Source organism: Clostridiaceae bacterium, assembly GCA_012840395.1.
In the GTDB taxonomy this organism is placed as follows: Bacteria; Bacillota; Clostridia; order Acetivibrionales; family DULL01; genus DULL01.
The window spans coordinates 1-41464 of record DULL01000009.1; the positions used below are offsets into that span (position 1 = coordinate 1).

At 38.7% G+C, this 41464-nt stretch carries 33 protein-coding genes; all 33 read right to left on the minus strand.

What is annotated here, in order from left to right:
* Nucleotides 1–764, minus strand: a 764-nt coding sequence (locus GXX20_00760) for a transposase (GenBank protein HHW30197.1), incomplete at its 3' end; no start/stop codon positions are given.
* A gap of 572 nt (nucleotides 765–1336) precedes the next feature.
* Nucleotides 1337–3964 carry a pyruvate, phosphate dikinase gene (locus tag GXX20_00765; protein HHW30198.1) on the minus strand — a complete coding sequence of 876 codons (2628 nt, stop codon included), beginning with the start codon at nucleotides 3962–3964 and terminating at the stop codon, nucleotides 1337–1339.
* Nucleotides 3965–4043: 79 nt separating this feature from the next.
* Nucleotides 4044–5432 (minus strand): glycine--tRNA ligase, encoded by a 1389-nt coding sequence (locus GXX20_00770; GenBank protein ID HHW30199.1) that lies wholly within the window; start codon nucleotides 5430–5432, stop codon nucleotides 4044–4046.
* A gap of 39 nt (nucleotides 5433–5471) precedes the next feature.
* Entirely contained in the window at nucleotides 5472–5678 is a 207-nt protein-coding gene (locus GXX20_00775) for a DNA-directed RNA polymerase subunit omega (protein HHW30200.1), read from the minus strand.
* 9 nt (nucleotides 5679–5687) lie between these two features.
* Nucleotides 5688–6305: a guanylate kinase gene (gmk, locus tag GXX20_00780; GenBank protein ID HHW30201.1), complete on the minus strand. Its 618-nt coding sequence runs from the start codon at nucleotides 6303–6305 to the stop codon at nucleotides 5688–5690.
* 54 nt (nucleotides 6306–6359) lie between these two features.
* The gene (locus tag GXX20_00785; protein ID HHW30202.1) at nucleotides 6360–6647 is read right to left on the minus strand and encodes a DUF370 domain-containing protein; all 288 of its coding nucleotides are present in this window, start codon (nucleotides 6645–6647) and stop codon (nucleotides 6360–6362) included.
* 6 nt (nucleotides 6648–6653) lie between these two features.
* Nucleotides 6654–7532: a YicC family protein gene (locus GXX20_00790; protein HHW30203.1), complete on the minus strand. Its 879-nt coding sequence runs from the start codon at nucleotides 7530–7532 to the stop codon at nucleotides 6654–6656.
* Between the two features lie 160 nt (nucleotides 7533–7692).
* Nucleotides 7693–8454, minus strand: coding sequence for a 16S rRNA (uracil(1498)-N(3))-methyltransferase (locus tag GXX20_00795; protein HHW30204.1), 762 nt, complete (start codon nucleotides 8452–8454; stop codon nucleotides 7693–7695).
* On the minus strand, nucleotides 8436–9380 hold the full coding sequence (prmA, locus tag GXX20_00800; GenBank protein HHW30205.1) for a 50S ribosomal protein L11 methyltransferase: 945 nt from the start codon (nucleotides 9378–9380) through the stop codon (nucleotides 8436–8438). The genes GXX20_00795 and prmA overlap by 19 nt, the downstream gene beginning before the upstream one ends.
* Nucleotides 9381–9599: 219 nt before the next feature.
* Complete coding sequence (gene dnaJ, locus GXX20_00805) at nucleotides 9600–10736, minus strand: molecular chaperone DnaJ (protein HHW30206.1); 1137 nt, start codon at nucleotides 10734–10736, stop codon at nucleotides 9600–9602.
* A 174-nt stretch (nucleotides 10737–10910) separates the two neighbouring features.
* A complete protein-coding gene (dnaK, locus tag GXX20_00810; protein HHW30207.1) occupies nucleotides 10911–12764 on the minus strand; it encodes a molecular chaperone DnaK in 1854 nt (617 codons plus the stop codon).
* Nucleotides 12765–12830: 66 nt separating this feature from the next.
* Nucleotides 12831–13427 carry a nucleotide exchange factor GrpE gene (grpE, locus tag GXX20_00815; GenBank protein ID HHW30208.1) on the minus strand — a complete coding sequence of 199 codons (597 nt, stop codon included), beginning with the start codon at nucleotides 13425–13427 and terminating at the stop codon, nucleotides 12831–12833.
* 45 nt (nucleotides 13428–13472) lie between these two features.
* Complete coding sequence (hrcA, locus tag GXX20_00820; GenBank protein HHW30209.1) at nucleotides 13473–14519, minus strand: heat-inducible transcription repressor HrcA; 1047 nt, start codon at nucleotides 14517–14519, stop codon at nucleotides 13473–13475.
* Between the two features lie 127 nt (nucleotides 14520–14646).
* The gene (locus tag GXX20_00825) at nucleotides 14647–15795 is read right to left on the minus strand and encodes an oxygen-independent coproporphyrinogen III oxidase (protein ID HHW30210.1); all 1149 of its coding nucleotides are present in this window, start codon (nucleotides 15793–15795) and stop codon (nucleotides 14647–14649) included.
* Nucleotides 15796–15870: 75 nt separating this feature from the next.
* Nucleotides 15871–17679 (minus strand): elongation factor 4, encoded by a 1809-nt coding sequence (gene lepA, locus GXX20_00830; GenBank protein ID HHW30211.1) that lies wholly within the window; start codon nucleotides 17677–17679, stop codon nucleotides 15871–15873.
* Nucleotides 17680–17819: 140 nt separating this feature from the next.
* Nucleotides 17820–18095, minus strand: a complete 276-nt coding sequence (locus GXX20_00835) for a hypothetical protein (GenBank protein ID HHW30212.1) — start codon at nucleotides 18093–18095, stop codon at nucleotides 17820–17822.
* A gap of 111 nt (nucleotides 18096–18206) precedes the next feature.
* Nucleotides 18207–19535, minus strand: coding sequence for a stage II sporulation protein P (locus GXX20_00840; GenBank protein ID HHW30213.1), 1329 nt, complete (start codon nucleotides 19533–19535; stop codon nucleotides 18207–18209).
* A gap of 288 nt (nucleotides 19536–19823) precedes the next feature.
* The gene (locus GXX20_00845; GenBank protein ID HHW30214.1) at nucleotides 19824–20132 is read right to left on the minus strand and encodes a hypothetical protein; all 309 of its coding nucleotides are present in this window, start codon (nucleotides 20130–20132) and stop codon (nucleotides 19824–19826) included.
* Nucleotides 20125–20649, minus strand: coding sequence for a hypothetical protein (locus GXX20_00850; protein HHW30215.1), 525 nt, complete (start codon nucleotides 20647–20649; stop codon nucleotides 20125–20127). Before GXX20_00850 ends, GXX20_00845 begins: the two co-directional genes overlap by 8 nt.
* Complete coding sequence (locus GXX20_00855; GenBank protein HHW30216.1) at nucleotides 20630–21127, minus strand: hypothetical protein; 498 nt, start codon at nucleotides 21125–21127, stop codon at nucleotides 20630–20632. The genes GXX20_00850 and GXX20_00855 overlap by 20 nt, the downstream gene beginning before the upstream one ends.
* Nucleotides 21124–21639 (minus strand): sigma-70 family RNA polymerase sigma factor, encoded by a 516-nt coding sequence (locus tag GXX20_00860; protein HHW30217.1) that lies wholly within the window; start codon nucleotides 21637–21639, stop codon nucleotides 21124–21126. Before GXX20_00860 ends, GXX20_00855 begins: the two co-directional genes overlap by 4 nt.
* 343 nt (nucleotides 21640–21982) lie before the next feature.
* Entirely contained in the window at nucleotides 21983–23776 is a 1794-nt protein-coding gene (gene aspS, locus GXX20_00865; GenBank protein ID HHW30218.1) for an aspartate--tRNA ligase, read from the minus strand.
* Nucleotides 23777–23822: 46 nt separating this feature from the next.
* On the minus strand, nucleotides 23823–25085 hold the full coding sequence (locus GXX20_00870) for a histidine--tRNA ligase (protein HHW30219.1): 1263 nt from the start codon (nucleotides 25083–25085) through the stop codon (nucleotides 23823–23825).
* Nucleotides 25086–25275: 190 nt separating this feature from the next.
* Nucleotides 25276–26064 (minus strand): glutamate racemase, encoded by a 789-nt coding sequence (gene murI, locus GXX20_00875; GenBank protein HHW30220.1) that lies wholly within the window; start codon nucleotides 26062–26064, stop codon nucleotides 25276–25278.
* Nucleotides 26061–27569: a coproporphyrinogen dehydrogenase HemZ gene (gene hemZ / locus GXX20_00880; protein HHW30221.1), complete on the minus strand. Its 1509-nt coding sequence runs from the start codon at nucleotides 27567–27569 to the stop codon at nucleotides 26061–26063. The genes murI and hemZ overlap by 4 nt, the downstream gene beginning before the upstream one ends.
* A 31-nt stretch (nucleotides 27570–27600) precedes the next feature.
* On the minus strand, nucleotides 27601–28212 hold the full coding sequence (locus GXX20_00885; GenBank protein ID HHW30222.1) for an MBL fold metallo-hydrolase: 612 nt from the start codon (nucleotides 28210–28212) through the stop codon (nucleotides 27601–27603).
* A gap of 46 nt (nucleotides 28213–28258) precedes the next feature.
* Entirely contained in the window at nucleotides 28259–28708 is a 450-nt protein-coding gene (locus tag GXX20_00890) for a D-tyrosyl-tRNA(Tyr) deacylase (protein ID HHW30223.1), read from the minus strand.
* A 116-nt stretch (nucleotides 28709–28824) separates the two neighbouring features.
* Nucleotides 28825–31032 carry a bifunctional (p)ppGpp synthetase/guanosine-3',5'-bis(diphosphate) 3'-pyrophosphohydrolase gene (locus tag GXX20_00895; protein HHW30224.1) on the minus strand — a complete coding sequence of 736 codons (2208 nt, stop codon included), beginning with the start codon at nucleotides 31030–31032 and terminating at the stop codon, nucleotides 28825–28827.
* 45 nt (nucleotides 31033–31077) lie between these two features.
* Entirely contained in the window at nucleotides 31078–31593 is a 516-nt protein-coding gene (locus GXX20_00900) for an adenine phosphoribosyltransferase (GenBank protein ID HHW30225.1), read from the minus strand.
* A 19-nt stretch (nucleotides 31594–31612) separates the two neighbouring features.
* On the minus strand, nucleotides 31613–33817 hold the full coding sequence (gene recJ / locus GXX20_00905) for a single-stranded-DNA-specific exonuclease RecJ (protein HHW30226.1): 2205 nt from the start codon (nucleotides 33815–33817) through the stop codon (nucleotides 31613–31615).
* Between the two features lie 328 nt (nucleotides 33818–34145).
* Nucleotides 34146–39539 (minus strand): hypothetical protein, encoded by a 5394-nt coding sequence (locus GXX20_00910; GenBank protein HHW30227.1) that lies wholly within the window; start codon nucleotides 39537–39539, stop codon nucleotides 34146–34148.
* Between the two features lie 438 nt (nucleotides 39540–39977).
* Nucleotides 39978–40751 (minus strand): amidohydrolase, encoded by a 774-nt coding sequence (locus tag GXX20_00915; GenBank protein ID HHW30228.1) that lies wholly within the window; start codon nucleotides 40749–40751, stop codon nucleotides 39978–39980.
* A gap of 221 nt (nucleotides 40752–40972) precedes the next feature.
* Nucleotides 40973–41464 (minus strand): S-layer homology domain-containing protein (locus GXX20_00920; GenBank protein ID HHW30229.1); only part of this gene is annotated, 492 nt, incomplete at its 5' end.

Consider the following 41464-nt stretch of genomic DNA (forward strand, 5'->3'; position numbering starts at 1 on the left):
AGGCTCGGGGAAACTCCCAAAATCCTTGCAGCCTGTCTTTGTGTTATCCCTTCTATTCCTTTTATCTCCCGTAATACTTGATTCCTTTCTTTTTTCGGGAGGCTTTTTAGCTGCGCTATTTCAATTTCATTAATTACTTTCAAAATTTCCTGTCTTGCCTCATCATCAGATAATTTGATTTTTTTATTAATGGTATCATCCATGCAGCAGTCATTACTTTCCTGTTCGTTCAATTGCTTGAATTTCTCTCTTGCTAATCTTTCATCTTTAGAGAGAATACTTAATATTAAGGTCTCATCTAATAAGTCCTCAGGATAAACCTTTTCACCATAATAACCAATACAACTGCTCCATTTCCACTGTTCAGCCCGTCTAGCTAACTGTGCTTTCACTGGATTTTGATGAATATATCTTATAACTGTCAGCAAATACCTCTCTGTTTCCACATTTTCGCTTAAAAACCTGTCCTGGAAAAGATGTCCTATAGTCTTGTATTTTTGATTATAATACCATACATAACTTACACCCAGGCGTTTCATACTTATTGATATGTCTTCGTTTCCCTCTTTTAACAATAAATGAACATGATTATCCATAAGGCACCAACCATGAACTTTCATTTGGGAGATTGTTTTGACCTTTTTAAGGATTTCCAGGAATCTTAACCTATCATTGTTATCATGAAAAATCTCTTGTCTGTTGGCACCTCTTATAATTATGTGATATACTCCAGTTCTACTTTTTTGTCTTGCACAGCGCGGCATATTTTCACCATTTATATCTATTTTTATTATATTTTACCAAATAAAAATAATTGAAGCAAGAGAAATGTCATTTTTTGTCCTTTTGTTTCCTTTATTATGTGTTTTGCAGAAACATGAGAATAGTCTTTCTGGCTGCATTCAATTAGAACAGTCATTTTCATTCCATTATTCTCAGATTCGCTGCATCTGAAGCAGAAGAACCGTCCCCATGCTTCGCCCATGCTTCATGGAAGCAGAAGAACCGTCCCCACGCTTCCGGAGAACCGTCCCTCTGCTTCACCTCTGCTTCAGAGCAGCCATCTGTTTATTTGACAAAACAAAACCAGCGAGTAAACTGATATTCACCCGCTGGAAAAATATTGCGCTATTTTATTCTACTAGAGTCCCACCCCAAATATTGGCGTAGAGCTGAAAATGACAACTCCATCTCCTCGTATTTCACTGATACTCTAGGCTATGGACTAAGCTCTAGTGAATTTGGAAGCAAGAGAACCGTCCCCGTGCTTCAGGAGAACCGTCCCTTTGCTTCGAACCGTCCCCATGCTTCAGGGACCTGTCCACATGTCCTATTGTTATCTCGGGTTCTTTACCTGGGCTTGTGCGGCTGCAAGCCTTGCAATAGGTACTCTGAAAGGTGAGCAGGATACATAGTCAAGCCCTACTTTATGGCAGAACTCAACTGAAGAAGGATCTCCTCCATGCTCTCCACAAATACCTAATTTAATATTTGATCTTGTCTTTTTACCCTTTTCAACAGCTATCCTTACAAATTCTCCTACGCCGGTCTGGTCAAGCTTGGCAAAAGGATCAAAGTCATAGATCTTCTTATTGTAGTATTCTTCAAGGAATTTATCTGCATCATCACGGCTGAATCCAAAGGTCATCTGTGTAAGGTCATTGGTTCCAAAGGAGAAGAATTCTGCTTCAGTGGCAATTTCATCAGCTGTAATACATGCCCTTGGTATTTCTATCATTGTACCGACCATGTATTTCAGCTCTACTCCAGCCTTTTCAATTATTTCATTAGCAGTTTTTACAACAACGTCCTTAACATATTTCAGCTCTTTTACTTCTCCAACCAAGGGTATCATTATTTCAGGAACAACATTCATGCCCTTTTTATTGACATTTATTGCAGCTTCAATAATTGCCCTTGTTTGCATTTCAGCTATTTCAGGATAAGTAACCGCAAGACGGCATCCCCTGTGTCCCATCATGGGGTTGAACTCGTGGAGGGCATCTTTCCTTGCTTTTAACTCTTCAAAGGATACTCCCATTTCTTTCGCAATTTCTGCTATTTCATCATCTTCATGAGGCAGGAATTCATGGAGTGGTGGATCCAGAAGCCTGATTGTTACAGGATGTCCTTTCATGGCCTCAAATATTGCTTCAAAGTCTCCTCTTTGCATGGGCAGTAATTTATCAAGGGCTTTACGTCTTTGTTCTTCAGTATGGGATAATATCATTTCCCTTACCGCAGAAATTCTGTCAGCTTCAAAGAACATATGCTCAGTACGGCACAAGCCTATACCTTCTGCACCAAATTTCAAAGCCTGAGCAGCATCTGCCGGTGTGTCTGCATTTGTCCTTACTTTGAGTTTTCTAATTTCATCAGCCCATCCCATTAATGTTCCAAAGTATCCTGTCAGCTCAGGATCAACAGTTGGAAGTTTTTCTCCATAAACGTTTCCAGTTGATCCGTCAAGGGAGATCCAGTCGCCTTCCACATATTTATTACCATTTTTATCAATAAAATATTTTTCTTCTTCATTTATTCTTATTTCGCTACAACCTGCTACACAGCAAGTACCCATACCTCGGGCAACAACAGCGGCATGTGAGGTCATGCCTCCACGGCCTGTGAGAATACCCTGGGATACATGCATGCCTTCAATGTCTTCAGGTGAAGTTTCAAGTCTTACCAGTATAACTTTTTCTTCGCCGTTCTTAAACGCTTCTGCTGCGTCTTCAGCTGTAAAATAGATTTTGCCTGTAGCAGCTCCCGGGGAAGCAGGCAAACCTTTAGCAATCGGTTTCGCAGCTTTTAAAGCCTGTGGTTCAAAGTTTGGATGGAGTAATGAATCCAGCTGCTTAGGTTCAACTTTCAGAACAGCCTCTTCTTTTGTAATCATCCCTTCATTTACCAGGTCAACAGCTATTTTAAGAGCAGCTGCAGCTGTTCTCTTGCCGTTTCTGGTCTGCAGCATGAAGAGTTTGCCTCTTTCAATGGTAAATTCCATATCCTGCATATCCCTGTAGTGCTTTTCAAGTTTTTCAGCTATCTCAACAAACTGATTATATACATCAGGCATTACTTCTTTTAACTGATCAATGCTCTGAGGGGTTCTTATACCGGCAACTACGTCCTCACCCTGTGCGTTCATAAGGAATTCTCCATAAAGCTTCTTTTCGCCTGTGGCAGGATTCCTTGTAAATGCAACACCTGTACCGGAGTCATTGCCCATGTTTCCATAAACCATTTCCTGCACGTTAACTGCAGTACCCCAGTCACTGGGTATGTCATTGAGCCTTCTGTATACAATTGCTCTGGGATTGTCCCAGGACCTGAAAACTGCCTTCACAGCTTCCATAAGCTGTACTCTTGGATTCTGAGGGAATTCTTCCCCTTTTTCTTCTTTATATAGCTTCTTGTATTCTTCAACAATTTCTTTAAGATGTTCAGCTGTTAAGTCAGTATCTTGCTTAGCTCCATATTTTTCTTTAACGCTGTCCATGATCTTCTCAAATTTTGCCTTTTCAATATCCATTACAACATCGCTGAACATCTGGATGAATCTTCTATAGCTGTCATATGCAAATCTTTCATTATTTGTAAGTATGCCCAAGCCTACAACAACTTCATCATTAAGTCCCAGATTCAGAATTGTATCCATCATTCCAGGCATTGAAGCCCTTGCTCCGGAGCGGACTGATACTAAGAATGGATTGCTTGGATCACCGAATTTTTTGCCAACTATTTGTTCTGTCTTTGCCAATGCTGCATATATTTCGTCTTCTATATCTTTTGCTATTATCTTTCCATCTTTATAATATCTGGTACAAGCCTCTGTTGTAACTGTAAATCCTCTTGGCACCGGCAAGCCTAATCCTGTCATTTCTGCCAGGTTAGCACCCTTTCCGCCAAGTAAATCTCTCATGGAAGCATTACCTTCGCTAAATAAATAAACGTATTTTGCCATAATATACCTCCTTATAATGTAATTTTCTATATATAAGCTTTCCGCAAGTTTATAGGAAAGGCTATCAGTAACTTAAAAATTAAAAATCAAACTTACCTTCAAAATATTCGTTTAAACCATCGATAGGAATTCGTACCTGTTGCATAGAGTCTCTTTCCCTTATAGTCACACATTTATCATTCAGAGAATCAAAATCAAAGGTTATGCAGTACGGAGTGCCTATTTCATCCTGTCTTCTGTAACGTTTGCCTATACTGCCTGTTTCGTCGTACTCACATACATATTTCTTTATCAGCATTTCATATATTTTATAGGTCTCTTCACCCAGCTTTTTGGATAAAGGAAGTAAGGCAATTTTTACAGGTGCCAGTGCGGGATGTAAGCGGAGAACGTTTCTAACATCCCCTTCTGCTATTTCCTCTTCGTCATAGGCATCACAGAGAAATGCCAGGACTAACCTGTCAACTCCTACTGAAGGTTCAACACAATAAGGTATGTATTTTTCATTGGTGGCAGGATCAAAATAGGACAAGTCTTCTTTTGAATGTTCCATATGCTGCTTCAGGTCATAATCAGTCCTGTCGGCAATGCCCCATAATTCTCCCCATCCAAAGGGAAATTTGAATTCTATATCTGTTGTGGCATTACTGTAGTGGGACAGTTCTTCCTTGCTGTGATCTCTCATTTTTACATTATCTTTATTTAAGCCAAGGCTTATAAGCCAGTTATAGCAAAATTCCTTCCAGTAACTAAACCATTCCAGGTCAGTGCCTGGCTGGCAGAAGAATTCAAGTTCCATTTGTTCAAATTCTCTGGTTCTGAATATAAAGTTTCCTGGAGTTATTTCATTTCTGAAGGATTTCCCTATTTGACCTATTCCCATGGGTATTTTTTTTCTTGTTGTCCTTAACACATTCTTAAAGTTAACAAATATCCCCTGAGCAGTTTCTGGCCTTAGGTATATCTCTGACTTGGAATCTTCGGTAACACCCTGGAATGTTTTAAACATAAGGTTAAACTGCCTGATATCGGTAAAGTTTGTCTTACCGCAGGAGGGGCATGTTACTTTGTTTTCAACTATGTACTCTACCAACTGTTTATTTGTCCATCCGTCTACTGAAATCTCCTTGCCAACGCTTTTATTCCAGTCTTCAATCATCTTGTCGGCTCTGTGCCTGGTCTTGCATTCCTTACAGTCTATCAGCGGATCACTGAAGCTGCCTACATGTCCTGAAGCAACCCACACTTGAGGATTCATAAGTATTGCACAGTCAACACCTACATTATATGGGTTCTCTTGTATAAATTTTTTCCACCAGGCCTTTTTTACATTGTTTTTAAGTTCTACTCCCAGGGGCCCGTAATCCCAGGAATTTGCAAGACCGCCGTATATATCTGAACCGGGATAAATAAACCCCCTGTTTTTAGTTAAAGATACAATTTTTTCCATAGTTTTTTCAACAGCCATTTCCTCTTCCGACCTTTCTTTATAAACCTATTTAATGCCTCATTTAATGCCGCTTTTGGTGCGAATATAATGTATTTTGTTTTCATTAACCTCATGAATTGCAACTGTAACCGGTTTATCCGCATTGACATTTGTAAGCTTTGGAGCGCCATCATTTAGCTGTCTTGCCCTCTTTGCCACAGCAACTACCAATGTAAACCGGCTGTCCATGTTCTTCATAAGTGAACTTATAGAAGGATATATCATTATTAATTATCACTCCTTATTGACCAACCCTAATTTCAATAATATATCTTTATTTCTTTTAACTGTCAATTTTTCTGCTTCAATTATTTTAATAATTTTTTCAGCTGATAAATTAATATCATCATTTATCACAACATAATCATAATCATAAAAATATGTAACTTCCTTCTTTGCCTTTTCAAGGCGCTTTTCAATAACATCCCTGCCTTCTGTTCCTCTTCCGACTATTCTGGCTTCCAGTTCACCAAATGAAGGAGGTAGAATAAATATTGATACACAGTCCGGATACTGTTTTTTAATATTTGCAGCCCCTTCAACTTCCACTTCAAGTATAATATCATATCCTTCCTTCAAAGAACTTTCCACGTAATCCCTGGGAGTACCATACAGGTTGTTGCAATACTCAACCCATTCTATAAGCTGGTTGTCATCTATTAAACGCTTAAATTCCTCCTCAGTCTTAAAAAAATAGCTTTTTCCTTCTATTTCACCTTCTCGTGGTTTTCTGGTGGTAGCTGATACTGAAAACCTCACACTATTATACTTTTCCTTCAGTTGTTTCAAAACAGTGCTTTTGCCTGTTCCTGAAGGCGCAGATATTACTATTAGCAATCCACCATTTGACATTTTTGTATCTCCTCTTAACAGCCTTTTCCGCAATTGTTTACTTTTTATTTTTCATTACTGGATATCTTCTTCTTCGTCTTCTGCTTCTTCAATAACTGTTTCCTTGCTGCTAAGCCTATGGGCTACAGTCTCAGGCTGAACGGCAGACAATATTATGTGGTCGCTGTCTGTAATTATAACAGCCCTGGTTCTTCTGCCGTATGTGGCATCTATTAGCATGCCCCTGTCTCTGGCCTCCTGGATTATTCTTTTGATAGGAGCTGATTCCGGGCTGACTATGGCAATTAGCCTGTTCGCGGAAACAATATTCCCAAAGCCTATATTTATCAGTTTCATCAATATACCTCCTTATTCTATATTTTGTACCTGTTCTCTCATCTTCTCAATTTCACTTTTTAATTCAATAATGTTTTTTGTAATTTCAAGATCATTCGCTTTTGAGCCTATTGTATTTACTTCTCTGTTAATCTCCTGTATTAGAAAATCCAGCTTCCTTCCAACAGGCTGTTCCATATTTAGTGTGTCCACAAACTGGTGCATATGGCTTCTTAGTCTTACCAATTCTTCATCAATGCTGCATCTGTCGGCAAAGAAAGCTACCTCTGTCGCAATTCTGGACTCATCAATAGTTTGCTGCTCTAACAGCTCTTTTATCCTGTTTTCTAATTTGATTTTATATTCTTTTACTACTTCAGGAGCCCTTAAGGTAATTCGGTCTATAGTTGACTCAAGACTTTCGGCTTTTTGAATAAGGTCTTTTTTCAAAGTTTCTCCCTCTTGTTCCCTCATTTTTATAAGGGCATCAAGAGCGTTTTGCACTGCCACTTGTAATACACTCCATATTGCTTCTTCGTCTTCCTGAACATTTTCTACACGAAATACCTCAGGGAATTGGGATATTAAAGATACGGATATATCATCTTTCAAGCCGTATTTATCTCTAAGTTTTTTAACAGCTTCCATATATGAAGCTGCCACCGCCTCATCAAGAAATATCAATTTTGATGTCTCGGTTAAACTTTTATATAATATGTACACATCAATTTTGCCTCTTGACAGGTTTTTGCTAATCAAATCCCTCACTTTGTCTTCGAGAAACATAATATTTCTCGGCATTTTAATAAATATGTCAGTATACCTGTGATTAACCGTTTTAATTTCAACCTGAAATTCGCGTCCATCCTGCTGGTAAATGCATCTTCCAAATCCAGTCATACTTCTGATCATTAATTATCATCCTCTGCAACAAACTCGCGGGTATTTCTGTTAAATATCTGTTAAGTATTATAACACAATTTTTCTGTTTTAAAAGCTAATATTTGTAATTATTCTATATTTAATTACGATTTACTCAGTTTTTCTTTATATTACTGTCCAATCCGGATAATCAGCTTTTTCCTCCCATATCACCCAGTTCATACATTATAATTGACAATACTGCTGCGCCGGCTGTTTCAGTCCTCAAAATCCTGGGGCCAAGTGAAACAGGTTTTATCCCCATTGAGCATGCCTTCATGACTTCTTCCTTTTCAAATCCCCCTTCAGGTCCAATAAAAACTGATATATTCTTTATTCTATTATTTATTCCGCCACCGGTTAAATATTTTTTAATACCTACAGAGGTTTCTTCTTCGTATGGTATGAGGGATAAGTCAGAACCAGCGGAGTGTTCAAGTGCTTCTTCAAACTGCATGGGATAGCCTATCTCAGGTATAATACCCCTGTTGCACTGCTTGGCAGCTTCCAGGGAAATTTTTCTCCATCTTAAAACTTTTTTATCCTTATCCCTTGGACTTTCAAATCTGACAATTGTTCTGCAGGTAATTACAGGCACAATTTTTGCAGCGCCGAGTTCCACGCATTTTTGTATCACCATATCCATCTTGTCACCTTTTGGAATACCCTGATAAAGGGTAAAATTTAAAGGTGGCTCGGTGTTGCTTTTTTCGGAGCTTATTATTTCAGTATATATACTGCTTGGCTCCAATTGCTGTATCTTTACTGTGTAATCTGTACCTGCCCCGTCACATACCTCAATAATGTCACCTTTTTTAAGACGTAAAACATTTTTTATATGATTAACATCTCCGCCCTTTATAACTATATGGTCAGAATGGATGTTTTCCTTTTCTACAAAGAACCTTGACATCTGAATACAATCGCCACCCACTCTCCGTCTTCGGCCATTTCCTCACATATAAAACCCTTTTGAGTGTAGGTTTTTATAACCTGATCCTTTCTTTCTTTTATTATTCCGGAGGTAATAAACAGTCCGTTATTTTTTATATAATTTTCCATTGAATTGGACAAATCAATTATAACATCAGCTATTATATTTGCAACAACAATATCTGATTTTTCTACAATAATATCCTTTAATACTCCTTCATGTACTTCAACAACATCATTTACATGATTAAGGATGCAGTTTTCCCGGCTTACCCTGAAAGCTACATTGTCAATATCCAGTGCAACTACTTTCTTAGCCCCGAGCCTGGCTGCAATTATTGAAAGTATTCCGGTGCCGCTTCCTACATCTATTACAGTATCTCCTTCTTTCATGTATTTCTCAAGGAACTTCGCACACATGGAGGTTGTTTCGTGAGTGCCGGTTCCAAAAGCCATTCCGGGATCAATTTCTATGACTATCTCATCATTTACTTTCTGATAATTTTCCCAGGTAGGTTTTATCACAACTCTTTTTGTTATATGAAAAGGCTTATAGTACTTTTTCCAGTTTTCTGACCAATCCTGGTCATTTATCCTGGTAGTTTCAACCGTTCCTTTCCCAACATTAAGAAAGCCTGAAATATAGTTCAGTTTTTCCTTTACAAGCTGTTTTAGTTCTTCAGGGTTCAATTCATCTGAAAAATAAGCTTTTATCACAACATCCTGGCCGAGGGACTCTAAAAATTTATCGTCTGCATAATCCAGGGAGTTACTCTTCAATATTTCCCTCTTTATTTCATTGGGATCATCAACAGCAACTCCTCCCGCACCAATAGACATAAGCATTTCAGATACCGCATCCCAGGCTTCTTCCGTTGTTGTTACTGTAATTTCAATCCATTTCATAATTCTACCTCTGTTATATTCTGCTTCTATAATATTCTACTTCTGTAATTATTTTGCTTTTTCATTGGTTTTCTACTCATATATCATTAGCATTTTATCGCTTAATTATCATTGCATTGGATTTTTAGATCGCCAATAATTATATAACATTGCTTAGTGATTGCAACTTTTATTGCTAAATCCGCTTCGCTCAGAGATTTAAACTTAGTATTTTCACTTTTATTTCCCAAAAGCTTCCTTAACCTTATCAAAAAATCCTTTTCCCTGTTCCTGTACTTCTTCGCCACTTAATTGAGCAAACTGTCTTAACAATTCCTTTTGTTTTTCATTCAGTTTTTTCGGTACTTCAACAACTACTTTTATAAACTGGTCTCCTCGTCCGGTACTTCTCAAATAAGGAATACCTTTGCCCCTTATCCTGAATACTGTATCTGTCTGAGTCCCTTCAGGAATATGGTACTTTATTTTCCCGTCAAGGGTTGGTACTTCTATTTCAGCTCCTAAAGCTGCCTGCACGAAAGAAATGGGTATATCACAGACTACATCATTACCTTGGCGCTGGAATATTGGATGAGGCTTAACTCTTACATGAACAAACAGGTCTCCCGGTGGTCCTCCTCTTAAACCAGGCTCGCCCTCACCTCTTAGGGAAATTGTCTGGCCATCGTCAATTCCTGCAGGGATGTTCAGTTTTATTTTCCTGTTTTTCCTGATTCTTCCTCTTCCGTTGCATTTTGTACAGGGGTCGGTTATTACTTTTCCTTCTCCGTGGCACACTTCGCAGGTCTTAATATTTACAAATTGTCCCAATATAGTGCTCTGCTTGTACTGTATCTGACCCGTACCATTGCAATAGGTACAGGTTTTTATGGATGTTCCATCTTTTGCCCCTGTTCCCTTGCAGGTCGGACATTCCTCCATGCGGTGGATGGTTATTTCCTTTTCCACTCCGAAGGCAGCCTCTTCAAAGGTTATTTCTATAGAGTATGTTAAGTCAGCTCCTTTCTGGGGGGCATTTCTTCTCCTTGTTGAACTTCCGAAAGCTCCTCCAAAGAAGGTCTCAAATATATCTCCTACTCCTCCAAAATCAAATCCCTCAAAGCCTCCAAAACCACCAAATCCGTTCGGATCCACTCCTGCATGTCCGAATTGATCATATTGGGCGCGCTTTTGCGGATCGCTCAGAACCTGATATGCCTCATTCACCTCTCTGAATTTTTCCGCAGCATCCTTATCATCAGGATTTACATCCGGATGATATTTCTTGGCCAGTTTTCTGAATGCCTTTTTTATATCTTCATCAGAGGCATTTTTATCAACCCCAAGAACTTCGTAGTAGTCTCTCTTGTTTGACACCCTATCACTCCATTCAATTTCAGCCTCGAAAATCAGGCCAAAGCCATATATTATGACTTCGGCCTGCAGATCTTTTCCTGTAGTTATATACCAGTGTTATTAATATTTTGCATATGATGTTCTGCCTGCATTACTTTGCCAATCAGGTTTTGTGCAATATTTATATTAGCAAAATTATTTATCATCGTCTACTACTTTATAATCAGCATCATAAACATTATCCTGTTCGCCTGCTCCTTGTCCTCCTGCGCCTCCAAAACCTGCTCCCGGATTTGGTCCTGCCTGGCCACCTGCACCTGGCTGCTGATATATCTTGGAAGAAATGCTGTAGAAGGCCTGTTGCAGAGACTCTGTACTACTCTTGATTCTACCAATGTCGTTACCTTTCAAAGCTTCTTTAACCTTATCGATTTCAGCCTGGATTTTTGCCTTATCTTCACTGCTTAGCTTATCTCCTAAATCTTTCAAAGTCTTTTCTGACTGATATACAATTGAGTCTGCCTGATTTCTGGTTTCCACTTCTTCTTTTCTCTTCTTATCCTCAGCGGCGAATTTCTCAGCTTCTTTAATAGCTTTTTCTATTTCTGCATCAGAAAGGTTGCTCGAAGCGGTAATTGTGATATTCTGCTCGTTTCCGGTACCTAAATCCTTGGCCGAAACATGAACTATACCATTGGCATCAATATCAAAGGTTACTTCTATTTGCGGCACACCTCTTGGAGCTGGCGGTATACCTGTAAGCTGGAATCTTCCAAGGGTTTTGTTGTATGCAGCCATTTCTCTTTCGCCCTGCAGTACATGGATTTCTACACTGGTCTGTCCGTCTGCGGCAGTAGAGAATATCTGGCTCTTTTTGGTTGGTATGGTTGTATTTCTTTCTATAAGCTTTGTAAACACGCCACCTAAAGTTTCAATTCCCAGTGATAACGGAGTTACATCCAGTAACAGCAAATCTTTAACTTCTCCTGTAAGTACGCCGGCTTGTATTGCTGCTCCAATAGCTACGCATTCATCCGGATTTATTCCCTTAAAAGGTTCCTTGCCAAAAAATTTCTTAACTGCTTCCTGTACTGCAGGTATTCTTGTAGAACCTCCTACAAGAAGAATCTTGTCTATTTTCTCAGGTGTCAGTCCGGCATCCTGCAAAGCCTGCCTTGTTGGTCCCATGGTTTTCTCCACAAGGTCTGCAGTAAGTTCATCAAATTTTGCCCTTGTCAATGTCATATCAAGATGTTTCGGCCCTGTTGAGTCAGCTGTGATAAAAGGAAGATTAATATTGGTACTTCCAACACTGGAAAGTTCTATTTTAGCTTTTTCGGCAGCTTCCTTAAGCCTTTGCATTGCCATTTTATCTTGTCTTAAATCAATTCCGTTTTCTCTCTTAAATGAATCGCACAAATAGTTAATTATCCTCTGGTCAAAATCATCTCCGCCCAGCCTGTTGTTTCCGCTGGTAGCTAATACTTCAAAAACTCCGTCTCCTATTTCAAGAATAGAAACGTCAAATGTACCTCCACCCAGGTCAAATACCAGTATCTTTTGTTCATGTTCCTTGTCAAGCCCATATGCCAGAGATGCAGCGGTAGGTTCATTGATTATTCTCAATACCTCAAGTCCTGCAATTTTTCCGGCATCTTTTGTTGCCTGTCTCTGGGAGTCTGTAAAATATGCTGGAACAGTAATAACAGCCTGAGTAACCGTTTCTCCTAAATATGCTTCTGCATCGGCTTTCAATTTTTGAAGTATCATGGCTGATATCTCCTGGGGAGTATAACTTTTGTCATCAATTTTAACCCTCCTGTCGCTCCCCATGTCTCTCTTTATTGACATAACTGTTCTTTCGGGATTGGTAATGGCCTGTCTCTTTGCCACTTGACCTACAAGTCTTTCTCCTGTTTTGGAAAAAGCAACAACTGATGGAGTTGTTCTGCTGCCTTCAGCATTTGGTATTACAACAGGTTCTCCACCTTCCATTACAGCAACGCATGAATTGGTTGTACCTAAATCTATACCTATAACTTTACCCATAATGTTTGCCTCCTGTAATTATTCTTAAGATTACTTTATTAATTCTTTTTCTTTATATAACTTCAGTTAATTGGCCACTTTTACTACACTGTGCCTTATGACTTTATCTTTTGTCTTATATCCTTTCCGGAATTCTTCAACAATGATGTTCTGGCCGTATTCTTCATCTTCTACATGCATTACAGCTTCGTGCAGACTAGGATCAAATTCCTTGCCTTTGCAATCTATTTCCTCAACACCAAGATTTTTAAGCACTTCATTAGCTTTGCGTTTGATCAGCTCTACTCCTTCTTTAATGGGACTGTTTTCTGCTTCCTTCTCACATACCTGAAGAGCCCTGTCAATGTCATCTATTATAGGAAGAAAAGCTGATACAACATCGCAAACGGCTTCTGTATAAATGGCTTCTTTCTCTCTGGCAGTTCGTTTTCTGTAGTTATCAAACTCAGCCGCGGTTCTCTGAAGTCTGCTGAAGTATTCGTCAGCTGCTTTGGATTTTTCCTCAAGCTGTGCCATAAGTTTTTCAAATTCCTCGTTACTTGGTGCGCTGCTTTTTTCAGAACTTTGAGAATCTTCTACTTTATTTTCTTCAAAAGTAGTTTTCTCATTTAAGTTCTCTTCAACAGCTTCTTTTTTCTCTTTTTTTTCATTGTTATTGTCCATTATATTTTAATTCCACCTTCCTCCTAATAGTAGATAAGTAAATCATTACTCATCATCTCTGAAAAGTTTCAGTATTTCCTGGTTTATCTTTTTCCTGATATACATCATAGAGGAAATAACCTTGGCGTAATCCATTCTTGTTGGTCCGATAACTCCAATAGATCCAATTATCATATCACCAATACTGTAAGTAGCTTTTATCAAACTGCAATCTTTTATCTCCTCTATTTCATTTTCAGAACCGATCTTTATGTTTATTTTATCTGTTTGGTTATTATTGCTGTTCAACAGTTTTTTCAGAAGGCTGATCCTGTCAAGTACACTAAGAAATTCTTTAGCCTTGGCAATATCCCGGAATTCAGGAAAATTGAAAATATTAGAAGTTCCTTCAAGGTATACTTCACGGTTATCTATACCCTCTATGCAGTCTGATAATCCATCTATTATAGTTTTCATCATTAGTCTGGAATCTATTACAATGTTGGATAAATCCGACAAAATCATTTCATTTACGTCTCCAACAGCAAGCCCCACCAGTTTCTGCTCCAATGCATTGGATACTTTATTCAGATAATCCATGGTAGCATAATCTGATACTTTAATAATGCTGTTTTTGACAGTACCACCGCTTGTCACTAAAATAATAAGCGCTTTTCCGTTATCAATAGGTATTACTCTGACAGATTTAATAATGCTCTTCTTCATGTGAGGAGTAATAGCCATTGAAGTATATTTTGTTAAACGGGACATAACATCTGTAGCCTGTCTCAACAACTGGTTCAATTCATTGATTTTTGTTTCCATGGCTAATCTGATAGTCTCTATCTCTTCAAATGTTAAGCCCCTGATGCTCATTAATTCATCAACATACAGCCTGTAACCTTTATCTGAGGGAATTCTTCCGGCAGATGTATGTGGCTGCTCAAGGTATCCCATTTCTTCAAGGTCAGACATTTCATTTCTTATAGTAGCAGAACTAAGACCTAGTTCATGCTTCTTTGCTATGGTCCTTGAACCTACAGGCTCTGCTGAGCTAATATAATCACTAACCACTGCATGAAGAATTTTTCTTTTCCTTTCATCCAGTAACATCTACCTCACCTCCTTGTTAGCACTCTCCTGTGTTGAGTGCTAATCCTCCTTTAAAAATATCACTAGTGCATTTTTTTGTCAAGAGCTTTATGGAGTGTATCTTAGCTTTTTATAGAGGTACGTCCCTTTACCTTATGCACTCCACAAACACCTGATTGGCCAGATCCAGTCCCTTTTCAGTTAATCTCACATTGTTTCCTTTCTCCGGATCAATCACAATAAGCCCCTTGCGCAACAACTTTTCCAATGGCACTCCAAAAGCCTCCCAAAGTCCAACTCCGAATTTATTTTCAAAATCTCTGCCGCTTATCCCCTCTATGAGTCTAAGTCCCAGGATCATGTATTCGGACATGGCTTCTTCTCTGTCTATATTGATAACATTTTCTACAGTGGATTTTCCAGTCTGAATAAGGTTTATATATTTCTCAGGGCTGTATACATTATTGAATCTCTTTCCCTCAATATAGGAATGGGCTCCGGCACCCACTCCAAGATACTGAGCGGTTTGCCAGTATATCAGGTTGTGTTTGCATTGGTAACCGGGCTTTGCAAAATTAGATATTTCATAATGTTCATAACCGGCATTTCTCAGTATTTCCTTTGCCCTATAATACATTTCCCTGTCATATTCATCATCTACAGGAGTCAGGCCACCCTCTGAGAACAATCTGCCGAATACAGTTCCTTCTTCGATCTGGAGGCTATAGCATGAAATATGTTCCGGCCCCATGGCTACAACATTCTCAAGGGTTTCACACCATTCCTCCAGAGTCTGGCCTGGGATAGCAAATATAAGATCAGTACTTATATTGTCAAAGCCTTCTTCCCTGGCTAGAGAAAAATTGTTTAAATAATCTTCTAAAGTATGGGTCCTGCCTAATTTTTTTAGAATCCTGTCCTGCCAGGCCTGAAGGCCAATGCTTAGCCTGTTGATGCCTGATTGCCTGTATGCTTTTACTTTATCCCGGCAGAGAGTTCCCGGATTGGATTCTATGGTTATTTCAGCATTGCTGCTTATATTAAAATTCCGGCGGCATGTATTTAATAATTGAATGATATACTTCTCATTTACATATGAAGGAGTGCCACCACCTATGAATATGGTATTAATTCTATGGTGTTTTAGCTTATTTCCGTAACTGTCCAGTTCCATCTCAACAGCCTTGAAGTATGCAGGTATAAGATTATCCTTGTCAGGATAGGAGTTAAAATCACAATAATTGCATTTTGACCTGCAAAAAGGCAGATGTATATAAATTCCTGTTACTTCATTCATCTTTTACTTTTCCAGTGCTACTCTCCCAATTTTACTCTCTAATAATTCTCTAATAATTCTTTTTAAATATTTACATCAATCCAGCTTTAAAACGCTCATAAAGGCCTCCTGGGGTACCTCCACGCTTCCTACCTGGCGCATTCGCTTTTTGCCTTCCTTCTGCTTCTCAAGGAGCTTCTTTTTCCGTGTGATATCTCCTCCATAACATTTTGCAAGTACGTCTTTCCTATAGGCTTTTACAGTTTCCCGGGCAATAATTTTGCCACCTATGCAGGCCTGTATAGGAATTTCAAACTGCTGCCTTGGAATGGACTCCTTCAGCTTCTCAGCTATTCTTCTGCCTCTGGCATAAGCTTTGTCTTTGTGAACAATAAACGAAAGAGCATCCACTATTTCAGAATTTATCATTATGTCCAGTTTTATCAAATCTGCTTTCCTGTATCCTATTAGTTCATAATCAAAGGAAGCATATCCTCTGGACCTGGACTTTAAAGCATCAAAAAAGTCATATATTATTTCATTCAAGGGTAACTCATAATTCAGCATAACCCTTGCTTCATCTATATATACCATGTCTTTAAAAGTTCCCCGTCTTTCCTGTGCAAGTTCCATAATATTACCTACAAATTCTGTAGGCAACATTATAGATGCCTTAACAACAGGTTCTCTGATCTCCTCAATAGAGTCAGCAGAAGGCATATTGGTGGGGTTATCGATATGCAGTAGCTGCCCGTCGGTTTTTATCACTTCATATACAACGCTTGGAGCAGTAGTTACCAGATCCAGGTCATACTCCCTCTCAAGCCGTTCCTGAATTATTTCCATATGGAGAAGCCCAAGAAATCCGCACCTGAAACCGAATCCCAGCGCTCCCGATGTTTCGGGTTCAAAAATTAGAGCTGCATCATTTAATTGCAGTTTCTCAAGAGCATCTCTCAGGTCATCGTATTTTGCCCCGTCTGCGGGATATATGCCGCAAAATACCATAGGTACAACTTTCTTATACCCTGGAAGAGGTTCTTTTGCAGGATTCCGGGATAAGGTAATCGTATCTCCTACTCTTGTATCCTTTACATTCTTTATGCTGGCACTGATGTATCCTACATCTCCTGCAATAAGTTCATCACAGGGCATATAGGCTCCAGGCCTGAAATAACCTACCTCAGTAACCTGGAACTCTTTGCCGGTGGACATCATCTTTATTTCATCGCCTGGCTTTACCCTTCCTTCTTTTATCCTGACATAGGCTATAACCCCTTTGTAGCTGTCATATATGGAATCGAATATAAGAGCTCTAAGAGGAATGTCCTCATCACCTTCAGGACAAGGTATCTTATTTACTATTGCCTCCAGAACTTCTTCTATATTAATCCTGTTTTTGGCAGATATTAGCGGCGCGTCGCTCGCATCCAGTCCAATCACATCTTCAATTTCATGCTTTACATGGTCAGGCTGGGCACTTGGTAAATCAATTTTGTTAATTACAGGTACAATTTCAAGATTGTGCTCAAGTGCCAGATAAGTATTGGCAAGAGTCTGGGCTTCGATTCCCTGTGAAGCATCAACTACCAGTATGGCTCCTTCACATGCAGCAAGACTCCGTGAGACTTCATAATTAAAGTCCACATGTCCGGGAGTATCTATCAGGTTTAAAGTATACTCTTCACCGTCCCGGGCTTTATATTTCATCCTGACTGCCTGGAGCTTTATTGTAATCCCACGTTCCTTTTCAATTTCCATGTTGTCCAGAACCTGATCCTCCATCTCACGTTCGCTTAAGGCTCCAGTCATTTCTATAAGCCTGTCGGCAAGAGTGGATTTCCCATGGTCAATGTGGGCAATTATACAAAAATTCCTTATTCTCTTTTGTCTTTCGCTCCCCATTGATTACTCCTCTCTATTTCTGGCTAAGTTTTATTTATTAAGTTTTTTCCTTGATAAAATATTATATCATGAATTTGAAAAAATTCATGATATAATTCTTTATTTGGACACCAATAATTATTTTATTTTGGCACCAATAACTATTCTCTGGCGAACCTTTGTTTCAGCCTCTCCAAATCATTAAGAATAACAGAGACGTCTATTTTAAGAGACTCGTCCAGAATTTTAACTTCCAGAAAGGCACCTTCCATATAAAAACCTATTAATTGAATACTTTTCTGGTTTTTTAACAGCCAGTTTGTAGAGTAATCAACTATACATAATCCAAAAGTAATAATGAAAAAGAATAAAAGAAATAATGATGTATATCTTCTTTTAAACCGCCTTGCGGTCCTGAACCTTTCCAGCCTGTTCACGTAACTGAACCTCCAAGCCTGGAAGCAAAAGAACCGTCCCCTTGCTCCCTTTTCTAGATATTATTCCCAAAAAAATCTAATTAATTACTTATAACCTGGACTTCAGGGCGGTCAGTTACTCAGTTTGCTTATAACCTCATTTATGGCTTTAGCCACATACTTGGTACTTTCCAGGGCTTCATTCAGTGTGTTGCCGTCACCACCTATCTCTATAATAAGGGATCCGGTTGTAAGGTGCTGGTTATACCTGTTTTTGCTTATCAGTATAGGTCTTGCCAGGCCGGGGCATATTTCGTTTAGCTTTTCCTGGAGTTTCAGAGCAAGCTTTAAATTCTCCTTCCAATTAGGATGTTTAAATCCGTTTGCATCGGTTCCAATAACAAACATAACCTGGGCTACCGCTTTACCGTCTATCTCCTTGACTCTTCTTAGCTTTCCCTGGTCTTTAGCCAGGCCGTCCCTGTGAATATCAAGAGTTATTTTTATTGAGGGATAGCTCTTTAATATCTGTGTAACGGTATTTAATGAATTGCCATATGAGTTATTATAAATATAATCATGAACAGTACCATTGTGAATTACCTCAATACCATAGGTTTTTTGAAGGGTTTGAGCCAGTTCATTTCCAACTCTTACTACATTACTCCTGGGGTCTGGTGATGAGTTGGGTGAGTCTTTTTTCCCAAGGTCAGCTAAATTCTTTAAATAAGCTTCGGTAGTATGAGTATGGTAAATAAGAATCTTTGGCCCTTTCTTATCAAATTTTATTTTGAGAGGTTCTTTTAATAAAGCTTCAATATCTATCTTATATTTTGTTTCATTTTGAATTTCAATTTTTCCACTGGTCTGGACCTCCAGCTTGGAAAGATCCCTGTCTTCGGTTTCTTCGTGGAACCACGCCACATCTATTCCTTCCAGAAACTCTCCTTCATAACCCTCCATGTCAGGAATATATTCTATACCTGACCCTCCTTCTAAATATTGATTTTCATCATTCGTATCATCCCGGGCACTATAATCATCAGGATCAGAGCCTCCGGTGTCTTCCAGTTCAGGTTCTGATATGCTCTCTTTTTGTGCTATAAGTATATTGTTGTAGTAGGTGTTAAAATATGGCGACTGGGAGTTTAATATTGTTACAGGAGAATTTAACTGAAAGTTAAATATATATCCGATTACATCTTTTATTTCATTTAGTAATGAAGTGCTGATATTTCCACTGTTATATACTGTATTAATTATTGGCAGGGACAGGTTGAGAGTTCCCTTGAAATTCTCTGTATCTATATTTTTCACAATATCCATGTCCATTGAAAAAAGTGTGTTTCCAGCAAAAATGCCAAAACTGATCGCAGTAATGCATAAAATTACTGTAAGAGGTATCATGAATATCCTGCGGTATTTTTCTTTTCTTTTTTTCTTTATGTATGCTTGTCTCATGGCAACTCCTAATATTAATAATTAAGGTAGATACTATAGCCCGTTATTCAATAATATTCTGGAAACATGGATATTATGACAAGTTATATAGAAACGTGATCTTCTCTCAATCTCTATAGGCGGCTGATACCTTCCGGCTTTTCAAGTATTAACCTGATTGCCGCCTTGTTATAAAAGATGCAAAAAAGGTCCAAACAACGGCTATCCGTTAAATTTGGACCTTTTTTACTTTATTATATTTTTTATATCATACTATCATTTTGGACTATTATTTTGGGGGAAATATTTCTACTGAATAAATTTTTTTAATTCAGGATAATTATCTATAACAAATTCAGCTCCTGCCATCACCATTGCGAATAATGCCAACAATATTACCAGTACAATGGCTCCCACATCATATTTCATAGGTTCATCCTTTTTTCCTGCGAAAAATACCAGCATTTCGATTCCCATAAGGACAAGTATAATAGGCCATAGTGAAAAGATAAACCTATAATCCATATCCGGTAAAAATATACGGGTTAAAAACAAAAGTCCGAAACCTACAAGCACTATACCTGCTGTAAGAGTGCCTACCCTACGGCCTTTAAACATCTCTGTCACACTCCTCTTTTTTAACTGCAATAAGCCGGATTCCTATCAGTATTATTACGATTCCAATTACAAATTGTGGGAAAACCCTGGTGATGCCACGAATAAATCTGTATATATCTTCAGGGATATAATTCCACAAACTAAGCATAATATTGTTCAAAATAAGGTACACACCAAAAATTATTAACAAAATGCCGGCATATAATCCCTGTTTTTTAAAAATAAAACCACAATTTTTCATTATACTGTCAAGTGAGAATAAAAAAGTATCTTCATACTGGGCAAATTCCTCATCACTTGAATAATATTTATTTATGCAATCAAAGAATGAATAAAACCAAAGAATCGGCAGGATAAAAAGCAGTGGGCCAATATTTAGCCAGCTTGCAATAAAGATAATAAGGAAGAAAGCTGACATCAGTGAAACTCCTATTTTCATAAAGCCCATAAACATATGTCCTGCTCCGGGCAAAAGTGAAAATACAAATGTAAAAAACTTATTCTTCTTCTGTCTCATTTAATGATACCTCCATATTTAAAATTTTTTGTGAGAAATCCTTTAATCCTGTATTTATATCATTAATATAATCAATCAGCTTTTGTTCTGATGTATTAAATCTTTCAGCATATCTTTCAGGATACCTTTCAGTATAATTAATTGCATTTGCGTAGAAATCCAGGAAACCTGAGAATATAATTGCCAAAGAAGCACAAACAGCAACTGCAACTCTGAAGGAGTAAAACAAAAGTTTTTTGTTATTCCTGTTTTCTTCGGGAGCAGAAGGCAGTTTTCTCATTATTTCATCAGCAAAACCCGAAGGTACTTTCTTCAGTTCTGAATCCATAAAGCTTCCGGAAAAAGCTTCTGCACAGTATAGACATTCGGCTATATGTGATGTTGCCTGTAATAGTTCATCTTCAGTTAATGCGCCTTTTTTGAGGGCTTCCAGTGCGAAACCGGCCAAATGTCCATTCTCATCAAATATTTCTTTCACATATATTCCTCCTTCCATAAATCTCTTAATAGCTTCTTTGATCTTGTCAGCCGGGTCTGAAGTGTTTTCAGGTTTTCTCCGGTATCTCTTGCAATATCCGATAATTTCCTGTTCTTACAGAAATAATTTATTGATACTGTCCTGTAGGGTTCTCTTAATTTATTGCACAAATAAAAAACCCTGTTTTCAGAATCCGTATTTATTACAACAGTTTCCGGTAATTCCTTATTATCCTGTATGTCTTCAATATCCGCTTCAGACAGGCAGGTTATATTCCTGGCAGGACTCTTTAGATAATCTCTGCACTTATTTGCAGCTATGGTGGTTAACCAGCCTTTAAAGTTCTTACCGTCAAAATTGTCAATGTTATTATATGCAGACAAAAAAGTTTCCTGGGCCAGGTCCTCTGCGTCAAAATAATTTCTGGTAAAAGAAAGGCAAATAGTGAAGACTAAGTTTTCATACTGCTTTACTAATTCTATGAATTGTTCTTTCTTTATAATCTTCACCATCCTTTGTATATCTTATTTCCTCTTCATTATAACACCTATGTTCAAAAGAATATTTTTCGATTGTAGGATAATTTACTTACATCTACGCTGTTTCAACGAGGCGTATCTTTTTTTCATTATCTGAACGCCAAATCGGCGTCTGCCACCTGCAGGATACATTTTGCCGCCTCGTTATATATAACGATTCACATAAAAAAAACTCTTCAAAGTTGAAGAGTTTTTTATTCATTAATTATATAATAATATATTGTGTCAGCTTTTTTAGCATATGCGTGACTTAATAATACCGAAGTTTCGTTAAGTGCGAATTATATAATCTATACGTAATCAGCAAAAACTGCGTTTATTTTATCTCAGCTTCTACAGTTCGTATATAAAGTTCTCTTAGCTGCTTGGGATCAACTGTACTGGGTGCATTGGTCATCGGATCTGAAGCATTCTGAATTTTCGGGAATGCTATTACATCACGAATGGAATTTCTTCCTGCCATGAGCATAACCAGCCTGTCTAATCCGAAGGCCAAGCCGCCATGAGGTGGTGTTCCATATTTGAATGCTTCAAGCAGGAACCCAAATCTATCCCAGGCCTGTTCCTGTGTAAACCCTAGAAGCTTAAACATTTTTTGCTGAATTTCCTGGCTGTGTATTCTAATACTTCCTCCGCCCAATTCAACTCCGTTTAATACCATGTCATATGCCTTGGCACGGACTCTTCCAGGGTCTGTATCGAGATACTGGATATCTTCATCCATGGGTGAAGTAAAGGGATGATGTTTTGCTACCCAGCGTTTTTCTTCTTCACTGTATTCAAGAAGAGGAAATTCAATTACCCACAGGAAGTTAAACTTGTCTTTTTCAATAAGGTCAAGTCTCCTTGCCAGTTCAAGCCTCAGATGTCCTAAAGCATCAAATACAATTTCATCTTTATCTGCTACAAAGCATAGTAAATCTCCTGGCTCGGCTTTCATTCTTTCCAGTATGGATTTTATTTCTTCATCTGTGAAGAATTTTGTTATGGCAGACTTAAGTTCATTTTCTTCTACAACTATCCAGGCCATTCCTTTTGCTTTGAAAGTCTTAACAAAATCTATCAGGCCGTCAATTTCCCTTCTGCTAAATTTCCTTCCACAACCTTTTGCATTAATTGCCCTGACACTTCCACCTTTTTTTACTGCATCAGAAAATACTTTAAATCCGCATTCAGCAACCAGATCGGATATATTAACCAATTCAAGCCCGAATCTTGTATCAGGCTTGTCTGTACCAAACCTGTCCATAGCTTCTTTATATGTCAACCTGGGGAATTTATAGTTCAATTCTATTCCTAAGGCTTCTTTAAAAGCTCTTTTTATGAACTCCTCATTTATTTCCAGAACGTCTTCTACATTGACAAAAGACATTTCAATATCTATCTGAGTAAATTCAGGTTGCCTGTCAGCTCTTAAATCCTCATCCCTGAAACATTTTACTATCTGGAAATACCTGTCGAAACCTGATACCATAAGAAGCTGTTTAAATATCTGAGGTGATTGGGGCAAAGCATAAAACTTTCCAGGGTGTACCCTGCTGGGCACAAGATAATCTCTTGCTCCTTCCGGAGTACTTTTTGTGAGCATGGGAGTTTCTATCTCAATAAATCCCTTCTCATCAAAATAATCTCTTGCAATTTTTGCAACACGGTGCCTGAGCATAAGATTTCTTTGCATATCAGGCCTTCTAAGGTCCAGATACCTATACTTAAGTCTTAATATTTCGCTTATGTCTGAATCTTCCTCTATATATATGGGAGGGGTTTCGGATTTGCTGAGTATTCTTAATTCCTTAGCCACAACCTCAATCTCCCCGGTTTTTATCTTGGGGTTTACTGTCTCAGGATCTCTTTTGACAACCTGTCCAACAACAGCAATCACATACTCGCTTCTTACTGTTTCTCCCTTATTAAATACCTCCTGGCTGTTCTCTGCGCTGATTACTACCTGAAGTATTCCGCTTCTGTCTCTTAAATCAATAAATATTACTCCCCCAAGGTCCCTTCTCTTATGGACCCATCCCATAACTGTCACTTCTTGTCCTACATTGCTAATATCCAGTTCTGCACATCTATGTGTTCTCTTTAATCCATAAATCGTATCTTCCATAATAATAATCCCTCCATATATATAGTTGCTTAATACCATATAGTTACTAAATGCACTTGTTTTTTAGCCTGTCTAATATTGAATCCAGACTTACATCCTTTTGTTCTCCGGTTTGCATGTTTTTGAGCACTGCCTTGTTGCTCTCTATTTCTTCATCTCCAAGTACTACCACTGTTCTTGCGCCTAATTTATCCGCGTATTTTAACTGAGCTTTCAGACTTCTTGCCATATGATCGGTTTCAGCTCTTATATTCTCACTTCTAAGTTTATATACAAGCTTTTCAGCAAATTTTCGGGCATTTTCACCTATCACTGCCAAGAATATATCTAATTTTTCAGGTTCAGGTATATTCACACCCCTGCTGTCCATCTCAAGAAGCAGCCTTTCTATTCCAAGGGCAAATCCTATACCTGGTGTCGGAGGGCCTCCGCAAATTTCTACCAATCCGTCATACCTTCCGCCTCCGCAAATTGTTCCCTGAGTGCCTACATTTTTTGAAACATATTCGAAAACTGTCTTTGTATAATAGTCCAGCCCTCTAACAATATTTTTATCTACATTATATTTTATATTAATATTGTCCAATCCTTCTTTTAATCCTTCAAAATGTTCTTTACAAGTATCGCAGACATTGTCCAGCAATGCAGGGGCACCCATGGCATATTCCCTGCATTTTTCTTCTTTACAGTCCAGGAGCCTTAATGGATTTCTGCTGTATCTGGTTTTACAGTTATGGCACATATCATTGATATAAGGCTTAAAATATTCCAGCAGCTTCTTATTATATTCTTTTCTGCATTCAGGACATCCTAAACTATTTATATTCAATTCTATATCTTTAAGGCCAAGTCTTTTGAATAAAACATCCAGTATGCTTATAACTTCTACATCTATTGAAGGACCGGGCGCTCCAAAGGCTTCTACTCCAAATTGATGGAATTCCCTGTATCTTCCCTTTTGAACATTTTCATATCTGTAAGCGGAAATATTATAGTATAATTTGACAGGTTGAGCCATGGAAGCCATTCCGTTTTGGATATAACTCCTCACCACTCCGGCAGTTCCCTCAGGGCGCAGTGTAAGGCTTCTTCCGGCTTTATCAAGAAAAGTATACATTTCCTTTTGAACTATATCCGTGGTATCTCCCACGCCTCTTTCAAACAGTTCAGTATGTTCAAATACAGGTATTCTGATTTCCTTATAACCGAACTTATCACATACTTCTGTTATAATTTTTTCAATATACTGCCACTTGTAAATTTCATCCGGCAATATATCTCTTGTGCCTTTTGGAGCTCTTGTAAGCATTTTTACCTCCATTTACATTAAATAAATGTACTTATACACTAAATTAATGTTCTTCATTAAATGTTCTTCATTCTTGTTATTTTAATTATGCATGAAGATATTGTCAATATAAATCGAAATTATTGAAGTCTGCCCATATGGGTTTTTTATATAACCCATATGGGCTCGCAGATAGCGCACTGAGTAATATTTATCTTGCTGCAACGGGATTGTATAAAAGTTCTTTAAAGCTTTCTCTTTTCTTTTTGTCCCATGTACTATTCCCTGAAGTATGAAAAACTATTTCTCCTGCCTTGGTTGTGCCTTTCTTCAGCAGCCCCTTTTCTTCCATTATATTCCTCATATGCCTTACTGTGCCTGCACTTCCGTCTATTATATCAACATGTATTGGTAAAATCTCTCTGAAATAATTATAGTACAAAGGGTAGTGGGTACATCCCAAAACCACCGTGCTATAATTATCAAATTCAAAAGCCGAGAGTTTCTCCTTAAGATAGGGTTTTATTACATGAGGCCTGAACTCCAGCTCTTCAGCAAATGATACCAGTTCAGGCAGCGGCAGGTAATCAACAATATGCTCCTGGTCAACTTTTGACACAAGGTTTTGGAACTTTTCTTCCTTAAGAGTAAGGGAAGTAGCCAATACAAGAATACGTTTTCCTTTACAACCGTTTTTGTCCACCGCTTGTTTTACCGCAGGTTCCATCCCTATGACCGGAAACCGGTATATTTTGCGCAGATCCTCTATTGCTATACTGGTTGCTGTATTACATGCTACTACCAGCAACTTCAGCCCCTGTCCAACCATATATTCTACTGCTTCCAGGATATGTTTTTTCACTTCTTCCTTAGGTTTCATGCCATAGGGTACATGAAGAGTGTCCGCATAGTAAAAATAATCCTCATAAGGCAATAATTTTAATGCTTCTCTAAGGACGGTTATACCTCCTATTCCAGAATCAAAAAAACCTATCTTCAAGATTTCTCATCACCTTTTGCACATAACAGTTTTTTCTTCCGCTCCAGCATTTCAGGTATCCTTTTTATATACTCTTCTACATTCTTGACATTAAAAGCCCTCTCTATTCTGTTTTCCTGAGGATACACCACTTTGGTGACCGCTCCTGCCCCAAGGGCTATTATAGTCTGCTTCTCCTCCATAATCTGAACATTGTATATGCACTCATAGCCCGGTTTGCTATAGCCTACATTCTCCAGATTCCCAAGTATGTTTTTCTGGCGGTATAAATAGTAGGGATGCATGCCAAGGTTTTTGGCGTGCTTATACGCCAAATCCATCATATCTGATGCTTCCTGGTCTGAAATCATTTTATATTTCTCCCTTTCCTCCTTAAACCTGGATGCCCTTTTTACCGCCATAGCATGTACTGTAACAGCTTCAGGAGATAATTTGCCAATTTCTTTTAATGTATTCTCAAACATTTGAAGATTTTCACCTGGAAGGCCGGTTATGATATCCATATTTATGTTATTAAATCCAACCTCCCTGGCAAGAGTAAAGGCTTCCCGTATACTGCTGGCTGTATGGTTTCTTCCTATTGCAAGCAAGGTTTCATCATTCATGGTCTGGGGATTTATACATATTCTGCTTACCTTGCTGCCTTTAATAATTTCTAGTTTCTCTTTATTAATTGTGTCAGGCCTGCCTGCTTCAAAAGTATACTCATCCACATCTTCTGTATTAAAACTTAAGGCTGTTAGCTCCAGCAGTCTTTCCAACTGGTTACAATCTATTGAGGTAGGAGTGCCTCCCCCTATATATATACTTTGCAGCTTAAGAGAATTATTCTCCAATATTTCTTTTACGCCCTTCATTTCTTCATGAAGAGCCGATAAATAACCATCTATCAGATGCCTGCATTTATCTATGGAATTTGAAGTAAAGGAGCAATAGAGGCATCTTGTAGTACAGAAAGGTATTCCGATGTACAGGCTTACGGTGTCCGGATATGCTGTATCAAGTATCCTTTTCTCGGTTTTTGCTACTTCATACAAAAGATTTGCTTTTTTGGCAGATACAAGGTAATTCTTCTGAAGTTTTTCCAATACTTCATATTCATTATATCCATTTTCCAGCATTTCATGGACTATTTTTGAAGGTCTCACTCCGGTCAGTGTTCCCCAGGGAGATTCTTTTCCGGATATTATAGATAAAGCTTTATATAGTTCTTTTTTTAAATATTGTTTTTTTAGCTTTAATCCTTCACGTAACCCTTCTTCAGGTATTTCTATTAAAGTATCGAAATCTTTTCCTTTTATATCTTTTCCTTTTATAGAAAGTATAAAGGTGCGGCAGTTTTTATTATTTTCCACCCATGTTCTTAGTAGGACTGTTTCCCCGGAAATTTCTTTTACTGCCTTATCATCTGTAAGCCTGCAAGTTTGCTCTTCTTTGAAAAACAATCTTATAATATCAGCTATTTCATATTCATATAGATCAGTGTCATATTTTAAATATATCATCTAGCATTTCTCCAATATTAAAGAAAGAGGCTTAAAAGAAAGGATTATTCACCCTCTCATACCCAATGGTAGAAGTAGTCCCATGTCCAGGATATATCTCAACATTGTCCTCTAAAGCCATAAGCTTGTTATATATTGAATTCATCAGGTCTTCATGATCTCCCCTGCCCAGATCCGACCTTCCTATTGACATCCTGAACAGAGTATCCCCTGTGAAAACTTTATTTCCTACCTTTATACATATACTGCCTTCAGTATGCCCTGGAGTATGTATTATTTCAAGTTCAAGATTGCCAACCTTTAGGATCTGACCGTCTTTTAACAATACATCTGCATCTCTGTAAGTTTCATTGGCGCCAAACAGGGAAGCTCCGTTTGCCCAACTGTCGCTAAGGGCCGCCGCATCTTTTTCATGTACGGCAACCTGGGCCCCTAGTTTATCCCGTATTTTATCCATTGAGCATATATGATCCAGGTGGGCATGGGTTAAAATAATGTATTTTATTTTAAGGCCTGATTCTTCAACCATATTCAGTATATCTCTGCTGCTGGCTCCAGGATCAATTATTACCCCTTCACCTTCATCTCCTATCAAATAGCAGTTTGAACCAAGCATTCCTGTATTAAGCCGTTTATATATCATTTCTGCCTCCGTTTATATCTCAACAAAAAATTCTACCTTGTATTTATCAAAATTCTTTTTTACTATCTATCAATATTGTAACAGGACCGTCATTATGTATTTCAACAAGCATTTCAGCCTGGAATTTTCCTGTTTCTACCTTAACTCCACGTTGCTTGCAATAGTCAACAAATCTATTGTAAAAGTCCTCTGCTTCCGCCGGGGGAGCAGCATTAGTATAACTTGGCCTGTTGCCTCTTCTGCAGTCTCCATAAAGTGTAAACTGTGAGACAATTAGCAATTCTCCACCTACATCCATTAATGAGATATTCATTTTCCCGTTTTCGTCTTCAAATACTCTCAAATTTAAAATTTTATCGGCCAGATAGGTTAAATCTTTTTCTGTATCATTGGTCCCAACACCTAAAAGTACTACAAGACCTTTTCCAATTTCGCCTATTATTTTATTGTCCACTGATACTCTGGCCTCACGTACTCTTTGTACTACTGCCCGCATATTTTCCTCCTTTATATAGCTTAAAGGTACAGAAGTCAAGCAAACTTAAAACAATGCCGGCGAAATGAAGTTGAAAGAATGGATAGTTTATTTTAGAATAGTTTTACTCCTATATACTATCTTACCTGGTGCTTGCTTCTTTCAACTTCAAAAACTCCATGTACCTTTCTTATACTCTTTATGATTTTTTCCAGTTGTTCTGTATCTGTTATTTCCAGTGTCAGGTTCATGATTGCTATATTATCTTTTGTAGTCCTGGCATTCATTGCCTTAAGGGGTATTTTAGAATCACCCAGGACATTGGTAATATCCATAAGCAGTGCCGGCCTGTCATAGGCAAGAACATTAATTTCAGCATTATAGGCTACATCTCCCGCAGTATACCAGCTTACTTCAATTAACCTGTCCTGTTCGTTAATATTATTCAGCACATTAACACAATCTCTCCTGTGAACCGAAACTCCTCTTCCCCGGGTAATATACCCAATAATATCGTCCCCAGGAACAGGATTGCAGCAGCGGGATAATCTGACAAGGCAATTGTGGAGTCCCTTCACTACTATTCCATTTTCCCTGGGACTCTTTTTACTGCGTACACTCCTGGTCTGCACTGCTCGTTCAAGTTCCTGGTCCACAAGTTCTTCAGGTTTGAGTGTTTTCCTGTATTCTTCTTTCAGCCTGGATACCACCCGGTGTGACGTTATAGCACCATACCCTATTGCGGCATACAGGTCATCTAATGTATTAAAAGAATATTTTTTAAGGATTATATCAACCCACTCAGGCTTAAACAGCTTGCTGTAAGGCAATCCTTCTTTCTTTAATTCTTTCTCCACAAGCTCTTTGCCTCTTGCAATATTCTCTTCCCTTTTTTCTTTTTTAAACCATGCGTTTATCTTATTTCTGGCCTGAGTACTCTTTACTATTTTGAGCCAGTCCCTGCTGGGGCCATGTATGCTTGCTGATGTGAGAATCTCCACCATATCGCCGTTCTGCAATTTGTACTCAAGAGGAACCAGCTTCCCGTTGACTTTGGCTCCCATCATCTTGTTTCCAATGGCACTGTGAATGGCATAGGCAAAATCAATGGGTGTAGATCCTGCAGGTAAGTTTATTACATCACCCTTAGGTGTAAAAACAAAAACCTCACCTGAAAACAGGTCAACTTTCAGTGTTTCTACAAACTCCTTGGCATCCCGCATTTCCTTCTGCCATTCAAGTAGCTGCCTCAGCCATGTAAGCTTAATTTCAAAATCACTTGTGTTGGTATTGCCTTCTTTATATTTCCAGTGGGCCGCAATTCCTACTTCTGCCACTCTATGCATTTCCCAGGTTCTGATCTGTACTTCAAAAGGTACTCCCTCATGGCCTATTACCGTAGTATGCAATGATTGATACATATTCGGCTTGGGGACAGCAATATAATCTTTAAATCTGCCCGGGAAAGGCCTGTAATGCTCATGCACCAGTCCAAGTACCGCATAGCAGTCCTTCACGGTATCCACAATTATCCTCACCGCAAAAAGGTCATATATCTGATCAAGAGTGCGGTTTTGGTTCTTCATTTTCTTATAAATACTGTAAAAATGCTTTGGCCTGCCCTCAATGTGAGCCTTGATGCCTATATTGTCAATTTTAGTTTTCAGAGATTCTGTTATCTGGGTAATATATGCTTCCCTCTCTTTGCGTTTTTGAGCAATACTGTTAACCAGTTCATAATAACCTTTTGGATCAAGATATCTAAGACACAGATCTTCCAGTTCCCATTTGATTTTTGATATACCCAGCCTGTGAGCAAGAGGTGCATATATTTCCAAGGTTTCCTTGGCTTTAGCCTGTTGACGGTCGGTGCTCAGATATTTGAGAGTGCGCATATTGTGCAGCCTGTCGGCCAGTTTAATCATTATAACCCTGATATCTTTTGCCATGGCCATAAACATTTTTCTTAAGTTTTCAGCCTGTTGTTCTTCTTTTGTTGAATATGGTATTTTCCCCAGTTTTGTTACTCCGTCAACAAGCGAGGCTATTTCTTCTCCAAATATTTCGCTCAGTTGTTCAAAGGTAAAGGTCGTATCTTCTATGGTATCATGCAGTAGCCCTGCAACTATGGTAGCGCAGTCCATACCCAGTTCAGCCAAAATGCAGGCAACTTCAACAGGGTGTGTGATGTACGGTTCACCAGACACCCTCATTTGGCCATCGTGAGCTCTTCTTGAAACCAGGTATGCTTTTTCAAGCAGTTCTGACTTGCAACCTGGATTATATTCATTTATTGCTTTCAACAGTTTTTCATAATCTTTCTGCACAACCAAGCTATCCTGCATGATATACCTCTGCCCATGACCTTGCTAATGTATTATTTCATACTGCTAAAACTGTACAATGGATTTTACATTATAATTCTTGAGCCTTTCTCTGCCTTTTAAGAAAGTAAGCTCTATGAAAAATACCAGCCCTATTACTTCTCCACCCAGCATTTCTACCAGCTTAATATTTGATTCTATCGTACCGCCGGTGGCAAGGAGGTCATCAACAATAACCACTTTCTGGCCCGGTTTTATAGCATCTTCATGTATCTCCAGAACATCTGTCCCATACTCAAGTTCGTACTCTATACTCTTTGTTTTATATGGAAGTTTTCCCTTTTTTCTTATTGGCACAAAGCCTTTGTTCATTGAATAAGCCAGTGTTGCCCCAAAGATAAATCCTCTGGATTCCGGACCTACTATGATGTCAAAATCTCCAAAGCTCTCGGCTGCACTTATCAAACCGTCAATACATTCCTTAAGAGACTCTGCATCCTGAAGGACCGTTGTTATGTCGATAAAATCCACTCCCTCTTTCGGGAAATTTAAAACATGTCTTAATTTTGACTTTAGATCCATCGCGATTTCCTCCATTTTATCAAGTTGACTTATTGCTCAACTTGTTTATAATTTCCTGGCATCTCATATATGTTTTTGAGTTCTCCAGGTTTTTTTTCGTATTATTCTTTTCTAGCACAATATACATGCCAAGCTTTCCTAATGGTGTTTTTCTCAGTAAATTCAGCTCTTCAAAAATATCCATAGCTCTTTTTAATTTAAAAAAATTTATGGAAATTCCATAAGTTTTGGAAATCTTGCTTGCAAAAGTAATTAAGTTATCTACTCTTATATCCCTGCCTGTATACTTGCCGGAATCTTCTTTTAGCGCAGCATTTTTAATATACTGGTAAATTGCTTCTAATTCTTTCCTGTTCAGCGTTATTCCCTTCAAATCTACAGGCATATTACGTAAATCCAAACTTATATCTATATTATATTTTAATAAACGGCTATTCTCAACATCTTTATCTAATTTATAATAGAAGGCATTTATCAAGCTTTTCCTGGCACAAGGCCTGATATCCTTAAGAACCAGCTGGGCCTTCTCCATATTATTCCATTCATTTACTTCCAGGGAAAAGGCTACATCCACCACGTCACCGCTGTTGTATGCTTCAGCCAGATCTCCCATGTTGAAACCTATTGCGTCTATAAAAATATCACCTATTTTCAGGACCAGTTTTAAATGCTTTCCTTTTCCCACTGACCTGATGCTGCTTATAATTATGTCATTGCAGGCAAAAACAGGGCTGGGATTTCCGGTACCAAATGGAGCCAGTTTATCAAGCTCTTTAATATTCTCCAGAGTAATATCCTCATCATTTATATATGCATCAACTTTTATTCTGGGTATTAAATCTTCATCTTGCATTACTAAATCTGCATATTCATTTATTGCCTTCCTGAAAAGCTGTATATTTTCTTCCGGGAGAGTAAGACCCGCAGCAAGCTCATGACCTCCATACTTGTCAAGCAGGTGCTGGCAATGAGTCAGTGCCTTGAACAAATTAAAGCCTTCGATGCTTCTTCCTGAGCCTTTGCCCATACCTTCCTCTATTGATATTAAAATACTGGGGCGGTAGTACTTTTCAGTAATTCTTGAAGAAACAATTCCCACCACACCTTTATGCCATCCTGTCCCTGCTACAACCAATACCTTATCATCCAGATACTCAGGGTCTGATTCAATAATATCAAAAGCTTCCTGAAGTATTAATTGTTCTGTTTCCTGACGCCTGCTATTTTCCTCATTTAATTCCAGGGCTATTTTTTCAGCTTCTTCTTCCCTGTCACCGGTAAAGAGATTTACAATTCTTCCTGCATCTCCAATTCTTCCTGCGGCATTAATCCTCGGAGCTATTATAAATCCTACAGAGTATGTATTAATTGTTTTTCCCTCTAGTCCCGATTTCTCAATCAGCTTTCTTAGTCCGATATTGCTGCTGGAACTCATCTTTTCCATTCCAAATTTTGCAATAACCCTGTTTTCCCCGGTGATTTTTGATACATCCGCAATGGTGCCCAACGCCACCAATTCCATGTAATCAATAAAATTCTTGCCTATACCGTACCTGATATTCATTGCGTTTATCAATTTTAAAACTATCCCCACACCTGCCAGTTCTTTAAAAGGGTAACTGCAGTCCTGTCTCCAGGGGTCAATTACTGCAATTGCTTCAGGAATTTCCGACTTACATTCATGGTGATCGGTGACAATCACGTCAATGCCTTTGCTTCTTGCATATGCTATTTCCTCAACAGCAGTAATGCCGCAATCCACTGTAATTATAAGTGTTGCCCCTGTACCGGCAATTTTATCCATGGCTTCTATTGAAAGTCCATAGCCTTCCTCTATTCTGTCGGGAATATAGTAGTCAACATCATCTCCAATATCTCTCAGGTAGTCCATTAAAACTGAAGTGGATGTGGTTCCGTCCACATCATAATCACCGTATATAATTATTTTTTCTTTATTCTGTATAGCCTTCCATATCCTGTCCACAGCCTTGTCCATATCCTTTAGCAGGAAAGGATCATGAAAATCATCTGGAGACGGATTTATAAAATCTTTGATATAATCGGGGTCCTTTATTCCCCTGCTAAGCAAAACCTTTGCCAGCAGCCTGGAAATACCCAGGTTTCGTGAAATTTCATCCACTTCTTCTGCAGGGGCTTCATTACTTACCCAGTATTTATCGTGAGGAATCCAAAGGGCTTCCCCTTCAGTTTCTTCAAATTGCATATTCTCCAGTTTATTTATTATTTGATTATCCTGCATTTTATTTTGATTACTTTGTATATTTTGTGTATTTTCAATTTTTTGATTTTCCTGGCTTTCTCTTGTCTTCTGGTTATCCTGTATCATCATGCCATCCTTTAAATTTTTCCTATTATAGTTTTGTCCATTATTCATTATTATGTTACAAATAGCCATCTGTCAACTTTTATTTTTCTGAAACAATGAGGCGGTTTTCTGTACTTTCAAAGTACACTTTTGAAAGTACAGCAACCGCCCCATTGTTTGTTTATTTACTGGAGCAGGAAGATTTTCCTCCTGTCTCCATCCTTAATTACTTCACCATGTTCTGCATGAGAATTGCCACCATCTTTGCCGCTTCGGCACGGTCTGCATTGTCCAATGGCGCAAATACTATGTGGTCTCCTGACGGTCTGCCGTTTATTATGCCTGCCCTCTGTACCTTCTCCACTGCTTCCCTTGCATAGGAGCTTATCTTGTCACTGTCTGCAAATTCAATTGCTTCCGCTGTCTCGGGCAGTGTATAGTTTTGTACTGACGCAAACCTGCTTATCATTAATGCTATCTGCTCTCTTGTTATATAGTCGTCAGGTCCAAACAAGCCGTTGCCATATCCTTTCACTATGCCATTCTCCGTTGCCCAGGCTACATATGGCGCATACCAAGCATTCTCATCTACATCCTGGAAGGCTGATGTCTTGTACTTAGCAGTATCTATTCCTGCTATCCCTGCCAGTATCTTTGTGAATTCCGCCCTGGTTATGTTGTTGCCTGGCAGGTACCTTCCTGTACCATCTCCGCTTATTATATTCCTTGCAGACAGGTAGGTTATATAATCCTTTGCCCAGCTTCCTTCTGTGTCTGTGAACTCTACCTTGTTATACCCTACCGTATACCTGGAGAAATGGCTTAGCTTAAAGGTCAATGTGCCTGTTTCCGCGTCATATACACAGCCAGCTATTAATACCAGCTCGCCTTCATCGGTTATATGGTATATTACAATTGCATTCAGGTCCTCTCCTGCCTTAGGAGTATATGGAATGCTTATTGTCGCAGTTCCTCCGCCTAAATCGGATATTACTTTATCTCCTGAAGTAATTGTGAAATCATATATCGGCCTGTCTCCTACTACCTCTTGTACTTCCGGTTTAAGGTCTGCTTTGTCTACACTTGAAACAGATATTGATACTGGTTCTGATGCAGAAGCACTTATTGCGCTTACAGCTTTGCTGTCAAAGGAAACTTCTGCAACAGATGTTGTAATCTTCAGTGTATCTATATTACCGTCTGCTATTACATCTAATCCTTTCTTTGGAACTACAACCTCAACTTCAGTGGAATTATCAGGTGATGCAATTTTAATTTCCATAAATGCTGATGTTCCTGACTTTGCTGCCGCATTCAATACTTCCTCAGCTACCTCAATAAAATCTTCTTCGCTTATTAAAGCTGCCGCAAGGCCATCTTTTACTGTTGCTTCAACTTCTGCTTTAATTCTGGTAGTATCTCCTTCTCTCTTAGGACTGTCATATGTTAGTTTACTACCTAAGTCTTTATCCTCAACTTTATCTTGCTTTTTATCCTGACCAAAATCAGGAATGTAAATAACAGGTGGGCTGACATATGGTTCATATACTGATACAATGCAATAAGCTTCCTGATCAGAAGTTTTTGCACGAATCAAAGTAGCTCCTTTACCCTTAACTGTGACAAGCCCTGTCTGATCCACTGAAGCTACAGCATCATTATCCGAACTCCAGGTAATGTTAAGATTTACAGGAAGCTCAGGCTCAAAAGTAGCTGTGAGCAAAACGGGGAAAGAACCTAATGGAAGACTTAGATAAGTGTGATTTAAGACAATAGTATAAGGTCTGTGAGGTTCTAAAGCATTTATTGCATTTAGAATAGCAGCGGTTTTTTGTATAACTTCCTCATTGGATGTTTCTGGCATTGCTAATGCTTGCACCAGAATGTTCCATGAAACATCAAAATAATCGTCCTTATTAAGAGCCATAGCTTGTGCCTTTGCTTCGTCAAGAGCAGCCTGGCCTGCAAATACCAGTGAACTAATAGCATCACGAATGCTTTGAGCATAACCGTCCACTATGTTTTGTTCGGAAGCAAGTTTTCCTCTCTCAACACTGTCAATAACAGCCTGTAAATACTTCCAGCTTCCAACTGTATAATCGTTCTCTACCAACTCAGCTGCTTCTGCGATAGCTGCGTCAACTTCACTATAGTCTGCCAGCACAGGTTCTTGTACTGAAACTTCGCATGTACAGCTAATATTCCACAAAGTAGCTGTAATAGTTGCGTTTCCAACGCCATGGAATGAGACAAAGCCATTTTCGTCTACAGTAGCTACACCAGGATTAGAAGAGGTCCATGTTATAGCAGGCAATGTAATAGGTGGATCTACTATGACAGATAGCTGCACCGGAGTGGAATTTGGCATGCTTGTCAGAGTTTCCTGGCTCATATTTATTCTTACTGATTTATAAATAGCAAAATTATCAATATCTAAAAGCTCAGGTGTTTCACTGCTGGGAAGGTATGTAAACCTGAAAAACGTATCATCCACTGATGCACTTTTGTCATGGTAGACAACATCCCATACAGCAGGTTCTTGCTGATCTTTCTTCCAGGTTTTAATAAATAAACTGTTGCCGATTCGTATACTCTTCCATGTATACCATTGATTTGCTTCAAAATTCTTATTGGATTCTGCTGCCCTGGAAGTTCCGTCCATTATTGCAATACCCTTTTGGCTAAGTATTGCTATATTGCTTTTATTTTTATGCAACATAGAAATCTGCAATTTTACTGCGCTGTCCTGTGGGAAGCGGAAATCAAATTTATTCGTATAATTTCCACTTATGACAGTATGATAATCAGCATTTATACTGAAAGAACCCGGTTCGGCAATAAGAAGATCATCGATATAAAAGCACTCATCAATTGAGCTTCTTCCATTTGACAAGAAATATATGCCATTTACTCCATTAGCTGTATTTGTTCCATAACCGTTTTGAGATGTTTTCAGTGCTTTACCTGCGTATTTTCCATCAATATAGATATGAGCCTCTCCTGTGGTAGCATCAGTGTTAAAGCACTCAACATGAATATCATGCCACTTATCAGCATTAATAGAAATAGTACCGTCTATCACATTTTTATAGGCAGTACCATCATAATATTGAATACCTCCATCTGTTGTAAACCTGATCCAAAAAGCAGTGGAGGCTGAAGTGTGTTCTCCGTTTAGAACCTTAAATGCTACATTATTAGTAGCCTTTAAATTTTCTACATATAGCCTGAAATCAATATCCAAACGCTGTGTAGGAGTTAGTCCGGTAATATAAAGTACATCTGCTATTGATGATGACGATTGATCGTATATCTGAAGTACTTTATTATTACTACCTTCCTCCATTTGAACCGTAGCCTGGTTACCTGTCATGCCTGCAGGAAGAGCACCAATTAAATCTTTTTCAAAATCACGAACAGTTATAGTAGCTGGCTTGCTACCGGAAAGCTGCAGGTATTTGTTTCCTTCTTCTTCTTTTATTATAGCCGTATTGGTGGCACTCTGGGTTATTAATATATTTTCATTATTGTATACTTCATCGGTTTCATAATTTTCAAAATCATCTGTAAATAGTTGCAACTGATCTCCGGTTCCTTCAAGCTCACTTGGCGGTTCAGTAACCGTTACCACACAACTGTCCATCACATTACCTATACTAGCCGTAATCACAGCTGTGCCCTTGCCTACAAAGGTTACATAGCCATTTACCACATTTGCTACCTCCGGATTACTGCTGTTCCAAACTACAGGGGGGATAAAAATTGGCACAGGATTAAAAGTAAGAGTGAGCTGCACACCGCTGTCTCCCAAATAAGTGTTTATTTCACTCTCTGCAATGGACATTGTATATCCATATACAAGGCGTAAGTTATCAATATCCACCCTGGAAGCACCGGTTTCACCAGCAGTAAATTCCAGTCTAAGCTTATTACGTTCTGTTTGTACTTCACTGGATGTATAAATATAATCCCAACCGGAAATTGGTAATAATCCCTTTGGCGCAATTTTTGCATAAATCCGGTTTCCTAACATCATTATTCTGGCAGAATACCAAATATCCTTCTCAAGGTTCTTAACTATTGCTTTTTGTACTGTTCCATTATATATTTGCTGTATGGTATCCGGACGTATCAGGGTCTCTGTATTACCTTTTTCATGTGAGAAAGATATTGCCAGACCTTCTTTCCCATTATTTGCCATCACGTTATCGTTAAAACGGAAATCAAATTCCAGGGAACAACTTTCTAAAACTTGATCTACAGAAGTAATGCTGACGCTTTTATTTTCCTCTTCATAGATACTTTCAAGGGAAAGGTACTTATTTCCTTCCTCCTCTGCTATTAATGCAGTGGAAGTTCCCTGGTTATCTACTATGAGAGCATCGTTTACATATGAATCACCTGCTGTGAAACTTTCAAAATTATCTTCCAGGGCGATCATGGGAGCCATTGTGTCAAACATATCAGGAATTTCCCAGTCAGAAATCTCTGTGAAAGTTCCGCCAATAGCACGGATACGTGTATCGTAGTATATGGTAAGAATACGGTTGTCGTTTGTTAACATTGCTGAAGGATCCGCCATATCTCTAAGGGAAGGACCACCGGTATATATAAGTTTTTCATCAGTACTGTTCCAGTCAAATCCTTCGTTTAAATAAATCATCTTGCCATAAATATACCTTGGTGTTGAAGGCTTCGCCCATGTGGCAAGTATACGGTTTTCATCAATTCTGATGAAGCCGGGTTGACTTAAGGGTTCTTGTATTCCAAGAACTTGCCATGTTTTTCCTTTGTCATATGATACAAAGTAATGACCTGTTGGACGAGCTAATCCATAAACAGTATCATTTCCTACATATATCAGGGACAATTCACTCAAACTACCCACTTGCTCCTTTGGAGCTATGGATATTTCTTCAGTCCAAATCCACTTGCCATTTCCTCCACGCACTCCGCGGATCAACCTGACAGTAGAACTTGTATCAGATGTGGTGCCTCCGTAAACTGGCACAAGAATCTCGTCATCTTCAAATACAGCAATATCTCCTCTTTTCGCCAGCCAGGCATCCAGATCATTGCTTATTACCTCTTGGGGTACACTCCAGGTTTTTCCGCCATCTCTGCTTTCACAAATATATACTCTGAGATACCTGTCAGTGGCATATCTTCTTGTAAAAAATGTTAATAGCACTGTTCCGTCATTTAGCAGTGCAAAATTTGGATCACGGGGCTCTACAGGGAACTCTTCCGTTCCAATACCATAACTCAATAATATATCTGACGAAAGTATTTCTACGGGTTCGCTCCAGGTAAGTCCGTTATCTGTACTTTCCACCAGGCAAATTGTGCCGAATGGATATTCTTCACTGGGAGTGGAGTGCACAGTGTTTTTATAAAATGCTACAAGCAATTTCCCGTTTGGTTCAGTTCCACCATAAACTTCAGCTGGTACATTGACAATGGCTGGGAAAAAAGGATAGTATGGCGTTCTTGTTTTGGCTATAATAACATCAGGCTCTAACAAATGCTCTTCTGAGTCTGCGGCGAAAGCTGGCATAGCAGTAAGGATAAGCACCAGTGACAAGATTAAGGATAATAAAGCTTTAAACCATTTATTCAATTACAACACCTCTTCCCATGAGTTTTTTGGTTATATCCAGTAACTTATCAGGGTCAATACCGGTAGTTGCTTTAGAAATAAGAAATATTAGCAGTTCCTTTAGATTGGATATTTAAGCCGTTGTAAAAGATTAGTGTCCGATGATGGTACTCAAATTTATGATTCTGCTTACTTTTTCTTTGACCACCCTCCCCGGTTAATCACAAGCTAATTATTAAATACATTTGTTTATATGATAAAATAAGATTCAAAATATTTAAATAGGTCATATCTTACTTATGTATTGGGGCATTTTTTACCTTTAGAAAGAAGTGGAGGGACGGTTCTCTTTCATCCAAAGGCTTGCCTTTGGATGAAAGAGAACCGTCCCTCATCTTTGAAAATTCCACATTTCTTAAGCAGAAACTATGATTTTAAAGTATAAGAACCGTTACTCACTTAAAGAGGTAGAGAAATCTTGCTACCCAGCAGACGAAGTGCGTTTTTCTGGAGTATATTAATTTTGTCTTCTTTGGAAATCAGGGCCCCTTCAATTCGTCCTCTTTGGAAAGCAGCGGAGTAGGTATCTGTTCCAAAAAGGATATGCTCTGATCCAGCTCTGCTTACAGCATATTCGATGACGGCATTTTTAGAACTGGCTACTCCAGAGGTATCCACATAGACGTTTTTATGCTTCGCCTGGCATATGGCTTCCACATGTTCCACCGAACCAAGATGTGCAATTATCAGCTTCATATTTGGATAACGGTCGGCAAAAGTTAATAGGTGCAGTGCTTGTGTCTCAGGATGAATCTGAACAATTGCGCGGTTTTCAGAAGCAAAGGAGAACACCTTATCTCCATAATCGAGGATGGAATATCCATGATATGGCGGATGGAGCTTTATTCCGACGCATTTTTCTGTTTTAAGCATCCGGTAAGCCTGCTGGAAAGTTTCATCACGCCTGGGATCAATTACCACCCATTGATAAAGCCAATCGATCTCTCTTGCCTTCTGGAACGCATATTCATTTTCTTCCACAACATCTTCCGCAGAAATTACTCCGGCAAAGGTGGAACAACAGGATACCGCGATACCCAGTTGATCATATACTCGTTTAAGATATTCGAGGGTAGGGTTATAAAGCTTCATATCTGCTTCTGTATCATGTGGTGAACCATGGTTGTAATGGCAATGAATATCTATAGCTAAAACTCCTGTAGATTCAAACATAGCTTCCTCCTATCAGTTAACTCACTTCGTAATTTACATCAATTCAGCTCCCGCTTATATATTATAATAATATATTATAGTAATAATTAAAATGGTATTTCAAGAAGCGGAGGGACGGTTCTTTGAAGCATGGGGGAAGCATGGGGGGAAGCATGGGGACGGTTCTTTTGCTTCCAAAAGCGCACCTTTGGAAGCAAAAGAACCGTCCCCATGCTTTCAGCTTACTTCACCATGTTCTGCATAAGAATTGCCACCATCTTTGCCGCTTCGGCGCGGTCTGCATTGTCCAATGGTGCAAATACTATGCGGTCTCCTGACGGCCTGCCGTTTATTATACCTGCCTTCTGTACCTTCTCCACTGCTTCCCTTGCATAGGAGCTTATCTTGTCACTGTCTGCAAATTCAATTGCTTCCGCTGCCTCGGGCAGTGTATAGTTTTGTACTGACGCAAACCTGCTTATCATTAATGCTATCTGTTCTCTTGTTATATAGTCGTCAGGTCCAAACAAGCCGTTGCCATATCCTTTCACTATGCCATTCTCCGTTGCCCAGACTACATATGGCGCATACCAGGCATTTTCATCTACATCCTGGAAGGCTGATGTCTTGTACTTAGCAGTATCTATTCCTGCTATTCCTGCCAGTATCTTGGTGAATTCCGCCCTGGTTATGTTGTTGCCCGGCAGGTACCTTCCTGTACCATCTCCGCTTAT

Coding starts and splice junctions, on each gene's coding strand:
- GXX20_00765 (HHW30198.1), bottom strand. CDS start 3,964: ATGGCAAAATACGTTTATTTATTTAGCGAAGGTAATGCTTCCATGAGA.
- GXX20_00770 (HHW30199.1), bottom strand. CDS start 5,432: ATGGCTGTTGAAAAAACTATGGAAAAAATTGTATCTTTAACTAAAAAC.
- GXX20_00775 (HHW30200.1), bottom strand. CDS start 5,678: ATGATATATCCTTCTATAAGTTCACTTATGAAGAACATGGACAGCCGG.
- gmk (HHW30201.1), bottom strand. CDS start 6,305: ATGTCAAATGGTGGATTGCTAATAGTAATATCTGCGCCTTCAGGAACA.
- GXX20_00790 (HHW30203.1), bottom strand. CDS start 7,532: ATGATCAGAAGTATGACTGGATTTGGAAGATGCATTTACCAGCAGGAT.
- GXX20_00795 (HHW30204.1), bottom strand. CDS start 8,454: ATGTCAAGGTTCTTTGTAGAAAAGGAAAACATCCATTCTGACCATATA.
- prmA (HHW30205.1), bottom strand. CDS start 9,380: ATGAAATGGATTGAAATTACAGTAACAACAACGGAAGAAGCCTGGGAT.
- dnaK (HHW30207.1), bottom strand. CDS start 12,764: ATGGGTAAAGTTATAGGTATAGATTTAGGTACAACCAATTCATGCGTT.
- grpE (HHW30208.1), bottom strand. CDS start 13,427: ATGGACAATAACAATGAAAAAAAAGAGAAAAAAGAAGCTGTTGAAGAG.
- hrcA (HHW30209.1), bottom strand. CDS start 14,519: ATGTTACTGGATGAAAGGAAAAGAAAAATTCTTCATGCAGTGGTTAGT.
- GXX20_00825 (HHW30210.1), bottom strand. CDS start 15,795: ATGAATGAAGTAACAGGAATTTATATACATCTGCCTTTTTGCAGGTCA.
- lepA (HHW30211.1), bottom strand. CDS start 17,679: ATGGGGAGCGAAAGACAAAAGAGAATAAGGAATTTTTGTATAATTGCC.
- GXX20_00840 (HHW30213.1), bottom strand. CDS start 19,535: ATGAGACAAGCATACATAAAGAAAAAAAGAAAAGAAAAATACCGCAGG.
- GXX20_00845 (HHW30214.1), bottom strand. CDS start 20,132: ATGTTTAAAGGCCGTAGGGTAGGCACTCTTACAGCAGGTATAGTGCTT.
- GXX20_00850 (HHW30215.1), bottom strand. CDS start 20,649: ATGAGACAGAAGAAGAATAAGTTTTTTACATTTGTATTTTCACTTTTG.
- GXX20_00860 (HHW30217.1), bottom strand. CDS start 21,639: ATGGTGAAGATTATAAAGAAAGAACAATTCATAGAATTAGTAAAGCAG.
- aspS (HHW30218.1), bottom strand. CDS start 23,776: ATGGAAGATACGATTTATGGATTAAAGAGAACACATAGATGTGCAGAA.
- GXX20_00870 (HHW30219.1), bottom strand. CDS start 25,085: ATGCTTACAAGAGCTCCAAAAGGCACAAGAGATATATTGCCGGATGAA.
- hemZ (HHW30221.1), bottom strand. CDS start 27,569: ATGATATATTTAAAATATGACACTGATCTATATGAATATGAAATAGCT.
- GXX20_00885 (HHW30222.1), bottom strand. CDS start 28,212: ATGATATATAAACGGCTTAATACAGGAATGCTTGGTTCAAACTGCTAT.
- GXX20_00890 (HHW30223.1), bottom strand. CDS start 28,708: ATGCGGGCAGTAGTACAAAGAGTACGTGAGGCCAGAGTATCAGTGGAC.
- GXX20_00895 (HHW30224.1), bottom strand. CDS start 31,032: ATGCAGGATAGCTTGGTTGTGCAGAAAGATTATGAAAAACTGTTGAAA.
- GXX20_00900 (HHW30225.1), bottom strand. CDS start 31,593: ATGGATCTAAAGTCAAAATTAAGACATGTTTTAAATTTCCCGAAAGAG.
- recJ (HHW30226.1), bottom strand. CDS start 33,817: ATGCAATTTGAAGAAACTGAAGGGGAAGCCCTTTGGATTCCTCACGAT.
- GXX20_00915 (HHW30228.1), bottom strand. CDS start 40,751: ATGTTTGAATCTACAGGAGTTTTAGCTATAGATATTCATTGCCATTAC.